The organism is Pigmentiphaga sp. NML080357 (assembly GCF_002188465.1).
In the GTDB taxonomy this organism is placed as follows: domain Bacteria; phylum Pseudomonadota; class Gammaproteobacteria; order Burkholderiales; family Burkholderiaceae_B; genus Pigmentiphaga.
On the sequence record NZ_NINW01000003.1, the window covers coordinates 54,838 to 110,285 of the forward strand.

At 67.0% G+C, this 55,448-nt stretch carries 56 protein-coding genes and 1 tRNA gene (2 of these 57 only partly in view); 22 read left to right on the forward strand and 35 right to left on the reverse strand.

Translation table 11 applies throughout. From position 1 onward, the window contains the following. From CDO44_RS00415 to CDO44_RS00490, 16 genes are all read right to left on the reverse strand, one after another. On the reverse strand, positions 1-136 hold the start of the coding sequence (locus CDO44_RS00415; RefSeq protein ID WP_087778163.1) for a TetR/AcrR family transcriptional regulator. It extends 458 nt beyond the left edge of the window; the window shows 136 of its 594 coding nt (coding positions 1-136); its start codon is at positions 134-136; its stop codon lies off the left edge, out of view. A gap of 145 nt (positions 137-281) precedes the next feature. Continuing rightward, the gene (gene ychF / locus CDO44_RS00420) at positions 282-1,373 is read right to left on the reverse strand and encodes a redox-regulated ATPase YchF (RefSeq protein WP_087778164.1); all 1,092 of its coding nucleotides are present in this window, start codon (positions 1,371-1,373) and stop codon (positions 282-284) included. Between the two features lie 92 nt (positions 1,374-1,465). Further along, the gene (locus tag CDO44_RS00425; protein ID WP_087778165.1) at positions 1,466-2,461 is read right to left on the reverse strand and encodes a tripartite tricarboxylate transporter substrate binding protein; all 996 of its coding nucleotides are present in this window, start codon (positions 2,459-2,461) and stop codon (positions 1,466-1,468) included. A 12-nt stretch (positions 2,462-2,473) separates the two neighbouring features. Continuing rightward, positions 2,474-3,352: an alpha/beta hydrolase gene (locus CDO44_RS00430; protein WP_087778166.1), complete on the reverse strand. Its 879-nt coding sequence runs from the start codon at positions 3,350-3,352 to the stop codon at positions 2,474-2,476. Between the two features lie 126 nt (positions 3,353-3,478). Further along, positions 3,479-4,276, reverse strand: coding sequence for an SDR family NAD(P)-dependent oxidoreductase (locus tag CDO44_RS00435; RefSeq protein WP_198951258.1), 798 nt, complete (start codon positions 4,274-4,276; stop codon positions 3,479-3,481). A 33-nt stretch (positions 4,277-4,309) separates the two neighbouring features. Continuing rightward, complete coding sequence (locus CDO44_RS00440) at positions 4,310-5,128, reverse strand: CPBP family glutamic-type intramembrane protease (RefSeq protein WP_087778167.1); 819 nt, start codon at positions 5,126-5,128, stop codon at positions 4,310-4,312. Then, complete coding sequence (gene pth / locus CDO44_RS00445; protein ID WP_087778407.1) at positions 5,121-5,714, reverse strand: aminoacyl-tRNA hydrolase; 594 nt, start codon at positions 5,712-5,714, stop codon at positions 5,121-5,123. The genes CDO44_RS00440 and pth overlap by 8 nt, the downstream gene beginning before the upstream one ends. A gap of 86 nt (positions 5,715-5,800) precedes the next feature. Then, positions 5,801-6,757 carry a LysR family transcriptional regulator gene (locus tag CDO44_RS00450; protein WP_087778168.1) on the reverse strand — a complete coding sequence of 319 codons (957 nt, stop codon included), beginning with the start codon at positions 6,755-6,757 and terminating at the stop codon, positions 5,801-5,803. Positions 6,758-6,786: 29 nt separating this feature from the next. Beyond that, a complete protein-coding gene (locus tag CDO44_RS00455; protein WP_087778169.1) occupies positions 6,787-7,794 on the reverse strand; it encodes a tripartite tricarboxylate transporter substrate binding protein in 1,008 nt (335 codons plus the stop codon). Between the two features lie 29 nt (positions 7,795-7,823). Beyond that, positions 7,824-8,915 (reverse strand): TauD/TfdA family dioxygenase, encoded by a 1,092-nt coding sequence (locus CDO44_RS00460; protein ID WP_087778170.1) that lies wholly within the window; start codon positions 8,913-8,915, stop codon positions 7,824-7,826. Between the two features lie 251 nt (positions 8,916-9,166). Beyond that, positions 9,167-9,763, reverse strand: a complete 597-nt coding sequence (locus tag CDO44_RS00465; RefSeq protein WP_087778171.1) for a 50S ribosomal protein L25/general stress protein Ctc — start codon at positions 9,761-9,763, stop codon at positions 9,167-9,169. Between the two features lie 141 nt (positions 9,764-9,904). Then, positions 9,905-10,855 (reverse strand): ribose-phosphate pyrophosphokinase, encoded by a 951-nt coding sequence (locus CDO44_RS00470; RefSeq protein WP_198951259.1) that lies wholly within the window; start codon positions 10,853-10,855, stop codon positions 9,905-9,907. Between the two features lie 119 nt (positions 10,856-10,974). Beyond that, a tRNA-Gln gene (locus tag CDO44_RS00475) sits at positions 10,975-11,051 on the reverse strand. 87 nt (positions 11,052-11,138) lie between these two features. Continuing rightward, positions 11,139-12,035, reverse strand: a complete 897-nt coding sequence (gene ispE / locus CDO44_RS00480; protein ID WP_087778173.1) for a 4-(cytidine 5'-diphospho)-2-C-methyl-D-erythritol kinase — start codon at positions 12,033-12,035, stop codon at positions 11,139-11,141. A 12-nt stretch (positions 12,036-12,047) separates the two neighbouring features. After that, positions 12,048-12,635 carry an outer membrane lipoprotein LolB gene (locus CDO44_RS00485; RefSeq protein WP_087778174.1) on the reverse strand — a complete coding sequence of 196 codons (588 nt, stop codon included), beginning with the start codon at positions 12,633-12,635 and terminating at the stop codon, positions 12,048-12,050. Then, complete coding sequence (locus CDO44_RS00490; RefSeq protein WP_158213174.1) at positions 12,635-14,434, reverse strand: tetratricopeptide repeat protein; 1,800 nt, start codon at positions 14,432-14,434, stop codon at positions 12,635-12,637. Before CDO44_RS00490 ends, CDO44_RS00485 begins: the two co-directional genes overlap by 1 nt. Positions 14,435-14,622: 188 nt before the next feature. Here CDO44_RS00490 and mutM point away from each other — a divergent pair, with 188 nt between their 5' ends. Both mutM and mutY read left to right on the forward strand, forming a co-directional pair. Continuing rightward, a complete protein-coding gene (mutM, locus tag CDO44_RS00495) occupies positions 14,623-15,444 on the forward strand; it encodes a bifunctional DNA-formamidopyrimidine glycosylase/DNA-(apurinic or apyrimidinic site) lyase (RefSeq protein WP_087778176.1) in 822 nt (273 codons plus the stop codon). A gap of 124 nt (positions 15,445-15,568) precedes the next feature. Then, positions 15,569-16,639: an A/G-specific adenine glycosylase gene (gene mutY / locus CDO44_RS00500; protein WP_369824468.1), complete on the forward strand. Its 1,071-nt coding sequence runs from the start codon at positions 15,569-15,571 to the stop codon at positions 16,637-16,639. A gap of 21 nt (positions 16,640-16,660) precedes the next feature. Here mutY and CDO44_RS00505 read toward each other — a convergent pair whose 3' ends face one another. Continuing rightward, a complete protein-coding gene (locus tag CDO44_RS00505) occupies positions 16,661-17,392 on the reverse strand; it encodes a GntR family transcriptional regulator (RefSeq protein ID WP_158213175.1) in 732 nt (243 codons plus the stop codon). A 145-nt stretch (positions 17,393-17,537) separates the two neighbouring features. On the opposite strand from CDO44_RS00505, the gene leuC reads away from it, so the two are divergent. Genes leuC through CDO44_RS00520 form a run of 3 tightly spaced genes read left to right on the forward strand, consistent with a single transcriptional unit; the run spans position 17,538 to position 20,625 of the window. After that, on the forward strand, positions 17,538-18,944 hold the full coding sequence (gene leuC / locus CDO44_RS00510; protein WP_087778178.1) for a 3-isopropylmalate dehydratase large subunit: 1,407 nt from the start codon (positions 17,538-17,540) through the stop codon (positions 18,942-18,944). After that, positions 18,941-19,624: a 3-isopropylmalate dehydratase small subunit gene (gene leuD, locus CDO44_RS00515; protein WP_087778179.1), complete on the forward strand. Its 684-nt coding sequence runs from the start codon at positions 18,941-18,943 to the stop codon at positions 19,622-19,624. The genes leuC and leuD overlap by 4 nt, the downstream gene beginning before the upstream one ends. Beyond that, entirely contained in the window at positions 19,621-20,625 is a 1,005-nt protein-coding gene (locus CDO44_RS00520) for a tripartite tricarboxylate transporter substrate binding protein (RefSeq protein ID WP_087778180.1), read from the forward strand. The genes leuD and CDO44_RS00520 overlap by 4 nt, the downstream gene beginning before the upstream one ends. Before the next feature lie 148 nt (positions 20,626-20,773). Here the strand turns inward: CDO44_RS00520 and CDO44_RS00525 are convergent, their stop codons facing one another. Continuing rightward, positions 20,774-21,574, reverse strand: a complete 801-nt coding sequence (locus tag CDO44_RS00525; RefSeq protein ID WP_158213176.1) for an IclR family transcriptional regulator — start codon at positions 21,572-21,574, stop codon at positions 20,774-20,776. A gap of 158 nt (positions 21,575-21,732) precedes the next feature. Between CDO44_RS00525 and CDO44_RS00530 the strand changes: the two genes are divergently transcribed. The 3 genes from CDO44_RS00530 to CDO44_RS00540 all read left to right on the forward strand — a co-directional run bounded on the left by CDO44_RS00530 (position 21,733) and on the right by CDO44_RS00540 (position 23,984). Continuing rightward, entirely contained in the window at positions 21,733-22,611 is an 879-nt protein-coding gene (locus CDO44_RS00530; protein WP_087778182.1) for an SMP-30/gluconolactonase/LRE family protein, read from the forward strand. A 73-nt stretch (positions 22,612-22,684) separates the two neighbouring features. Continuing rightward, entirely contained in the window at positions 22,685-23,632 is a 948-nt protein-coding gene (locus CDO44_RS00535; RefSeq protein ID WP_158213177.1) for a tripartite tricarboxylate transporter substrate binding protein, read from the forward strand. A 22-nt stretch (positions 23,633-23,654) separates the two neighbouring features. Continuing rightward, complete coding sequence (locus CDO44_RS00540) at positions 23,655-23,984, forward strand: NIPSNAP family protein (protein ID WP_087778184.1); 330 nt, start codon at positions 23,655-23,657, stop codon at positions 23,982-23,984. Positions 23,985-24,156: 172 nt separating this feature from the next. On the opposite strand, the gene CDO44_RS00545 is transcribed toward CDO44_RS00540, so the two are convergent. From CDO44_RS00545 to CDO44_RS00565, 5 genes are read right to left on the reverse strand one after another with little or no spacing between them, the layout of a single operon-like run. Continuing rightward, positions 24,157-25,104 (reverse strand): tripartite tricarboxylate transporter substrate binding protein, encoded by a 948-nt coding sequence (locus tag CDO44_RS00545; protein WP_087778185.1) that lies wholly within the window; start codon positions 25,102-25,104, stop codon positions 24,157-24,159. Positions 25,105-25,153: 49 nt separating this feature from the next. Beyond that, positions 25,154-26,284: an FAD-dependent monooxygenase gene (locus CDO44_RS00550; protein ID WP_087778186.1), complete on the reverse strand. Its 1,131-nt coding sequence runs from the start codon at positions 26,282-26,284 to the stop codon at positions 25,154-25,156. After that, positions 26,281-27,408 carry an amidohydrolase family protein gene (locus CDO44_RS00555; protein ID WP_198951260.1) on the reverse strand — a complete coding sequence of 376 codons (1,128 nt, stop codon included), beginning with the start codon at positions 27,406-27,408 and terminating at the stop codon, positions 26,281-26,283. Before CDO44_RS00555 ends, CDO44_RS00550 begins: the two co-directional genes overlap by 4 nt. A gap of 1 nt (position 27,409) precedes the next feature. Then, positions 27,410-28,390, reverse strand: a complete 981-nt coding sequence (locus CDO44_RS00560) for a VOC family protein (RefSeq protein WP_087778187.1) — start codon at positions 28,388-28,390, stop codon at positions 27,410-27,412. Position 28,391: 1 nt separating this feature from the next. Then, on the reverse strand, positions 28,392-29,393 hold the full coding sequence (locus CDO44_RS00565; RefSeq protein WP_198951261.1) for a fumarylacetoacetate hydrolase family protein: 1,002 nt from the start codon (positions 29,391-29,393) through the stop codon (positions 28,392-28,394). Positions 29,394-29,497: 104 nt separating this feature from the next. Here CDO44_RS00565 and CDO44_RS00570 point away from each other — a divergent pair, with 104 nt between their 5' ends. After that, positions 29,498-30,445: a LysR family transcriptional regulator gene (locus CDO44_RS00570; protein ID WP_087778188.1), complete on the forward strand. Its 948-nt coding sequence runs from the start codon at positions 29,498-29,500 to the stop codon at positions 30,443-30,445. Here the strand turns inward: CDO44_RS00570 and rodA are convergent. The 5 genes from rodA to CDO44_RS00595 all read right to left on the reverse strand — a co-directional run bounded on the left by rodA (position 30,442) and on the right by CDO44_RS00595 (position 36,361). After that, on the reverse strand, positions 30,442-31,560 hold the full coding sequence (gene rodA, locus CDO44_RS00575; RefSeq protein WP_087778411.1) for a rod shape-determining protein RodA: 1,119 nt from the start codon (positions 31,558-31,560) through the stop codon (positions 30,442-30,444). The two genes, CDO44_RS00570 and rodA, sit on opposite strands and share 4 nt — an antisense overlap. Positions 31,561-31,600: 40 nt before the next feature. Then, positions 31,601-33,502: a penicillin-binding protein 2 gene (gene mrdA, locus CDO44_RS00580; RefSeq protein ID WP_087778189.1), complete on the reverse strand. Its 1,902-nt coding sequence runs from the start codon at positions 33,500-33,502 to the stop codon at positions 31,601-31,603. Positions 33,503-33,563: 61 nt separating this feature from the next. Next, complete coding sequence (gene mreD / locus CDO44_RS00585; protein WP_233145979.1) at positions 33,564-34,106, reverse strand: rod shape-determining protein MreD; 543 nt, start codon at positions 34,104-34,106, stop codon at positions 33,564-33,566. A gap of 166 nt (positions 34,107-34,272) precedes the next feature. Continuing rightward, positions 34,273-35,205: a rod shape-determining protein MreC gene (gene mreC, locus CDO44_RS00590; protein ID WP_087778191.1), complete on the reverse strand. Its 933-nt coding sequence runs from the start codon at positions 35,203-35,205 to the stop codon at positions 34,273-34,275. A gap of 112 nt (positions 35,206-35,317) precedes the next feature. Beyond that, on the reverse strand, positions 35,318-36,361 hold the full coding sequence (locus CDO44_RS00595) for a rod shape-determining protein (RefSeq protein ID WP_087778192.1): 1,044 nt from the start codon (positions 36,359-36,361) through the stop codon (positions 35,318-35,320). Between the two features lie 209 nt (positions 36,362-36,570). Between CDO44_RS00595 and gatC the strand changes: the two genes are divergently transcribed. The 3 genes from gatC (at position 36,571) to gatB (ending at position 40,004) form a co-directional block, all read left to right on the forward strand. Then, positions 36,571-36,879 (forward strand): Asp-tRNA(Asn)/Glu-tRNA(Gln) amidotransferase subunit GatC, encoded by a 309-nt coding sequence (gatC, locus tag CDO44_RS00600; protein WP_087778193.1) that lies wholly within the window; start codon positions 36,571-36,573, stop codon positions 36,877-36,879. Between the two features lie 4 nt (positions 36,880-36,883). Continuing rightward, complete coding sequence (gatA, locus tag CDO44_RS00605) at positions 36,884-38,413, forward strand: Asp-tRNA(Asn)/Glu-tRNA(Gln) amidotransferase subunit GatA (protein WP_087778194.1); 1,530 nt, start codon at positions 36,884-36,886, stop codon at positions 38,411-38,413. 121 nt (positions 38,414-38,534) lie between these two features. After that, entirely contained in the window at positions 38,535-40,004 is a 1,470-nt protein-coding gene (gatB, locus tag CDO44_RS00610; RefSeq protein WP_255407744.1) for an Asp-tRNA(Asn)/Glu-tRNA(Gln) amidotransferase subunit GatB, read from the forward strand. 52 nt (positions 40,005-40,056) lie between these two features. Here gatB and CDO44_RS00615 read toward each other — a convergent pair whose 3' ends face one another. Further along, positions 40,057-40,455 (reverse strand): tautomerase family protein, encoded by a 399-nt coding sequence (locus CDO44_RS00615; RefSeq protein ID WP_087778196.1) that lies wholly within the window; start codon positions 40,453-40,455, stop codon positions 40,057-40,059. A 104-nt stretch (positions 40,456-40,559) separates the two neighbouring features. On the opposite strand from CDO44_RS00615, the gene CDO44_RS00620 reads away from it, so the two are divergent. The 7 genes from CDO44_RS00620 (at position 40,560) to CDO44_RS00650 (ending at position 46,425) form a co-directional block, all read left to right on the forward strand. Further along, positions 40,560-41,435, forward strand: a complete 876-nt coding sequence (locus tag CDO44_RS00620; protein ID WP_087778197.1) for a LysR family transcriptional regulator — start codon at positions 40,560-40,562, stop codon at positions 41,433-41,435. Positions 41,436-41,475: 40 nt separating this feature from the next. Next, on the forward strand, positions 41,476-42,108 hold the full coding sequence (locus CDO44_RS00625; RefSeq protein ID WP_158213178.1) for a histidine phosphatase family protein: 633 nt from the start codon (positions 41,476-41,478) through the stop codon (positions 42,106-42,108). 124 nt (positions 42,109-42,232) lie between these two features. Then, positions 42,233-43,006 carry an SDR family oxidoreductase gene (locus tag CDO44_RS00630; protein WP_087778199.1) on the forward strand — a complete coding sequence of 258 codons (774 nt, stop codon included), beginning with the start codon at positions 42,233-42,235 and terminating at the stop codon, positions 43,004-43,006. A gap of 104 nt (positions 43,007-43,110) precedes the next feature. Next, complete coding sequence (locus CDO44_RS00635) at positions 43,111-44,019, forward strand: LysR family transcriptional regulator (protein ID WP_087778200.1); 909 nt, start codon at positions 43,111-43,113, stop codon at positions 44,017-44,019. Positions 44,020-44,121: 102 nt separating this feature from the next. Next, complete coding sequence (locus CDO44_RS00640; protein ID WP_087778201.1) at positions 44,122-44,475, forward strand: RidA family protein; 354 nt, start codon at positions 44,122-44,124, stop codon at positions 44,473-44,475. Positions 44,476-44,499: 24 nt separating this feature from the next. Continuing rightward, positions 44,500-45,462: a tripartite tricarboxylate transporter substrate-binding protein gene (locus tag CDO44_RS00645; RefSeq protein WP_087778202.1), complete on the forward strand. Its 963-nt coding sequence runs from the start codon at positions 44,500-44,502 to the stop codon at positions 45,460-45,462. Positions 45,463-45,513: 51 nt separating this feature from the next. Next, positions 45,514-46,425, forward strand: coding sequence for a fumarylacetoacetate hydrolase family protein (locus tag CDO44_RS00650; RefSeq protein WP_087778203.1), 912 nt, complete (start codon positions 45,514-45,516; stop codon positions 46,423-46,425). Here CDO44_RS00650 and CDO44_RS00655 read toward each other — a convergent pair. The 5 genes from CDO44_RS00655 to CDO44_RS00675 all read right to left on the reverse strand — a co-directional run bounded on the left by CDO44_RS00655 (position 46,364) and on the right by CDO44_RS00675 (position 50,420). Beyond that, complete coding sequence (locus CDO44_RS00655; protein ID WP_087778204.1) at positions 46,364-47,395, reverse strand: LysR family transcriptional regulator; 1,032 nt, start codon at positions 47,393-47,395, stop codon at positions 46,364-46,366. The genes CDO44_RS00650 and CDO44_RS00655 overlap by 62 nt on opposite strands. A 125-nt stretch (positions 47,396-47,520) precedes the next feature. Further along, entirely contained in the window at positions 47,521-48,294 is a 774-nt protein-coding gene (locus tag CDO44_RS00660; RefSeq protein WP_087778205.1) for a carboxymuconolactone decarboxylase family protein, read from the reverse strand. A gap of 4 nt (positions 48,295-48,298) precedes the next feature. Then, positions 48,299-49,036, reverse strand: coding sequence for an N-acyl homoserine lactonase family protein (locus CDO44_RS00665; protein ID WP_087778206.1), 738 nt, complete (start codon positions 49,034-49,036; stop codon positions 48,299-48,301). Then, complete coding sequence (locus tag CDO44_RS00670; protein ID WP_087778207.1) at positions 49,036-49,398, reverse strand: hypothetical protein; 363 nt, start codon at positions 49,396-49,398, stop codon at positions 49,036-49,038. The genes CDO44_RS00665 and CDO44_RS00670 overlap by 1 nt, the downstream gene beginning before the upstream one ends. A gap of 20 nt (positions 49,399-49,418) precedes the next feature. After that, positions 49,419-50,420: a tripartite tricarboxylate transporter substrate binding protein gene (locus CDO44_RS00675; RefSeq protein WP_087778208.1), complete on the reverse strand. Its 1,002-nt coding sequence runs from the start codon at positions 50,418-50,420 to the stop codon at positions 49,419-49,421. A gap of 105 nt (positions 50,421-50,525) precedes the next feature. Here CDO44_RS00675 and CDO44_RS00680 point away from each other — a divergent pair, with 105 nt between their 5' ends. From CDO44_RS00680 to CDO44_RS00690, 3 genes are all read left to right on the forward strand, one after another. Then, positions 50,526-51,467 (forward strand): LysR family transcriptional regulator, encoded by a 942-nt coding sequence (locus CDO44_RS00680; protein ID WP_087778209.1) that lies wholly within the window; start codon positions 50,526-50,528, stop codon positions 51,465-51,467. 208 nt (positions 51,468-51,675) lie between these two features. Next, positions 51,676-53,727 (forward strand): TonB-dependent siderophore receptor, encoded by a 2,052-nt coding sequence (locus tag CDO44_RS00685; RefSeq protein WP_087778210.1) that lies wholly within the window; start codon positions 51,676-51,678, stop codon positions 53,725-53,727. Positions 53,728-53,751: 24 nt separating this feature from the next. Beyond that, on the forward strand, positions 53,752-55,074 hold the full coding sequence (locus CDO44_RS00690; RefSeq protein ID WP_087778211.1) for an HmuY family protein: 1,323 nt from the start codon (positions 53,752-53,754) through the stop codon (positions 55,072-55,074). Between the two features lie 72 nt (positions 55,075-55,146). On the opposite strand, the gene CDO44_RS00695 is transcribed toward CDO44_RS00690, so the two are convergent. Beyond that, a protein-coding gene (locus tag CDO44_RS00695; protein ID WP_087778212.1) for a hypothetical protein crosses the window boundary here: on the reverse strand, positions 55,147-55,448 show its 3' portion. Its footprint extends 130 nt past the window's final position; 302 of the gene's 432 nt are visible here — the last part of the coding sequence; its start codon lies off the right edge, out of view; it ends in the stop codon at positions 55,147-55,149.

Sequence of the window (55,448 nt, forward strand, 5' to 3'; positions counted from 1 at the left end):
CGGCCCTCGATGCCACGCCCTCCATGGTCAGTCCGAGGTATCCGTGCTCCACCAGTTCCGCCCAGGCGTCCTCGAGGATCGCACGCTCCAGGTCGGCGCCGCGGCGCCGCTGCTTGACGGGATTTGATGCAGGCATGCCGCTCGGCTCGTTAGACGCAGTGTGACGCATACACCATTAAGATACAAAAACGAATCTTAATGCTAGTCCTCCGGAAACGATCCGTCCAACGGTTTGCCGGGGCCGGGGGCCGCCGTTGCGGCGGGTTCTTCTCGGGGAAGGGTCAGACGTTGAACAAGAAGTTCATCACATCCCCATCCTTGACGATGTAGTCCTTCCCTTCCGCGCGCATCTTCCCGGCTTCCTTCGCGCCCGCCTCGCCCTTGTACTGGATGAAGTCGTCGAAGGCGATGGTCTGCGCGCGGATGAAGCCGCGCTCGAAGTCGGTGTGGATCACGCCCGCTGCCTGCGGCGCGGTGGCGCCGATGGGCACGGTCCAGGCGCGCACTTCCTTCACGCCGGCGGTGAAGTAGGTCTGCAGGCCGAGCAGCTTGAAGCCGGCGCGGATCAGCCGGTTCAGGCCGGGCTCTTCCATGCCCATGTCGGCCAGGAACACCGCGCGGTCCTCGTCGTCCATCTCGCCCAGCTCGGCCTCGATGGCGGCGCAGATGGCCACCGTGGGCGCGTTCTGCTTGTTGGCGTAATCGACCAGCTTGTCCAGCAGGGGATTGCCGGTGAAGCCGTCTTCCTTGACGTTGCCCACGTACATGGCGGGCTTGGCGGTGATGAAGCACAGCGGCTTGATCAATGCTTTCTCGTCGTCGGAAAGATCCATGGCGCGGATGGGCCTGGCCTCGTTGAGCTGGGCCACGCACTTCTCCAGCACAGCCACGAGCTTGGCGGCGTCCTTGTCGCCGGCACGGGCGGTCTTGGTGTGGCGCTGCAGGGCCTTCTCGGCGGTCTGCAGGTCGGCCAGCGCGAGTTCGGTCTCGATGACTTCGATGTCGGCGATGGGGTCGACCTTGCCGGCCACGTGGACCACGTTGGGATCCTCGAAGCAGCGCACGACGTTGACGATGGCGTCGGTTTCGCGGATGTGGGCCAGGAACTGGTTGCCCAGGCCTTCGCCCGTGCTGGCGCCCGCCACCAGGCCGGCGATGTCCACGAACTCCACCGTGGCGGGCACGATGCGCTCGGGCTTGACGATCTCGGCCAGGGCCGCGAGGCGCGGATCGGGCACTTCGACCACGCCCACGTTGGGCTCGATCGTGCAGAAGGGGTAGTTTTCCGCGGCGATGCCGGCTTTGGTCAAGGCGTTGAAAAGTGTGGACTTGCCGACGTTGGGCAGGCCCACGATGCCGCACTGGAGGGCCATGGGGGAAACCTATGTTGTCATCAAAAGGAGCTGGGGAGCATTGTACCGCCCCCCGTTCCTTTGCCGGCCCGCCCGGCTCCCGGCGCGCGCCGCTACTCCGCCTTGATGTCGGCCTTATCGATGATCCCCTTCCAGGTCGCCGCCTCCCGCGTGATCTGGGAGGCGAACTCCGACGGACTGTTGCCCACGGAAGTCAGGCCCAGCTTCTCGAACTGCTGCACGATCTCGGGCTTGGCGACGGCGGCCTTCACCGCGTCGGCCAGTTTCTGGACGATGGCGGGATCGGTTCCCACCGGGGCGGCGAGACCCCACCAGTTGCCCGCCACCAGGTCCGGCAGCCCCTGTTCCGCCGTGGTCTTCACCTCGGGCAGCGCCGGCAGCCGCTTGGGCGCCGCCACCGCCAGCGGCTTGAGCTTGCCGCTGGCGATGTGGCCCGCCACGGTGCTGATCCCGGCGGAGGCGAAGAAGATCTGGACGTCGCCCGCCAGCAGCGCCTGGACAGCGGGCGGCGAGCCGCGATAAGGCACGTGCACCAGCTCTATGCCGGCGGATTGCGCGTACAGCGCGCCGATCAGGTGCGGCGCCGTGCCGCTGCCCGGCGTGCCGTAGTTGAGCTTGCCTGGGTTCTTCTTGGCATAGGCGGTCAGTTCGGCCAGGTTGTTCGCCGGCAGGCTGGCATTGACCACGATCACCGCCGGCGCGTTATTGACGACCGTGATCGGCACGAGATCCTTGGCCGGGTCGTACCGCAGCTTGGCCAGGTACTGGTTGGTGACGAAGTTGTTGGTCGCGCCCAGCAGCAGCGTATAGCCGTCGGGCGCGGACCGCACCACGTCCTCGGCGCCGATGTTGCCCGACGCCCCGCTCTTGTTGTCGATGTAGAAATTCGCGCCCAGGCGCGCCTCGAGCTCCTGCTGCACGATGCGGAAGGTGACGTCGCCCGCGTTGCCGGGCGCGTAGGGCACGACCACGCGTATGGGACGCGACGGCCAGTTGTCGGCGGCCTGCGCGCCGATGCCGGGGGTGCACAGCAGCAGGGCCGCGGCGAGCATGCGGCACGGCGCGGTAAAAGCGGATGAGCGGGACATATCGGTATCCTCTCAGGTTGAACGCGCGCCGCTGCCTCCTGCCAGTTCCATGACGGCGCGATACAAGGGACTCGACCTGTCGCACAGGTCGAGGATGACGTCGAAATGATGCCGTCCTTCGAAGACGTGTTCGGAAGCCAGGAGACCGCGCTCGCGCCAGTACTGCGCCACTTCGCGGCTCTGCCGCCGGAATTCGTCGGTATCGCCGGCGGCCACCGCCACGACCACGGGCGTGCGGCCCGTGGGCTCGTTGGTCAGCAGCGAGAATTCCCGGACCTGCGCGGGCGTCAGGTGCAGCCGCTGGTTGCGGTACGACAGGCGCACGGGTTCGAGATGCCCCAGCCCGCTGACCAGCACCGCGCCGGCGAAATCGTTGCCCGGCAGCCCCTGCGCCTTCCAGTCGTGGATCAGGCATTGCGTGACGAGGTGGCTGCCCGAGGAGTGGCCGATGAGCACGATGCGGGCCGGATCGCCGCCATGGCGCGCGATGTTGCGCACGATCCAGGCGATGCCCTCTCGCACCGCGGCCACCATGTCGGCAAAAGGCACCTGCGAGGCGCGCGGAAAGCCGAGCGCCACGTAGACGCAGCCGTCCCGCACGAAGCTGGGCGCGGCAAAGGCGCTTTCCTCCTTGCTCTGACCCAGCCAGGCGCCGCCATGCACGTAGACCACCACCGGATGGGGGCCGGCCCCCGGCGGCCGGTAGATGTCGAGCCGGGCGTCGCGATGCTCGCCCCAGCGCACGTCGCGCTCCGTGCAAAGCGGCAGCGCCTGCAGGCTCAGGCGCGCGCCTTCGTCCAGCGTGTCGCGGAAAGTTGGGCAATAGCGCTGGTTGTCGTACTGGCGGTCCAGCTCTTCCTGGTCATAGTCTCCGAAGACTGCTGCTTTCATTCATGCATTCCGATACGGGATCTGCCCACAGTAGCAAAGGGCATTCTTTTTCGGAATTGAATTGTTTGTATAGATTGATATTCTTGTTTTATGAATGCGGGACCCTGCCCCGCCTGAACCGCCGCTTCAGATGAACGGCGCCGCGCACCCGTCCATGGGGATGACGGCCCCCGATACATAGCTGGCCAGATCGGAAGCCAGGAACAGCGCGACGCTGGCGATCTCGTCGGGCTCGGCCATCCTGCCCATCGGGATGCCGGCCACCTGTTCGGCCAGGATATCTTCCCGCGTGCGGCCGCTGGACTGGGCGGCCACGGCCACGCCTTCCTCTACCCGGCCGGTGCGGGTCAGCCCGGGGTTGATGGCGTTGAAGCGCACGCCCTGTGGCGCATAGGCGCGCGCGTAGCCGACCGTGGCCAGCATGAGCGCGGCATTGGCCGCTCCGCCGGCGATATGGAACGGGCCAGGCGATTTGCCGCCCTGGCCCACCACGTTGACGATGCTGCCGCGCCCGCGGCCGGCCATGCGCCTGGCCACCGCGTCCAGCACGTGCATGGTGCTGAAGTACTTGGCATCCATGGCCTGGCGGAAAGCCTCGCCGCCCAGTTGCTCGGGGGCGTAGCGCCGGGCGGCCCCGGCGGAATTGACCAGGGCCGCGATGGGGCCGATCTCTTCCTCGATGCGGCGGACCGTTTCCAGGGCGGCGGCCTCGTCGCTCGTATCGGCGGCCAGCACATGCATGTCCAGCCCTTCGGCCCGCAGCGCGGCGCGGGCCGACTCCAGGTTGGCCTGGCTGCGCGACACGCCGGCGACGGTCGCGCCGGCCCGCGCGAATGCGCGCGCGCAGGCAAAGCCTATGCCTTTGCTGGCGCCGGTGACCATCACTACGGCATTGTCGAACGTGAGCGTGGGAGCCAGTTTCATCTGGAGCGTCCTCCGGGTTGCGCGTGAATCCGATTATCCATCCAGCACGCCGGGCGCGTAGTTCTGCAGGAACCACAGCAACGCCATGGGGCCGGCATTGAAGCACGCATGCAGGGCGATCGAAGCGCCGATGCCGAAGCGCACGCGCATCCATCCCAGTACCAGCCCGGTTGCCCATTGCGGCAGCACCAGCAAGGGCAACAGCACCCAGCCGGCCTCGCCCAGGCGGAAGTTGAAAAGATGCAGGAAGGCGAACGCCAGCGTGGACAGATGAAAGACGATGGGAAAAGCATTGCGGTAGCGGCGCAGCCAGCGCCATGGCCAGCGCCAGCGGCGCCAGGCCAGCACGGCGGCAATGGCGCCGCATGCCAGGACGAGGCTCGCCGCCGCCATCAGGCTGGGCCGCATCAGCATGGCGGCGACCAGCACGGGCAACAGCCACGGCGCCACGGCGGGCCGCCGCAAGCCGAAGCGGAACACCATTTCCTCGACCACCGGCGCCCACAGGACGACGTGGAACCACGACAGATGCAGCGCATCCAGGCGACGTTCGGCGCCCGAGGCCGTTGCGACGGAGGCCGCCAGCGGCCCGAGCACCAGCAGGTTGATGCCCCACAGCACCAGCAGCCAGTTGAACAGGTGCGGCCCGGCAGCGCCACCCAGCCATTCCTGCGATGCGTAGCGCGGCCGGCCCTCGTGCAGGCTGCGGTAGCCATAGGCGCCGCGCGGCATGCGCGGCGCCAGCCGGGGCCGCCTGACGAAAGCCAGGAAGTCGGCGAATTCTTCGCGAAAGCGTGGCCGGCCGGCCGAGCCCGAGACGGCGGATGCGTGAGAAGCGCGGGCCTCAGGCATTGCCGCTGTGCAATTGCTGCATCGCCTGTTCGAACTCGCCCTTGAGCACGGCCGGGATGATGGCGCGGGCGCGATCCAGGGTCTCGTCGATGCGGAGCTGTTCTTCCTTGCGGGGCGGGTGCAGCACGAAGTCCACCACCTGTTGCGCCAGGCCGAGCGAACGGGGATGGCCGATACCCAGCCTCAGCCGCCAGAACGCCGGCGAGCCCAGCGCGGCCTGGATGTCCTTCAGGCCGTTGTGTCCCGCATGGCTGCCACCCTGCTTGAGCTTGGCCTGGCCGGGAAGCAGGTCCAGTTCGTCGTGCGCCACCAGGATCTGCTCGGGCGCCAGCTTGTAGAACCGCGCCAGCGCGCCGACCGCCTGGCCCGACCGGTTCATGTAGGTCATGGGCTTGACCAGCAGGATCGCCGCCCCATCGACGCGCGCCTTGGCCACGTGGCCGAAGAAAGGCTTTTCGTTCGCGAACGACACGCGCAGGTCGTCGGCAATCTGGTCCAGCAGCCAGAAGCCCGCATTGTGCCGGGTGCGTTCGTAATCGGGACCGGGATTGCCCAGCCCGGCGATGAGGCGTATGGGTTCGGACATGAAGGGATCGATGCGCAAGAAAAACGATGGACGGCCGCCGGGTGCGGCGACGCGGCGGCCGGGACTCGAATGAAAGGCCTGTTATCTTAGCCCGATCCCTGTCGGCGGGCGCCCGGATCCCCGTCCTGCCGGACGAATTCGCAGAAGCGCATCGCGGCCGCGCTGGCCCCGCCGTGGTGCATCGCCAGCACGATGGGATAGGTCACGGCTTCCCCCTGCCCCGACACCACCTCCACGTACACCACGCCGTCCATCGCGATGCGGCGGGTCGAATCGGGAATGAGAGCCACGCCCACGCCCAGGCGCACCAGCCCCAGCGTGGCGAGCAGGTGCGTTTCGGACTGATGCACGTGCACGTGGGCCCCGGTCTGCTGCAGGGCGACGCTCACGGCCGCGTGATAGCCCGGGCTGGCCGCGTGCGGATAATGCGTGACGAGCTGTTCCCCCGCCAGGTCGGGAAGACCGACGCGGCCAAGGCCGGCAAAACGATGGGCCCGGTGCACCGCGAGGCAGAACCGCTCGCGGCCGAAGGGAAACGTCCGCAGCTGGGGATGGCTCGCACCCCCCGGCACGCAGACGCCCACGTCGATGCTGCCGCCTTCGACCGCGGAGATCACGTCCTGGCTGGATCCCGTGGTCAAGGACACGCGTATGCCGGCCTCCACCGCGCAGAATCGCTCCAGCCATTCCGGCAGCAGGTTGAGCATCGCGCTGTCTATGCTCTTGATCCGGAGGATCTCGCGCGCGCCCTCGGTGGCCGCCCTGGCCGCCGCGACGGACATTTCGGCCTGCCGCAGCAGGTAGCGGGCTTCGCGCAGGAAGACCACGCCCGCCGGCGTGAGCGAGACCGACGAACGCGTGCGCTGGAAGAGCGGCGTCCCCACGGTCTCTTCCAGTCGCCGGATGGCCGTGCTCAGGGGCGGCTGGGTCATGCAGAGACGGATGGCGGCACGCCGGAAATTGAGCTCCTCGGCCACCACGATGAATTGCCTGAGCTGCCTGAGATCCGCGAGACCCGGTGGATGTCGTTCCGGCGTGTTCATCGAGGGCGGAGGTGCGGCTGCATGGCGGCTCAATTCAAGGTGATGCGGGTCTTGTCCAGGATTTCCGTCCAGTACTTGAGGTCTTCGGCCATCATGGCCTCGAACTGCGTGGGCGAGACATCGCGCGTCTGGATGGCCCGCTTGGCCAGAGCTTGGCGGAACTCGTCGTTGCGCGCAACCCGCGCCCATGCCGCGCGGAGCTTTTCCTTGACCGGAGCGCTCACGCCGGAAGGCGCGAAGACGGCAAGCCAGCCGTCGTTGGCCATGCCCTCGATGCCCAGTTCCTTGAAGGTCGGCACGGACGGAAACGCCGCCGGCCGTTCCGAGCCGGTGGACGCCAGCGCGCGGATGCGCCCGCTGTGGATGAGGTCTTCGGCGCCCGCCACGGTTTGCAGGGTGAGCTGCACGTCGCCCGCGAGCAAGGCCATGATGGCGGGGTTCTGGCCCTGGTATGGCGCATGCACCATGTTCAGGCCCTGCTGCAGGCGGAACTGCTCGGCAAGCACGTGCGAAGGCGCTCCCACGCCGCCGGATGCGTATGTGAAGGCGCCGGGCTTGGCCTTGATGCGTTCGACCAGCTCGCGCACATTGGCCACGTCCACGTGCTGCGGCGCGACCATGAGGACGAAGCCCTGGTCGCCCAGGTAGCCGATAGGCGTGAAGCTGCGCAGCGGATCGTATTCCACGTCGGGCCGCAGCCTGCTGTTGAGCAGGATGCCGAACGAGCCCAGCGCGAGGGTGTAGCCGTCGGGCTTGGACTTGGCCAGCCGCACCATGCCGATCGTGCTGCCGGCTCCCGGCACGTTCCTCACCACCACGGGCTGGCCGAGCTCCTTGGCGAGATAGGTCGCGGCCAGGCGTCCCGCCACGTCCAGCAATCCCCCCGGCGCGTACGGGACGATGAGCTCGAGATTGCGGCTGGGATACTCCTCCGCCGCTCCCGCCGGCATCGTGCCGAACAGGGCGGCCGCGAGCACCAGTGCGCGGGCGGCGAGGGCACGGGCACGCCCCATGCCGTTTCTGACGATGTTATTCATGTTGGTCGCGTCTCCTTCCACGTATTCATTCAAGCCACGCTTGCGCGCAGCGATTCGAGATAGGCCTCGGGGAATTCCAGTTCGGGCTGCCGGCGCGCCAGCCAGAGCCGGTGGTCCTCGTCCGAGTGCATCACCTGGCGCTCGGCCAGCGGCGGCCACTCCGGCGCGCTGAGCCAGACTCGGAGCAGATGGCGGCGTTTCTCGATGGCGTCTTCGTCGACATAGTCCGTGCGGCCATGCACGATCACGCGATTGTTGAGGAACTGGATGTCGCCGTCCTGGAACTGCATGTCCAGGTAGAAATCCGGCGATTCGGCCATGGTCTCCAGGGTGGCGATCGCTTCCCTGTCGAGGTCGGTCAAGTGTCCGTGCCCCTCCTGCGCCGCGCGCCGGATGTAGCTGCCTAGAAAGTAGCAGGCCACCTGCTGCGGCCAGCCGTCGAGCCGGTCGAACACCGGAACCGGCGCCAGGCTCACCTTTCTCCCGTCGCCCAGCTGGGCGTCCTTGTCGCCGCGCCGGAAGTAGTAGCCGCCGTACAGGCTGGCCAGCAGGTCCGGCCGGCTCTCGGCCAGCGCATCGTGGATTGCCAGGGCGCTGCAGATCCGGCTCGCGCCGCCGGCCTTGGCGGTGCGCAGACACATCAGGCCGATGATGTCGCAGGAATCGGTGTGCATGTTCATGTGGCCGCCGTCCTGGTAGGCGCGCGCCACTTCGCCGTAGCCTTCGAGGTTCAGCACGTGGCCCAGCAGCTCGCCCCGGTGGGACTGGGAGATCGGCACGCCCAGGTGCACGGAGAGGCCGAAATAGATCTGGGCCATTTCATCGGCGCTGTACTCGGTGCGCGGCAGGCCGCGCAGCATGGCGAATCCCTTGCCGCGATAGATCTGCCCGGCAACCGCCGCCAACTTGCGCGCCACCCGGTCCAGCGGGAAGTCCTGGCGGCGCAAGGGCAGGGTCCGCCCCCCGCCTCGTGCATTCAGGGCCGCAAGCGCGCGGCCGATTTCGTCGATATCCGCTTCGTCCAGGTGGAACAGGCAGGTTTCGGTCCAATCGATCTGCGGACCGCGCCAGGAAGCGGGCGCGCCCGTAGGGGACAGGAGGTGGCGAGTGGCAGTGGACATGGTCGTCGCTCGGGAATAGTTGGAATCGCCCCGGGCCGCACCGGCCCGGACGATCCCAGTGTGCCCGATCGCCCCTGATATCTCTAATTCTTTTCAATGGCGGAGCTGATACATCCCGTATCTCAGCCTTCATCGCCTCCCGACAGGCCTCGCGGCCATGAAAAAACCCCGACCGGGAAACGATCGGGGTTTTTCGCAAGCGCAACCGGAAATCCGCGCCGGCGGCAGCCAGCGCGCAGGCCGGGAGTCTTTTACTTCTCTTCGGCCGGAGCGGCTTCTTCCTCGGCCGCACCGCCCGGCTTGGCGATGGCGGTGGCAACGACGATGTCGCCGCCCGCGGCGAACGTGACGCCCTTGGGAGGCTTGATGTCGGCCAGGTGGATCGAGGCGCCGGCGATGATGTTGCCCAGGTCGACTTCGATGAACTGGGGCAGGTCGTTCGGCAGGCAGTTCACTTCGACTTCGTTCAACACGTGGTTGATGATCGCGCCGCTGAGCTTGACGGCGGGCGAGGTCTCGGCGTTGACGAAGTGCAGGGGCACCTTGGTGTGCAGGGCCTGGCCGGCGGCGACGCGCTGGAAGTCCACGTGCAGCACTTGGGGCTTGTAGGGATGCCATTGAACGGCGCGCAGCAGGACTTGCGTGCCCTTGCCGTCGAGTTGCATGCTCAGGATGGAGGAGTGGAACTCTTCCTTGCGCAGGGCATGGTAGATCTCGTTGTGGTCGAGTTCGATCGACAGGGGCGCTGCGTCGCCGCCATAGACGATGGCGGGAACACGGCCGGCGCGGCGCAGGCGGCGGCTCGCACTCGAACCCTGGACGCTACGCGAAGTGGCGTTGAATTGCATGGTTTTCTCCAAAATGCGGCGGGCGACATACCCGCGCGCGGTGCACGGAACGCGACCATCGCATTCCGTCCGGCAGCGCCGCGACCAGCGCTTCCGGCTCGCCTTCGAGCCCTGCGCGAGGCAAGGCTCGAAGAGCAGAACTTATTCGACGAACAGCGAGCTGACCGAGTCGGCCCGCGAAATGCGCAGCATCGTTTCGCCGATCAGGGCGGCGCACGACAGCTGGCGGATGCGGCTGCATGCCCTGACCTCGTCGCTGGCGGGAATGGTGTCGGTCACCACCAACTCGTCGAGGTCGGATTCGGCGATGCGGCCCACCGCGCCGCCCGACAGCACGGCGTGCGTGCAATAGGCGTACACGGCCAGGGCGCCGCGCTGCTTCAGGACCTGGGCGGCCTTGCACAGCGTGCCGGCGGTATCGACCATGTCGTCCATGATGATGCAGGTGCGGCCATCGACGTCGCCGATAATGTTCATCACTTCGGACACGTTGGCCCGCGGACGGCGCTTGTCGATGATGGCCAGGTCGACCTCGAGGCGCTTGGCCAGCGCGCGGGCGCGGACCACGCCGCCCACGTCGGGCGAGACCACCATCAGGTTCGACAGGTTGCGTTTCCAGATGTCGCTGAGCAGGATGGGCGCAGCGTAGATGTTGTCGACCGGGATGTCGAAGAAGCCTTGGATCTGGTCGGCGTGCAGGTCCATGGTCAGGATGCGGTCCACGCCGACGACCTGCAGCATGTTGGCCACGACCTTGGCCGAGATCGCCACGCGCGCCGAACGGGGGCGGCGATCCTGGCGGGCATAGCCGAAATACGGCATGGCCGCCGTGATGCGGCCGGCGGAAGCCCGGCGCAGCGCATCGACCATGACCATGATTTCCATCAGGTTGTCGTTGGTCGGCGCACAGGTGGGCTGGAGCACGAAGACGTCCTTGCCACGGACGTTCTCGTTGATTTCCACCATGACTTCGCCGTCGGAGAAGCGACCGACGCTCATCTTGCCCAGTGGTATGCCGAGATGGCTCGCGACGTCCGCCGCCAGCTTGGGGTTGGCAGTCCCCGTGAATATCATGAAGCTTTCTTGCGCCATGACGCATGTGCCCGTGGCTGTGGCCCGGGTGACCTGTAACCGGGGCCGATCGACAAAACAACAAAGCTGTTGACCCTGTGAAACGCGAACAGGCATCAACAGCTTTAGGTCAAAGACTTTGGCTGGGGAGGAAGGATTCGAACCCTCGAATGCCGGAATCAAAATCCGGTGCCTTAACCAACTTGGCGACTCCCCAACTCGTTGCCCCCGCAGGAACTGCGTGGGCATCGAAACTTTCTGCATGAACGTCCGGCTGCGACGAACGTTCGCGCTGATGGCCCTTTCAAGCGGCCCAGTCCAGCAGCGGATGCGCATCGAGCCCGGCACATGCCTGGTTGACTCTCAACGCCGACAGCCCGCCGGGCTGATCCTGCATTGTAGCGGCGATTTTGCACACCGCGCCATCGGCCTGCGCCTGCGTGTCGCATTCGACAAATAGGCACGCGCCCGATCCGGACATCCTGACCCGGGCGCCTTCCAGCGCCTGGGAAAGCGCCGCCGCGACACGCCCGACTTCGGAAAACCGGGCAAAAACGACAGGCTCCAGATCGTTCCTGAAGGCACCGTTAAATGCGCCCCGAGGAAAGTCCGCTATTTTGACGCGTGGCGTATCTCTTGTCAATTCGGGAGCCTGGAAAACTTCCGCGGTGGGCACGCTGGCGTCGGGCTGGACCACCACGTACCAGCGGGGCGGCAGCGACAGCGCGGTCAATTCCTCGCCCACGCCTTCGGCGAAGGCATTGCGGCCGAACACGAAAACCGGCACGTCGGCGCCCAGCGGCAGCGCGAGCTGCATCAGTTGCCGCCGCGTCAGTCCGGTGTTCCACAAGCGGTTCAGGGCCAGCAGCACGGACGCGGCGTCGCTCGAGCCCCCACCCAGGCCACCGCCCGCCGGTATGCGCTTTTCCAGGTCGATCTCGGCGCCGAGCGTGCAGCCCGTGGCCTGCTGCAAGGCCCGCGCGGCCCGCACCGTCAGGTCGGCATCCGCGGGCACGCCGGGCAAGTCGCGAACGCGCACGATACGGCCGTCGCCGCGCGCGCGCAGGTGCAGGGTGTCCTGCAGGTCGATGAAACGAAAGACGGTCTGCAGCAGGTGATAGCCGTCGGCGCGCCGGCCGACGACGTGCAGGAACAGGTTGATCTTGGCGGGCGCGGGGACGTCGCGCAGCTCGGCGGCCATGGCGGATGGGGCCTAGGGATTGATGACCAGGCGCAGGTCGACCTCCTGGCCGGCCTCGTTGCGCGCCATCTGCAGCCGCGTGGGGCCGAGCGCATCGTATTGCCGTGCGGTGACGTGCCAGCCGGCCTGGTCGAACACCAGCGGGCGCCCCTGCTCGTCGCGCTGGGCCACGGTGGCCGGCGACTGCGGCGCGACGCGGCCGCGCAACCAGTCGCGCAACCCGGACACCGGGATGTCGCTGCCCAGCACGATGCCGACCAGTTCGTCGGGATCGCCGGCGCGGGTCTCTTTGCCATTCGATTCGCGCAGCACGGCTTCGCCGGGGCCGGCCTCGACCCGGGCCAGGGTCGCGCCCAGCGGCGACACCAGGTCGAGGGCGAGGCGGCTGCCGTCGTCGCGCCAGGCAAAGCTGCCCTGGACCGCGTTCTGCTTGCCGCCCAGCTCTTCGACCCGCAGCGCGAAGCGTCCCACGCGCGACAGGGAACGGCTCTCCTCCGCGCCCTGCGGGGCGGGAATGGGAACCGGGACGGCGCAGGCGGCGAGAAGCGCGATGAACCCGCCGGCCACCGCGGCGCGGGCCAGGCGTGGAAGCGACCGCATCACAGCGTCACGTCGAGGCGCGCAAGCGTGCCCCGCAGCGCGGCGTTGGAAGGATCCTTGGCCTGGACTTCGCGCCACAGCTGGCGGGCTCGCGCCTGTTGCCCGGAGGCCCAGAGGACCTCGCCCAGGTGCACGGCGATCTCGGCGTCGGGCCGCAACTGGTAGGCGCGCTCGAGATAGGACAATGCCCGGGCGTTGTCGCCCATGCGGTAGTAGACCCAGCCCATGCTGTCGACGATGAAGGGATCGTCGGGCGCCAGGTTCAGGGCGCGCTCGATCAGCTTCTTGGCTTCGGCCAGGCGGATGTTGCGGTCGGCCAGCGAATAACCGAGCGCGTTATAGGCATGGGCGTGGTCGGGCTTGACCGCGATGATGCGGCGCAGCCGGTTCTCCATCTCGTCGATCCGGTTCTGCTGCTCGTACAGCATGGCCAGGTCGTACATGAGATCGGGCGTATCGGGGTAGCGTTCGCTGGCTGCCTCGAGGACCTTGACCGCCTCGTCGCGCTGGCCGGCCGACCGCAGGATCTGCGCCTCGGTCAAGGCCACCTGCGTCCCTTCCCGGGCGCTGCGCGGGTCGATGATGGACAGGATCTTGCGTGCCTCGTCCAGCCTGCCCTGCTTTCCGCGCAGCACCGCCTGCCGCAGGCGCGCCGCGAGCGCGGCGTCCGGGTCGTCGACCTTGGCGAGCAGGTCGAAGGCATCGTCGTAGCGCTGCTGGTCTTCGGCGATCTGCACCCGCAGGAACAGCGCGTTGTCGGCCTCGGGCAGCGGCGCCAGCCCCTTGTCGGCGCCGATGCGCTGCTCGTGGATGTCGAGATATTGCTTGAGATAGCCGTCGGCTTCCGAAGGGCGCTGCGACTGGTAGGCCAGCACGCCCTGCATGTACAGGATCTCGAAGTCCTCGGGATTGGCGCGTGCCAGCGCCTGCAGTTCGGAGCGGGCGCCGTCGTAGTCCTTCAGCGAGGCGAGCGCGCGCGCCAGCAGCACGCGCAGGTTGCGCGATTCGGCATGGGTGGCGATGAAGGCGCGGGCGCGCGCCACGGACTGCTCGGGCTCGATTTCTATGCCCATTTGCAGCGCCAGCATGGCGGCCGCCTCGGAATCGGGCTGGGCCTCGAGGGCGGCGCGCGCCTCGCGCAGCGCGCGGGCGTTATCGCCGGCGGCCGCCGCCACGCGCGCCAGCGCAAGATGCGCTTCCGGCAGGTTGCGCACGTCGGCCAGCGCCTCTTCGAGAATGGCAAGCGCCCGGCGCTTGTCTTCCAGGCGCGCGACCACGCGCCGGGCTTCGACGATCGCCACGGACTTGTCGGGCGCGGCCGAAATGCGGGCGCGCAACGCCGATCCCATGCCTTCCACCCTGCCGGCCGCCGCGGCCAGCGAGAGCGCCGTCTGGCGCGCCTCGACGTCGGCCGGGTCCAGCTCGGCCCACATCTGCGCCGCATCGAGCGCGCGCACCAGGTCGCCGCCGGCCAGGGCGAATTCGACCGCCCTGCGCGCGAGGCGCGGATCGCGCGTATGGCGGGCCAGTTCCAGCGACGTGCTGGTAGCGGGCCCGAACGCGCCCCGCTGGGCGGCGACTTCGGATGCCAGGACCTGGAACAGGATCTCGGCCGACAGGTCGACGTTGGGCAAAGCCTTGGGCCCGATGGACCGGGCGCCCAGCGGCGACAGGCTCAGGCCCGGGACCAGCAGCTCGTCCGAAGCGGGAGGGTCGGCCTGGGCCAGCGCGACCGATGCCGTCGCCGCCAGCCCCATACATGCGGCCGCCAGCTTCAAACGATGAGCGTTAAACAACATGGCACAATTCCTTGGCGTATCGCCGACGCCGTCCATATTCGGTGATGTTAGCACTGCGCTTACCTGCCCCACGTGACGGCGGCGGCTCTGCCGGCGATGGCGGACAGCGCGGATACGCTGGTTCATAGGCTTTACTCATCGGACTGCCGGTCGCGCCAACAGTTCAGTGCGCGAAGGCAGCAATCATCATGCCCGAGCTTCCCGAAGTCGAAACCACCCGCCGCGGCATCGCGCCCACGGTGGAAGGGCGCGAGCTGCGCCGGCTGGTCGTGCGCGAACACCGCCTGCGCTGGCCGATTCCCGAGGATCTCGCCTCCCTGGTGGAAGGCCGCCGTATCCTCGCCACCGGCCGGCGCGGCAAATATCTCCTGATGCAATTCGAGCATGGCTGGCTGATCGTCCATCTGGGCATGTCGGGGTCCCTGCGGCACGTGGATCCGTCCGAACCGCCGCGCAAGCACGACCACGTCGACTGGGTGTTCGACCAGGCCGTCCTGCGCCTGCACGATCCGCGGCGCTTCGGCGCGGTACTCTGGCATGCCGCCGAGACCGGGCCGGTCGAAGACCATCCCCTGCTGGCCAGCCTCGGCATCGAACCCTTCGATCCCCGCTTCGACGGCGGCTGGCTGTTCCGCCATACGCGGCGCCGCAGCGCCCCCATCAAGCAGGCGCTGCTGATGGGCGACATCGTGGTGGGGGTAGGCAACATCTACGCTTCGGAAAGCCTGTTCCGCGCCGGGATCCATCCGCGCACGCCGGCGGGACGCATTTCCGCGGCGCGCTATGAGAAACTGGCGGCCGCGGTGCGCGCCACGCTGGAAGACGCCCTGCGCGCCGGCGGCAGCTCGCTGCGCGACTACGTGGGCGCGGGTGGGGAGTCGGGTTATTTCCAGATCGATGCGCGGGTCTACGACCGGGCCGGGCAACCCTGCCGGGTGTGCGCCACGCCTATCCGGCGGCTCGTGCAGGGACAGCGGGCGACTTATTTTTGCCCTAGATGTCAAAGGTAGGCCCCCTACGCCCTTACGGGCGCCCCCCAGGGGGCGGCGCCGGCGGACCGGTAAAGCCGGGCTGCCGAAGGGAGGAGCGGGATTTGTCGAAGGGGCTGGGCGGGAAAGTGAAGGAAGGGTTTAGATGATTGCTTTTTCGCGGCGGGTGGCGCAGTGGCAGCGGGCCGAGGGGCGGCATACGCTGCCTTGGCAGAATACGCACGATCCTTACCGCATCTGGCTGTCGGAGATCATGCTGCAGCAGACCCAGGTGGCGACGGTGATTCCGTATTACGAGCGCTTCCTGGCGCAGTTCCCGACCGTGGCCGACCTGGCGGTGGCGGACGAGGAAGCGGTCATGGCGCTGTGGGCCGGGCTGGGGTATTACACGCGGGCGCGCAATCTGCACGCCTGTGCCAGGCGCATCATGTCGGACTGGGGCGGGCGTTTCCCGCCTACGGCCGCCGAGATCGAGACGCTGCCCGGCATCGGCCGCTCGACGGCGGCGGCCATCGCCGCGTTCGCCTATGGCGAGCGCAGCCCCATCCTGGACGGCAACGTCAAGCGGGTATTCGCGCGGCATTTCGGCATCGAAGGCGATCCCAGCAAGCGGGCCGTGGAGCAACGCATGTGGGCGATCGCCCAGGCCGAGGTGCCGCCCGAGGGCCCGGAGGCGGCGGACGAGATGCGCCGCTATACACAGGGGCTGATGGACCTGGGCGCGACGCTCTGCACGCGCGGAGATCCCGACTGCGGCCAGTGCCCCGTGCGCGACACCTGCGTGGCGCTGCGCGAGGCGCGGCAGCACGAGCTGCCGACGCCGCGCGTGCGCAAGGCCGTTCCCGAACGGCATACCCGCATGCTGGTGATCGAAAAGGCGGGCGAAGTGCTGTTGCAGCGCAGGCCCTCGCCCGGCATCTGGGGCGGGCTATGGAGCCTGCCGGAGTTCGACGACGGCGATGCGCTGGCGGCGTGCCGGGTGCTAGGCGTCGCGCCGGCCGAGACCGTGCGGCTGCCCACGTTCTCGCACACCTTCACCCATTTCAGGCTGCACGTCGAACCCTGGCACGTGCAGGCCGGTCCGGTGGCGCTGAAGGACGGCGCCGGCAATCCGCCGCAGATATGGATGCCCACGGCCGAAGTGGAAGGAGCGGCGCTGCCGGCGCCGGTCAAGAAACTGCTCCAGGGCTTGTTCCGGCGAGGCGGCCTGCTGTAGGCGTGGCGGGCCGGCGGACGGTCAGCTGCGCATCGTCACGCGCATCTGGTAGCGGTCCGGGGGGCCGAGAATGCTCTGGTATTCGATCGGCCTGTCGTGCTCGTCGAAGGCCACCCGCCTGACGTCGACCAGCGCGGATCCGATGGGAACCTGCAGACTGCGGGCGATGACCGGATCGGCCAGGGCAGCCCCGGCGGCCGCCTCGATCCGGAAATAGGGAAAACCGGCCCGCGCCATCAACTCGCTCAGCGCATGGCGGGAGATGTCCTCGCGCTTGAAACGCGACGCGACGTCTATCGGCAGCCAGGCCGTGCTGTGCAGGATGGGCAAGCTGCCCCGCGTGCGCAGGCGGACCAGCTTCATGACGCGTTCGCCTTCGGGCAGCAACAGCCCCGTCCGCACGTGGGGAGGCGCCGCGACCTCCTCGAAAGATTCCAGCCGCGGGGTACTGAGCGCGCGGCTCTCGGCCACCTGTTCCATGAAACCGGCCAAGGGCGTCTGCAGCGATACCACCGACGCCGATTCGGCCACGAAGGTACCGTCGCCCTGGCGCCGTTCTATCAGGCCTTGCTCCTCCAGCCCCTGCATGGCGCGTCTGACAGTAATGCGCGAAACCGAGAACAGCTTGCACAGTGCATCCTCGGTAGGCAGGCGTTCGCCGGGCTGGTAGCGGCCGGTGGCGATGCCGTCCTTGATGACGGCCGCTATCTGGTGATGGAGCGGGGTTCCTAGGGTTCGACTCAGCTTCTGCATGAAGGCGTAACGCAAACGGCCATGGTGGACGCGATGGAGCGCAATTGTGTCATGGCCTGCGACGCCAGGCCGGTTTTGCGCTAAATTTGTCATGTTGTCATAATGATTATACGAATCTACCGGCGACATTGCCTTGGGAGTACCGATGGAGCGCACGCTCTTCGACAAGATTTGGGACGATCACGTGGTGATGGACATGGGCGACGGCTTCGCGCTGTTGCACGTGGATCGCCACCTGATCACGGACGCGGGCAGCAAGGCCCTGGTCGACATGCGCGAACGCGGGCTCGCGATGCGCAATCCGGAGCTGGCCTTCGCCTCGCCGGACCATTCGGTAACGACCACGCCCGGACGCACGGACCTCAATGCCCACAGCGTCAGGCTGGTGGGCAACCTGCGCAAGGAGGCCCAGGCGCGAGGCATCCGGCTGTTCGACATGGGCAGCGGCGCCCAGGGGATTCTTCATGTCGTCGGCCCGGAGCTGGGGCTGACGCTGCCCGGGGCACTGGTGGTCTGTGCCGACAGCCATACCTGCACCCATGGCGGCCTCGGGGCGTTGGGCTTTGGCATCGGCGCGAGCGAGTTCGCGCATGTGGGGGCCACCCAGACGCTGGTCCAGCAAAAGCCGCGCAACATGCGGGTGCGATTCGCGGGCGCGGCGGCGCCCGGCGTCTCGGCCAAGGACCTGATCCTGCATGCGGTGGGGCTCGTCGGCGCGGCCGGCGGTACCGGCTACGCCATCGAGTATGCGGGCGAAGCCGTGCGCGAACTCGACATCGAGGCGAGGCTGACGCTGTGCAACCTGTCCATCGAGCTGGGCGCGAAGATCGGCATGGTGGCGCCCGACGAGAAGACCATCGCGTACCTGCAAGGCAAGCCGTTCGCTCCGCGCGGCGGCGACTGGGACCGCGCCGTCGAGTACTGGCGAACGCTGCATTCCGACGCGGGCGCCCGGTTCGACCGCGAGGTACTCATTGATGCCGGCAGCGTCGCGCCGCAAATTACCTGGGGCACCAGTCCCGAACAGGTCATGGCCGTCGATGGCCTCGTTCCCGATCCCGCGGTGATCGGCGATGCCGGACATCGCCGCGCCGCGCTTGCCGCGCTCGACTACATGGGGCTCGAACCCGGCCAGCCGATTGCCGGCACGCCGGTGGACAGGGTCTTCATCGGCTCGTGCACGAATGCGCGCCTGTCCGACCTGCGCAGCGCGGCGGCCGTCGTCCGCGGCCGCCGCGTGGCCGCGCACGTCGAGGCCTGGGTCGTTCCCGGTTCGGAACGCGTCAAGCGGGCCGCCGAAGCGGAAGGCCTGGACCGGATATTCATGCAGGCCGGTTTCCAATGGCGCGAACCCGGCTGCTCCATGTGCGTCGCCGCCAATGGGGAAACGGCAGCCCCGGGCCAGCGAATCGTCTCCACCTCCAACCGCAATTTCGTGGGCCGGCAAGGCCCCGGTGCCCGCACCCACCTCGCCAGTCCGGCCATGGCGGCCGCCGCCGCCGTGAGCGGGACGATCTGCGACATCCGCCACATCGGGACGCTGTCCGCATGACTCCCTTCATACGCCTGGAATCCGTCGCCGCGCCGCTGCTGCGCGACAACATCGACACGGACCTGATCATTCGCGTCGAGCCGCTGTTCAGCGGCGTCCCCCGCGCCGACCTCGGCCGCTACTGCTTCGAGACCTTGCGCTACCGCCAGGACGGCACCGAAGATCCCGACTTCGTCTTCAACCAACCGGCCAGCCGCCATGCGCAAATCCTGCTCGCGGGCGCCAACTTCGGCTGCGGCAGCTCGCGCGAAGGCGCGGTCTGGGCATTGCTGGCCATGGGTGTGCGCTGCGTGATCGCGCCCAGCTTCGGCGACATCTTCTTCAACAACTGCTTCCAGAACGGCCTGCTTCCCGTACGCCTGGCGCGCGCCGACGTAGAAGCCCTTGCCGAGCACGCAAGAACCGCCCCCGCTGCGCGCATGGTGGTGGACCTGCAGCATGGTTTCGTGGCGGGAGCCGATGGCAGGCAGGTCGGCTTCGAGATCTCCGCGCGTCGGCGCGAAGCCTTGCTCGAGGGCCTCGACCCCATCGCGCAGACGCTCAAGCACCAGGCGCGGATCGACGATTTCCAGCGGCAGGATGCATTGCGCCGGCCCTGGATATACCGATTCGGCGCGCTCGCCGACCCCATACCGGCAGAGACCGGACAACGTCCCTCCCCTCCAAAGGAACCGACATGAGCACTCCATCCTCCCTTCCGGACTTCCGGCGCCGGCAATGGCTCGCCGCGGCCGCCTCCGGCGCCGCCTGCGCCGCCCTGCCCGCCGCGCTACGCGCGCAAGGCGCCTACCCGGACAAGCCGGTAAAGATGATCGTTCCCATGCCGCCCGGCGGCGCCACCGACGGCATGGCGCGGTTGATCGCCCTGAAGCTCGGCGAACGCTGGGGCCAGAGCGTGGTGGTAGAGAACCGCGCCGGCGCGGGCGCCATCATCGGCACCCAGGCAGTCGCGCGGGCGGCACCGGATGGCTACACCTTCGGCCTGGTCATCAGTTCCCACACCATCAACCCCGCCGTGCGCAGCACGCTGCCCTACGACACGCTGAAAGACTTCACGCCGCTCACCCAGCTCGGCTCGGCGGTGATCGCGCTGGTGGCCCACCCGGGCTTTGCCGCCAGCGACGTGGCGGGCTTGATCAAGATTGCGCGCGCCGAGCCGGGACGTCTGGAGTACGCGTCGCTGGGCGTAGGCACCGCCACCCACGTGGCCGGAGAACTGCTCAAGGTGAAGGCCGGCATCGACCTCACCCACGTGCCCTACAACGGCAGCGCGCCGGCGTACAACGACCTGCTGCCGGGACGCGTCAAGGTCGGCTTCGTCATCCTGGAGTCGGCCCTGCCGCACATCCAGTCGGGCCGCCTGAAGCTCTTGGCCATCACCAACGGCAAGCGCAGTCCCTCGCATCCTGAATTTCCCACCATTGCCGAAACCGTGCCCGGCTATGCATACGAAAGCATCTTCGGCTTCGTCGCGCCTGCGGGCCTTCCGCCGGCCATCGCGCAAAAGCTCTCCGCCGACCTGATCGCGACGGTAAAGCGGCCGGAAGTCGTGCGGCAATTGAACGCCTGGGGCACCGACGTGGTCGGCTCCACGCCGGAACAGTTCGGCGGCTTCATACGGCGCGAGATCGAGGAAACCCGGGACGTGGTCAGGAACGCCGGGATCAAGCTGATGGAATGAACGAGGCAAGTCCGCGTCGGTCGATTCCAGGGAATCAGCCAGTCTTCCTTGAGATCGATGCCGAATCCCGGCGCGGGCGAACGCCTCATGCACCGGATCGTCGTCCACGGACCGGTATTCGAACGATAAGGCGTGACGCGCCGGCGTCCTAGGCGCCGCTTCCCGCTTCGACGAATTCCGCCGCGATCAGCGCCGCTGCCTCGGACAGCCGCCCCAGGCATGCCCGCTCCATTTCCGGCGTCAGCAGCTCGGCGGGAAACGCACGCGCCAGGCTGCCGATCACTTTCTTTTCGCCCGGCTGGAAGATGGGCACGGCCACGCCGGCGAGATTTGGGGTGATCTGGCTGTGGCTGGTGGCGTAGCCGTTGCGACGTATCGCGGCCAGCGTCCGGCGGAACTCTTCCCAGTTGCGCCCCAGCCCGGCCTGGGCGATTTCCTCGGCGCTGCGCAGATAAGTCTGCCGTATCCGGTGCGGACTGAAGAAGGCCAGCATCGCCAGCGAGGCCGCGCCGCGGAACAGCGGAAACGGCATGCCGCGCGAGCGGCGCACGGGAATGTCCTGCCCCTTGTACTCGAGCGTATCGGGCCCTTCCTTGTAGATGCACAGTACCTTGTCGCGATAGAGGTTGTGCAGCAGCAGCACGCTGCCTGGCTCGCGCACGGCCGGCAGCACCTTGCGGCCGGCCAGGTACAGCGGGTCGGTCAGCACCAGCATGCGCTCGAGTTCGATGATCCGCGGCCCCAGCGCGTACATGCCGCCCGACGACGGCGCCAGCAGGCCGGCATCGCACAGCTCCTTCACATAGCGATAGGCCGTGGAGCGGGTATAGCCCAGCCGGGACATGACGTCCTCGATGCGCAGCAGCGGGTGTTCGACGGACAACAGCTCCAGCACTTCGAAGGCGCGGGCTAGCGTGGAAGCCGGACGGGCGTTGTCGGATGCGTTCACGGGGCGCATGGGGCTGGACGGTGGCGCGGATTATACCGACCCCGTCAGCATCACTCTATTAATCCTAAATAATGGGATGTTTGACGAATCCTGAATTACGGAATAACCTGAAAAAAACGCTCCGCATCGCGGGGCCCACAAGACCGAAGGAGACAACGGTGGCCGGCAAGATCGAATGCGTCGTCCAAGGGGCCGACATCCTGGGCGAAGTCCCGCTCTGGTGCGACCGCAGCCAGCGCCTGTGGTGGGTGGACGTGCGGCGGCCCGCCCTGCAATCGTACGAACCCGCCACCGGCCGGCATCGCGCGCAACGGCTGGCGCCCGAACTGCTGGTAGGCAGCATCGCGCTGCGCGAGGCGGGCGGCTTCCTGCTGGCCACCAACCACGGCCTGTACCTGTACGACCCCGATACCGGCGAACCGCCCCAGCCCCTGCTGAACCCGGAACCCGACCTGCCCGACAACCGCCTGAACGACGGCAAGTGCGACCGCCGCGGCCGCTTCTGGGTGGGCAGCATGCCCGATACCCGCCGCACGCCGGAAGGCAGGCTCTACCGCTTCGACCCCGATCACCGCTGCCACGCCATGCTGGACGACGTCGTGCTGCCCAACTCCATCGCCTGGAGTCCCGACGACCACACGATGTACTTCGCCGATACCCACAGGCAGGTCATCTGGGCCTTCGACTATGACCTGGACGACGGCGTCATCTCCAACCGGCGGGTCTTCAAGGACTGGACCCACCAGGCAGGGCGCCCCGATGGATCGACGGTGGACGTGGACGGCTGCCTGTGGAACGCGATGGTGGCCACCGGGCAGCTGGTGCGGCTCACGCCCGAAGGCAAGGTGGACCGGGTCATCCAGATGCCGGTCACCAATCCGACCTGCCCCGCCTTCGGCGGCGACCGGCTCGACACCTTGTACGTCACGAGCCATTCGCAACGCATTCCCGAGCTGGCCAGGGAACCGCTTGCCGGCGGACTGTTCGCGCTCGACGTGGGCGTGGGCGGCCTGCCCGAACCACGCTTCCGGGGCTGAACGCGGCACCCCGGCTTCGGCATCCGCCCCGCGTCGACCACGACCATGGCGCAGCGCCATGGAGGAGACCTTCATGCAACGAGTTCGAGCCTTGCTGTTCCTGTTGTCGTGCGCCGTCGCGGCCCCATCGCCCGCCGCCGATGTCGTCAAGCTGGTAGTGCCCTTCGCGGCCGGCGGCCCGGTGGACCAGGTCGCGCGCATCATCGCGCCGGGACTCACTGCGGCGCTGGGCAAGACCGTCGTGGTGGAGAACCGCGGCGGCGCGGGCGGCGTCGTCGGCGCCAACTATGTCGCCAAGTCGCCCGCGGACGGCGGGACGCTGCTGGTGGCGACCTCGGGCTACGTGATGTCGGCGGGTACGATGACGCAGTTGCCCTACGATCCGCGCAAGGACCTGGAACCCGTGGCGCTGATCGGCCAGGTCCAGACCCTGATGATCGCCCGCCCCGACCTGGGCGTGCGCACACTGCGCGAGCTCGTGGACAAGTCCAAGTCCGGGGCGCGCATCAGCTACGGTTCGTCCGGCGTCGGCTCCACCATGCACATAGGCGGCGAGATGGTGAACGTCTACACGGGCTCGCAGATGCTGCACGTCCCGTATCGCGGCGCGGCCCCCGCCATCGCCGACCTGCTGGCCGGGCAGATCGACGCGCTGAACGCCGACGTGACCATCCTCGCGCCCTACGTGCGCGAAGGCAAGGTAAGAGGCCTGGTGCTGTTCGACACGCAGCGTTCCAAGCAATTGCCCGACGTGCCGACCTCGGTCGAGGCGGGCTATCCCGACCTGCAGATGAGCAACGCCTACGGCATCCTCGCGCCTGCCGGCACCCCGGAGGCCACGCGCCGGCAGCTGGAGCAGGCCATCCTGAAAGTCGCCCGTTCGCCCGAGGTATCGGACAAGCTGGGCGGCATGGGGTTGATCGGCCCCATGGGCACGGAGCAATTCAAGGCCAAGCTGGCCAGCGACTTCGACCGCTGGATTCCGTTCCTGAAGAAGACGGGCATCCAGGTCCAGCCCTAGAGGAAACACGAGGAACCCCCGCATGATCGTCGAGCACCGCACCTACACGCTCAAGCACGGCACCATGGAAGACTACCTGCAGCGATACCGCACGCACGGCCTGCCCGTGCAAATGCGGCACCTGGGCGGGCTGGTCGGTTTCTACGTGAGCGAGATCGGTCCGCTGAACCAGGTCGTCCACATCTGGGCCTACGCCAGCCTGGCCGACCGCGAACGGCGCCGCGAGCGGTTGGAGGCGGACCCCGAATGGGCTGCCTTCAGGCAGATGAACCGGGGGTCGTTCGTCGCCCAGGAGGTGAAGATCATGAACGTGGCGCCGTTCTCGCCGCAGCCGGCGTTGCCGAAGGACTAGCACTGACCATCCATCGCCGGCGCGAATGGCCACGCATTCGCACGATGCATTTGTTCCCCTCCGTCGATGGCCCTAGGCCGTAGCCATCGACCATACGGCGGGAGGACGACATGCAAAGGCTGGAACTGACCGGACGGACCTTTCGGCCGCGGCGCTAGCCTGCCACTTCGGGCTATTGGGTCAGGTTCAGCGTGGGAATGAGCTGGCCCTTGGCGCGATAGTCCGCGGCGATGCGGCCGGTGAACGCCCGGCGATCCAGGTACTCCGACATCTGGAACTGCTTTTTCGCCAGTTCCTGGTAGTCCGGGTCGTGCACGGCCTTGTCGCAGGCCGACTCCAGCCTGTCGATCACGTCGGCAGGCGTACCCGCACGCACGAACAGCCCGCCATAGCCGGAAGGCGCGATGGGATATCCCAATTCGGCGCTGGTCGGCACATTGGGAAACTCCGGCAGCCGCTTGGAGGCAAACACCAGCAGCGGCTGCAACTTCTGGGTGGCAACCATCGCCGTAGTCACCGACCCCAGGGCGACCTGGCCGCTCAGCAATTGCGGCGCCATTTGCGCCTCGCCCTGATAAGGCACGTCGCGCAGGTCCAGTCCGGCGGCACGCCAGAGTTCGAGCGCCGACAGATGCGGCGACGAGGCGGGCCCGGGATGGCCATAGGTGATCGCGCCCGGCTGGGCGCGCGCGGCGGCCCGCAGTGCCTCGAAGTCCTTATAGGGGGACTTGGGGCTGGCCGCAATGAAGAATGAATTCTCGAACGTCTGGCATACCGGTACGATGTCGGCCGGGGAAAATGGCATGTTCTTCATGCGATGGGGCTGTACCGTCAGCGGCGTCACGACGCTATAGGCCAGGGTATGCCCGTCGGCCGGCCCCCCGGCCAGCGAGGCCATGGCTACCACGCCGCCCGCTCCCGCACGATTGACCACGACGACCTGTTGCCGAAGCTGCTTGCCGAGAGCTACGGCGAAGCCTCGCGCCATGATGTCCACCACGCCGCCCGCCGTGAACGGCACGAGCAGCTCCGTCGCCTGGCCCGGCGACTGGGCCTGCGCGGCTCCCGCCAGCAGGCTCGCGCCCGCCGCGCAGGCCAGCATATGTCGCATCTTGTTCATGTCTCCACTCCTTCTGGTGCATCTCTGGATAGGCCGGCCTGGGCCGGCGTCAAATGGGGGCGGCCACCGTCAGCCTGGCCTGCCCGAGCAAATCGAAAAGATCGAGACCGGGTTCACGCCCCTGTTCGAACTCCCCTATGCGGAATGAAGCGTCCTGAATGAAAGTGGCACGCTCGAATCGACGCTGCATGTAGACGTCGGTCAACACGTTCCAGGGCAACCCTTGCCGCACCAGGTCTCCCAGCACGACAGCATCCTCGATGGCCATTGCTGCGCCCTGACCGAGATGGGGAGTGGATGCATGCGCGGCATCGCCGATCAGGACGACTCGTCCGCGATGCCAGGGAGGCCGCATCATCACGACTTCCAGGGGCCGGTAAACCACTTTCGCGGGATCATCGATGGCAGCCAGCAGCTCCGGCACCATGCCGCCGAAATCAGCCAGCCTCTCCTTCAGCAAGACATGCAGCCGTTGAACGGGCATCACCGTGCCGGGATCTTCCTGCGTGACCAGCAGCAGATACATCAGCTCCCGACTAATGGGAATGAAGCCGGCCTTGCTCCGCGCCCCCACCATCATCGCGCCCCAGGTCATCCCGTCCGGCCTCGGCATCATGACCCGCCACACGCTCTGGCCCGTGGGCCGGGCGCGCAAGTCCTGGCCGAACACATTGCGCCGCAGCCAGGAATAAATGCCGTCGGCTCCGACCACCATCGCATAGCGCTCCCGCCTGCCGTCGCTCAGGACGACGCTCGCCTCCTGATCGCCTTGCTCCAGGGAATGGATGGCGCATCCGGCCCGCAGTACCGCCCCGGCTTCGCGCGCGGCGGACACCAGGATTTCGTGCAGCGCGCGGCGGGCGATGCCGTTATAGGCGGGACGGTCCGGGCCCGCCACCTTGGGGCCCGCCACGTCCTGCAGCAACCGCCCTTCGGCCGTCATGTAGCGATAACTGTCATAGCCGAATCCCTTGGCCAGGCATTGCTCTGCCACGCCCAGCGCATCCAGTGCCCGCAGAGCATTGGCGGGCTGGATGATGCCGACGCCGGCTACGTCCCAGGTGGGCTTGATCTCCAGCACGTCGACCTCGCACCCCGCCCGGCGCAGCGCAATCGCGGCCGCCAGCCCGCCGATGCCGCCGCCGGCCACCAGGACGCGGGAATAGTCCTCGCGCTTCATGCTTTCACTCCCGTGGAAAGGCGCGCGCGGGCCGCGGCCAGGGCGGGATGGTCGGCGGGCAGGCCCAGCAGTTCGATCGCGTTGCGGCCAAGTACGGCCTCGATATCGGCCGACCCCAGGCACGTGCCGCGCAGCAGTTCATGCAAGGCGTACTCTCCCATGTCGAACGGATAGTCCGTCCCCGCGACGATCCGCCGAACGCCCGCCACCCGTGCCAGTTCATCAAGCGCTTCCGCCCGGAACACGACGGTGTCGTACCAGATCCTGCGCAGATAGTCGCTGGGCATCGCGCGGCAGGCGCCCGCTTCCGGCCGGACACCATGGGCGTGGTCGGAACGTCCGATGGCGAAAGGCAGGTAGCCTCCACCGTGGGCCGCGCAAAGCCTCAGGCCGGGATAGCGGTCCAGCACACCACCGAATATCAGCTGCGACAAGGCGACCGTCGTCTCCAATGGCTGTCCGATGATATTGGCCAGGTAATACCGGTTGACCCGCTCGCCCAGCGACGTTCCCAGGGGATGCAGGAACACCACGCATTGCAGGCGCTGCGCCTCGGCCCAGAACGGATCCAGTTCGGGGTCGTCCAGGCCGCGTCCCGTCGGATCGGACGAAATCTCGACGCCAAGCAATCCACGCCGCTCGACGGCATCGCGCAATTGGGACACCGCCAGCGCTGGATGCTGCAGGGCCACCGCCCCGAGGCCGAGGAAACGTTCGGGATGCGCGGCGCACGCCCGAACGATGCCCGCGTTCTGCGTTTCCACCAGTCGCGCCGCCAGCTCCTCATCCGCCCACGGGTAATACTGGGTGGGGGAAGGGCTCAGCACCTGTATGTCGATGCCCAGGCGATCCATGTCCTCCAGGCGCCGGCCGACGTCGCGCAGGCGCTCACCGATCTGCTCGCGCATGGCCTGGTTGTGGGCGTGGGAAGCCTGGCCCAGCAGCGCGGCCTGCAAGGCCGGTTCGCGTCGCTTTTCCTCGCGCTCCGCGACCAGCTCCTCGACCTGGGGGACCAGCAGATGGCAGTGCATGTCCACGGTGAGGTAGGGAAAACGGGCGACGGGCCGCGATCCGCCGACGCCGACTCCCGGGCGGTGGTGGCCGCAACAATGGCACAGCATCATCTCAGGTCTCCTTCCGGCGGCGATACGCGGCCAGATCGGGGATGTCGACGTCGTCCTCGGAAGCCAGGACGCGGACCAGCGGGGCCGCCGGCTCCTGCATGAACGCCGGCAGGTTGGAACACCAGCTGATGAAGCCGAATTTCGGGTCCCACTCACGCGGCTGCCAGTGGTCGTCCAGATAGTCGGTGTCGGCGCCGTACTCGATCTCTCCGCCCGCGGGACAGTCCAGGTAATAGAACAGCGCGGAAGCGATGCGGTGGCGGCCGACGCCCAGCTTGCTGCGGTATCCGCGGCGAGCCATGTGGTTGGCGCCGGCCATCAGTTCGTCGATGTCCTCGACACCGAAGCAGGCGTGCAGGAAACCCGCCGAGCCAGGTGCGTGATAGTGGCAGTTCTGAAGAAACAGCGTGTGATGTTCCGGCGCCCCGTCGGCGCGCAGGAACACGCCCAGGCCGCGCGAATGGTCGGACAGCCGGAAACCCAGGCGATGGCGAAAGAAGTCCCACGAGGCCTTGTAGTCGTCGACGCCATACACCACGTGGTTGATGGTCCGGGGCAGCGCCCGTTCGCGCCATTTGCGCCAGGTATCGAGCCGCCGTACCCGTCCGGGCGCGTTGACCGGATCCGGCGCGCACATGACCGGCCGCCGGTCGAAGAGCGCCAGGCCCATCGTCATGCCGCAGTCGGAATCGAACCAGCAGGTGCCGTCGCCATCGCACTCGACCGGCCGATCCCGGGCCAGCCCGGCAACCAGCGCATCCAGGCTGGCGCGCGTGTCGACTCCCCAGACCGTCCGCACCCCACCGTCGGCGGGCGGCGCCGATACCCGGCGCAGCGTCACGCCGGCGCCATCGGGCAACGCGAAACGAATGTCCGCATCGTCCGAAGCCACCGGCACCAAGCCGAACTCCTGCATGAAGGCGGCACAGGTGCCCAGATCCTCCACGTGATAGATCAAGGAATGAATACCGACGATGGCCATATCAGTCTCCTTCCGCCACGCAACGGTTGCGCTGGGTGCCCATGCCGGATATGTGGCCTTCCATGATGTCGCCGTCCCTCAGGAAGCGGCCATGGTGCATGCCGTTGCCCGCCGGCGATCCCGTCGCCAGGAGGTCGCCCGGCTGGAGGCGGACATAGGCACTGACATACTCGATCTGCCGCGCCACGTCGAACAGCATGTCCGCGGTACTTTCCGACTGCATCACGTCGCCATTGAGGCGGAACTCGATGTGCAGATCCTGGGGGTCCGGCACGTGGCGCGCCGGCAGCAGAAAGGGGCCGCAGGGCATGAAGCCCGGACCACTCTTGGCCCGCAGCCAGTCGGACCCCAGCGACTTGATATCCGGCCGGTAGACCAGCTCCCTTCGGGTGAGGTCGTTCACCACCGTATAGCCAGCCACGACCTCCAGCGCTTTGTCGCGGGGCACGCGCCACGCCTGACGGCCGATGACCACGCCCAATTCCAGTTCCCAGTCGAACTGCTCGGCATCGCGCGGAACCACAACCGGGTCGAATGGGCCGCACAGCGCACCGCTTAGCTTGGGGAAGGCGTAGGGAAGGCCGACACGCGCCCGCTCATCGGTACGGCGGGCGACATGCTCGCGCCGCTCTTCGACGGTCATTCCCTCGGTATCCGCGCCTGCCCCCTGGGCTACGACCAGATCGATGACGTGCTTGCGGTAGTTCGCGCCGGTGCAGATGATCTGGCGCGGGGCGACCGGCGCGTGGACGCGCAGCCGATCCAGGGAAAGTCCCGTGGGCAAGCCCCGCAGACGCGCGAGAATCTCGTCGACGGTTGCCAGGCCTTCGTCCCAGTTCTCCAGCATATGGGCGACCGAAACGGCGCGCCAGGGCAATCCGGCGGCGCGGGCAAGCGCCGGCACGGGGTGGACCAGGGACTCGTCCAGGACGAGCCCGACGAACGTCTCTTCGCCCGGGCCGGTGAAAGTGCCCAGGGCATAGGCGGGCAAATCGGTCGGCATTTCTTCGTTTCCATTGGTCGGTGTATTGCCGTCATCCTAGTGACGCGCGTAGCATCTAACCAATGAATTCGTTGAATCCAATTCATCCACAGAACAAATAGATCATGCGCTACCATAAGCTCGATCTGAATCTGCTGGTGGCACTGGATGCGCTACTGGAGGAAGGCAATGTGTCCCGGGCGGCCGAACGGATCTATCTCAGCCAACCGGCCATGAGCAGTGCGCTGGCCCGGCTGCGCGAACACTTCGGCGACCAGTTGCTGGTGCCGATCGGCCGCCGCATGGTCCTGACCGAGCGGGCGCAGACGCTGCGTGGAGAAGTCCGCGCGATCTTGCTGCGCATCCAGCAGGTCACGCAGCCACTGGGGGGCTTCGATCCGGCGAACGCTGAGCGCACCTTTTCGATTGCCGCGTCGGATTACTTCTCGATAGTGGTGCTTCCCCATCTGCTGGCCTATTGCAGCCAGCACGCACCGGGCGTGCACCTGGACGTCTACCCGCTCAGCCCGCGGCTGTCCGAGGGTCTGGAACGCGGCGACATCGACCTGTTGATCGTTCCGAGCATCTACGCTTTGCCAGACTATCCCCAATCCACGCTGTTCGAAGATCCATGGGTCGCGGCGGCGTGGTCGGATAATCCGCTGATCGGCGACACCCTGGACGAAGAGCGGTATTTCGCGTTGGAACACGTCATCAAGCGGGAGAATCACGCCATGTTTCCGCCGCTGGACGAGCGCATGCTGAGCGGACTCAAACGCCGGCGCAAGGTGGCCAGCAGCGTGCCCCAGTACAGTCTGCTGCCCATGTGCCTGCCGGGCACTCCCTATCTGGCCACGGTGCAGGCGGGGTTGGCCCGGCTCTACGCGCAATGGCTACCGCTGCGGCTCATGGCGCTGCCGCTGGCCATCCCGCCCTTGATCGAAATCATGCAATGGCCGCACCACAAGATTGGCGACCATGGGATCCGCTGGCTGCGGGAAAGCGTAGCCCACGTGTGCGCAAGCCGGTTCGCGCGAGGCGAGCCGCGCGAGGCCTTTTCCCCGCAATCCTAGCTCTGCACCAGCGCCCGGTGCCGCTGTATCCCCATCAGGATCCCGGCTGCGCAGCCCAGCGTGAGCAGCGCCGTGCCGCCGTAGCTCATGAAGGGCAGCGGGACGCCCACCACGGGCAGGATTCCGCTCACCATGCCCATGTTGACGAAGGCATAGACGAAGAAAACCATGGTCAGCGCACCGGCGAGCAGGCGCGAGAAGACGGTGGGCGCGTTCGCGGCGATGGCCAGCCCGCGGATCAGCAGCAGCAGGTAGAGGAACAACAGCAACAGGTTGCCGACGAAGCCGAACTCCTCCGCGAAGACGGCGAAGATGAAGTCGGTGGTGCGCTCGGGAATGAAATCCAGGTGGGTCTGCGTGCCCTGCATGTAGCCCTTGCCCAGCATGCCGCCCGAGCCGACGGCGATGGCGGACTGGATGGTGTGGAAGCCCTTGCCCAGCGGATCGGAAGCGGGGTTGAGCAAGGTGCAGACACGGTGCTTCTGGTAGTCGTGCAGCACCACCCAGTCCAGGCCGTCCTCGCACAGGGTGTCCTCCAGCGTGACCAGCGTCCCCAGGCCGATCACGCTGACCAGGGTGATCGGCACCAGCAGGCGGAACGACAGGCCGGCGAAGAACAGGACGAAGAAGCCCGCACCGAACACCAGCAGCGCGGTCCCCAGGTCGGGCTGCAGCACGATCAGCGAGAACGGCGTCAGCATGAGGACGGCGGCCACGACGAAGTCGCGCACGCGCAGGGCACCCTGGTGCTTGTGGAAGTACCAGGCCAGCATCATCGGCACGGCAATCTTCATCATTTCGGACGGCTGGATGCGCGTGAACCCCAGGTTCAGCCAGCGGGTCGCGCCCTTGCTGGTTTCGCCGGCGACCTCGACCCCGAACAGCAGGACCAGCCCCACCAGGTAGACGGGCACGGCCAGCCGCATCAGCGTATGCGGGGAGAGCTGCGCCAGCAGCCACATGGCCAGCAAGGCAATGCCGTAGTTGCGGAGCTGGTCGGCGAAGCGGCCGTCGAAGCCGCCGCCCGCCGAATACATGGACATCAGGCCGATGCCGGCCAGCGCGACCAGGATCAGGAGCATCGGTCCGTCGAACACGGAGACCGTGCGCGCCATGACCGACCGCCAGGTCAGGCGGTTGAACAGGCCCGGATTGTCAATCACCGGAAGCCTCCATGGGTTGGGGCGGCGTATCGGGCACCGGCCCGCCCGGGCGCTTGCCCAGCAGCCAGTAGTCGAACACCTGCCGTGCGATGGGAGCGGCAACGGTCGCGCCCCAGCCGGCGTTCTCGACGATCAGCGCCACGGCGATGCGGGGGTGGTCGAGCGGCGCGAAAGCCATGAACAAGGCGTGATCGCGCAGCCGCTCGTCGATCTTGCTGGCGTTGTAGCGCTCGCCGCTGCGCAGGCTGTAGACCTGCGCCGTGCCGGTCTTGCCGGCCGCGACATAAGGCGCGCCGGCGAATGCGCGCGCCGCCGTGCCACTCTTGGTGACCGAGGCCATCGCCTGCTTGATCATCCGGACGTTGTCCGGCTTGAGCGGGATGCGGTAGCTCTCGTGCGGCACGGTCAGGGTCTGCTCCCCGGTCGCGCTGTCCTGCAGCGACTTGACCAGGTGGGGCTTCATGTAGACGCCGTCGTTGGCCAGCACCGAAGTCGCCTGGGCCAGTTGCAGCAGCGTGAACGAGTTGTATCCCTGCCCCACGCCGATCGAGATGGTTTCCCCGGCGTACCAGCGCTGCTGCTCGGGCTTGGAATAGGCGCGCCGCTTCCAGGCGGTGGACGGCAGGATGCCGGTTTTCTCGCCCCCCAGGTCGATGCCGGTAATCTGGCCGAAACCGAACGGCTTCATGAAATCGTGGATCGCATCGACGCCCAGGTCGGCCGCCAGCGAATAGAAGTACGTGTCCGAGGAGACCTCCAGCGCCCGCCTCATGTCGATCATGCCGTAGGCCCGTTCGCCGGAATTGCGGTAGCGGCGGTCGCCGAACTCGAAGTAGCCCGGGTCGTACATGGTGCCGGTGAACGTCCGCTTGCCCAGTTCCAGCCCGGCCAGCGCCATGAAGGGCTTGTAGGTCGAGCCGATGGGATAGGTGCCGTACAAGGGGCGGTTGATGAGGGGCCGGTCGGGAGATTCGTTCAGAGCTTTCCAGCTGTCGACGTCGATGCCGTCGACGAAGAGGTTGGGATCGAACGACGGCCGCGACACGAAGGCCAGGATATCGCCGGTGGCGGGCTCGATCGCCACCAGCGCCCCGCGCCGATTCCCGAACGCCGCCTCGGCGATCTTCTGCAGCTCCAGGTCGATGGACAGGATCAGGTTCTTGCCCGATACCGGCGGCGTGCGCGACAGGGTGCGCACCGCGCGGCCCGACGCCGTCACCTCCACTTCCTCCACGCCGGTCTTGCCGTGCAGCACCGCCTCGTAGGACTTCTCCAGCCCTTCCTTGCCGATGTAGTCCGTGCCGCGGTAATTGGAAATGAGCCCATCGTCTTCCAATCTATTGATATCGCGCTGCGAAATCCGGCCTATGTACCCGATCACGTGCGCCGCGGCCTCGCCCTGGGGATAATTGCGCAGCAGCCGCGCGCGGATCTCCACGCCGGGAAAGCGGTAGGCCTGGGCGGCGAACCGAGCGACTTCCTCGTCGGTCAGGCGGCTGCGGATCGGCAGGCTCTCGAAGCGGCGGGACTCGCCCAGCAGTTGCCGGAAACGGCGGCGGTCGCGGGCGTCGATCTGCACGATTTCGCTGAGCTGGTCGATGGTCTCGTCCAGCTTGCCGGCCTTGGAAGGCGTGATCTCGAGGGTATAGGCCGAGTAGTTGCGCGCCAGCAGCGTGCCGTTGCGGTCGACGACAATGCCGCGGTGAGGCGTGATGGGTACGACCGAGATGCGGTTCTGCTCGGCCCGGGCGGCATAGGCATCGTGGTTGGCCACCTGCAGGTACCAGAAGCGCGAGGCCAGCAAGCCGAAGCAGACGAGCACGAACCCCACCGCCACCAGCAGGCGCAGGCGGAAGTGCTGGAGTTCGCGCTCGGTATTCTTGAGTTCGGTCATGTGCTGCGAAAACCCGGTCCGCGGAAAGCGTGGCCAGGCGGTTTACGGAACGGCCTGCCGGTCAGATGGGACGCGTATCGTCGGGATCGACCGGCCGGCGCTGGGGCGCCTGCAGGATCCATCCGGCCAGGGGCCAGAGCAAGGCGGAAATGACGCTGTTCAGCGCCCACCACCAGCCCGGCCAACTGCTGTCGAGCCAGCCGCGGATAGAGAATACCGTGAGTTCGGACACGAAAAAAACCGGCAGCACGTGCAGGGCCTGCACCCACGGCGAGAACCACGACAGCCGCCGGTGCATGAGCAGGGCCAGGTACACCATCAGCGTATAGGACAGCGCGTGCTCGCCCAGCCGGGCCGAGCCGTGGACGTCCATCAGGATGCCGAACAGGAAGGCGGTGAGCATGCCCACCCGCCGGGGCTCGTGGACGCTCCAGAATACCAGGCATATCGCCAGTACGTCGGGCACACCGCCGACCTGGCCCCAGGGCAGGAGGTTGAGCAGCCACGCCAGGAACAGCGTCAGCCATATGAAACGCGGCTCGACGGGCAGGAGCAGATGCTCGGCGGGCACCCGGGAGCGCGGCAGGGTAGACGGTGCTTTCACTGAAGGCCCCCCCCTACGCGCTGTCGCGCGCCCCCCAGGGGGCGGCACTGGCGGACCGGCGGAGCCGGATCCGCTGTGCCCTCGGTCTGGGCGGGCGTCTCGGAGTGGAGCGGCGGGTTCTTGCTGGATCCCGCCTCCGCTGTGCCTTGGATGAGGAGGTGTGCTTTCATCGGCTGGAGGGGGCGCGCGGCGTCATGGGTGACTGGGACGTTTTCTCGGACGGCTCGTTTTCGGAGGGTTCGTCCCCGGACGCGCCGGGAAGTTCCGGCCGGATGGTCTGAAGCACCAGGAAATGCCGATAGCGGTCCAGGCCGGCCACCGGTTTGCAAAGAATGCGCGCGAAGCCCGAGCTGGCGTCGCGCTCGACCGACTCGACCGTGGCGACGGGCAAGCCCTCGGGGTAGATGCCGTCCAGGCCGCTGGTCACCAGCGTATCGCCCACCTGGATATCGGCATCGGAAGCCATGAACCTGAGCCCCAGCCGGCCGGCGATCTCGCCGCCCGAGGTAATGCCTCGCAGGCCGTTGCGCAACACCTGGATGGGAATGGACTGCACCCGGTCGGTCAGCAGCGCCACCTCGGAGGTCATCGGCGCGGTCCGCACCACTTGGCCCACCACGCCGCCATCGTCGATCACCGGCATGCCGGCGACGATGCCGTGACGGCTGCCCTTGTCGATGATCAGGCGTCGCGAAAAAGCGTCGCGCGACTCGTACAGCACCTGCACCAGCACGGCGGGGGCCGGCACGCGTTCGCTGGCGCCGAGCAGGCGCCGCAGCTGCGCGTTCTCGGCGGCCAGCTGGGCGGCCTGGGTGGTGGCCTGGGCCATCTCGATGCGCTGGCGCCGCATCAACTCGATTTCCTGCTGGACGCTGCTGTTGACCTCGAAGAAATCGGCGACGTATTGCACGCCGTCGCGCGGCAGCAGCATGACCCGCTGGAACGGGTAGAGGACCACGCTGACCGCCTCGCGCAAGGCGTCGAGGGCCCGCATGCGGGTGTCGACCACCAGCATGACCACGGACAGGAATACGAAGAACATCAGCCGGATCCAGGCCGGCGGACCTTGCTTGAAAAACGACGGTGGACTGTATTGCATGGAAGTAAGTGTCCAGCGTCCAGCGATTCCGGGACGGTGTCCCCTCGAAAAAAACCGGGGCGCATCGCTTGTCAGCCGATTCGCCCCGTCGCGATGAGAACCAGGATGAAGGTTACTCGTTCGTGAAGATGGCGCCCAGCTTGTCCATGCGCTCGAGCGCCTGGCCGCAGCCACGCACCACGCAGGTCAGGGGGTCCTCGGCCACGATCACGGGCAGTCCGGTCTCTTCCTGCAGCAGCCTGTCGAGGTCGCGCAGCAGCGCGCCGCCTCCGGTCAGCATGATGCCCTTCTCGGTGATGTCGGCGCCCAGTTCGGGCGGCGTCTGTTCCAGCGCGATCTTGACGGCCGACACGATCTGGTTGAGCGGATCGGTCAGGGCCTCGAGGATCTCGTTCGACGACACCGTGAAGCTGCGGGGGATGCCTTCGGACAGGTTGCGTCCCTTGACTTCCATTTCCTTGACCTCGGACCCGGGGAAGGCCGAGCCGATGGCTTTCTTGATGAGCTCGGCGGTGGGTTCGCCGATCAGCATGCCGTAGTTGCGGCGGATGTAGTTGACGATGGCCTCGTCGAACTTGTCGCCGCCGACCCGCACGGAGCCCTTGTAGACCATGCCGCCCAGCGAGATGACGGCGACCTCGGTCGTGCCGCCGCCGATGTCCACCACCATGGAGCCGCTGGCGTCCGACACCGACAGGCCGGCGCCGATGGCCGCCGCCATGGGTTCCTCGATCAGGAAGACCTGGCTGGCGCCCGCGCCCAGCGCGGATTCCCGGATGGCCCGGCGCTCGACCTGCGTGGAGCCGCAGGGAACGCAGATGATGATGCGGGGACTGGGGGCGAACAGCCCCTTGGGATGGACCATGCGGATGAACTGCTTGAGCATCTGCTCGGTCACGGTGAAGTCGGCGATGACGCCGTCCTTCATGGGACGGATGGCTTCGATGTTGCCGGGCACGCGGCCCAGCATCTGCTTGGCCTCCTTGCCCACGGCCTGGATCGTTTTCTTGCCGCTGGGGCCGCCTTCCTGGCGGATCGCCACCACCGAGGGTTCGTTCAACACGATGCCCTTGCTGCGGACGTAGATCAGCGTATTGGCGGTGCCAAGATCGATCGCCAGATCGTTGGAGAAATAACTGCGCAGGAAACTGAACATCGGGATCTTTATGGAGAACGGGTGCGGTGGGCGGTTCCGGTAAACGCGAAATGATAACTTATAATCCTGCTTCAATACCCCGAAACTGCATCAAAGTTCTGCATTACTCCCGATTCTGCGGCCTTCGAAGCAGTGCTACGACTTACCCGGCCCGAAGCGCGCAAAACCTGCGTTTGCCGCCGTTTCGCAGCCTTTCCATCACACCTGCCATGGCGCTTACCGAAAACGACGTCACGCGCATCGCGCGGCTGGCCCGGCTGGAACTTGCGGGCGATACCCAGGCGCGCGTCCTGAAGGACCTCAACGGCATCTTCGGCCTGATCGAGCAACTGCAAGCGGTCGACACCAAGGGCGTGGAACCCCTCACCCACCCCATCTCCGCCATCGAGGACGTGGCCCTGCGCCTGCGCGAGGACGCGGTCACCGAACCCGCCACCGAGGCCACGCGGGACGCGTTGCTGGCCAACGCCCCGGCCGTCCAGGACGGCCTCTTCCTGGTGCCCAAGGTCATCGAGTAATACCATGTCATTGCCCCTGCATACCGAATTCGCCGGCATCGCCGACCTGCGCAAGGCGCTGGACGAGCGGCGCGTATCGGCCGTCGAGCTGGCGCAGAGCGCGCTCGATGCCATCGCCGCCCGCCACGAACTGAACGCCTTCCTGCACGTGGACGCCGAACTGACCCTGGCCCAGGCACGCGAGGCCGACGACGCGCTGGCCGCCGGCCGGGCGGGCCCGCTGGCCGGCATCCCCATCGCCCACAAGGACGTCTTCGTGACGCGCGGCTGGCGCACCACCGCCGCCAGCGCCATGCTCAAGGGCTATGTCAGCCCCTTCGATGCGACGGTGGTCGAACGCCTGGCCGCGGCCGGGGCCGTCACCCTGGGCAAGCTCAACTGCGACGAGTTCGCCATGGGTTCGTCCAACGAAAACTCGGCCTACGGCCCGGTGCTCAATCCCTGGGACACGGCAGCCGTGCCGGGCGGTTCGTCCGGCGGCTCGGCCGCCGCGGTGGCGGCCGGGCTGGTGGCCGGCGCCACGGCCACCGACACCGGCGGCTCGATCCGCCAGCCCTCGGCCCTGTGCGGCGTCAGCGGCATCAAGCCGACCTACGGCACCGTGTCGCGCTACGGCATGATCGCCTACGGCTCGAGCCTGGACCAGGGCGGCCCCATCGCCCGCCATGCGCGCGACCTGCTGGAATTGCTCGACCCCATCACCGGCTTCGACGAACGCGACGCCACCAGCCTGGAACGTTGCGGCAGCGAACCCAACGCACCGGGGCGCGTGCGCGCCGCCTTCGAAGCCTTCCTGGCCGGCGCCAAGGGCGACAAGCCGCTGGCCGGCCTGCGCATCGGCATTCCGCGCGAATTCTTCGGCGCCGGCCTGGCCGACGATGTCCGCATGGCGATCGAGACCGCTCTGCAGCAATTCGAGGCGCTGGGGGCCGTGCGGGTAGACATCTCGCTGCCGCGCACGGAATTGTCGATCCCCGCCTATTACGTCATCGCGCCGGCCGAGGCCTCGAGCAACCTCTCGCGCTACGACGGCGTGCGCTACGGCCATCGCGCCGCCGAATACCGCGACCTGGCCGACATGACCAGCCGTTCGCGCGCCGAGGGCTTCGGGCTGGAAGTGCAGCGCCGCATCCTGACCGGCACCTACGTGTTGTCGCACGGCTATTACGACGCCTACTACCTGCAGGCGCAGAAGGTCCGCCGGCTGGTGGCGGACGATTTCCAGAAGGCGCTGCGCGGCCAGTGCGACGTGATCGTCGGCCCGGTGTCTCCGACCGTGGCCTGGAACCTGGGCGAGAAGGCGGACGACCCGGTGGCCATGTACCTGGCCGACATCTACACGCTCAGCCTGAACCTGGCGGGCCTGCCGGGGGTATCCATTCCCTGCGGCTTCGGCCTGGGCCCGGTGCACGGCCAGCGGCCCGTCGGCCTGCAGATCATCGGCAATTATTTCGACGAAGGCAGGTTGCTGGGCATCGCCGACCTCTTCCAACAAGCCACGGATTGGCACATGAAGTCCCCCCCTACGCGCTGACGCGCGCCAGGGGCGATGCGGGCGGACCGGCAAAGCCGGATCCACCTCATCCCGGATCTGCGAGGGATCCTGGCTAGTTGCGTTGGGGCTTCGCTGGCTACCGGAAAGATTAGAGAGAATTGTGAAAATGTCTGGCACAACTTGGGAAGTCGTCATCGGTCTGGAAACGCACGTGCAGCTGTCCACGGCGTCCAAGATCTTCTCGGGCAGCAGCACCCGCTTCGGAGCCCCGGCCAACATGCAGGCCAACGCGGTCGACCTGGCGCTGCCGGGCACGCTGCCGGTGATGAACCGCGGCGCGGTGGAACGCGCGATCAAGCTGGGGCTGGCGCTCGGCTCGCACATCGCTCCGCGCTCCATCTTCGCGCGCAAGAACTACTTCTATCCCGACCTGCCCAAGAACTACCAGATCAGCCAGTACGAGATCCCGGTAGTGCAGGGCGGCTCGCTCACCTTTTTCGTGGGCGACCAGGAAAAGACCATCAACCTGACGCGGGCCCACCTCGAAGAGGACGCCGGCAAGTCGCTGCATGACGACTTCACCGGTCCGCACGGCGAAAAGTCGTCCGGCATCGACCTGAACCGCGCCGGCACGCCGCTGCTGGAAATCGTGTCCGAGCCCGAGCTGCGCTCGGCCGAGGAAGCCGTGGCCTACGCCAAGGCGCTGCATGCCCTGGTAGTGTGGCTGGGCATCTGCGACGGCAACATGCAGGAGGGCTCGTTCCGCATCGACGCCAACGTGTCGGTGCGGCCGGTGGGACAGAAGGAATTCGGTACCCGCACCGAGACCAAGAACGTCAACTCGTTCCGCTTCCTCGAGCGCGCCATCCAGTACGAAGTACGCCGCCAGATCGAGCTGATCGAGGACGGCGGCAAGGTGGTGCAGGAAACCCGGCTGTACGATCCCGACCGCGACGAGACTCGCAGCATGCGGTCCAAGGAAGACGCGCACGACTACCGCTACTTCCCCGATCCCGACCTGCCGCCGCTGGTCATCGCGCCGGACTGGGTCGAACGCGTGCGCGCCGACATGCCCGAGCTGCCCGGCGCCAAGCGCACCCGCTTCGAGTCGGATTACGGCCTGCCGGCCTACGACGCGGCCCAGCTCACCGTCAGCCGCGACACGGCCGACTTCTTCGAGGCCACGGCCAAGGCGCTGCCCGCCGGACAGGCCAAGCTGGCCGCCAACTGGATCATGGGCGAACTGGCCGCGGCGCTGAACCGCGAAGAGAAAGACATCGCGCAAAGCCCGGTCTCGAGCGCCCAGCTCGGCAAGCTGCTCGCCCGCATCGCCGACGGCACCATCTCGAACAAGATCGCGCGCGACGTCTTCGCCGCCATCTGGCAGGGCGAACAGGGCGGCGACGCCGATGCCGTCATCGAGGCTCGCGGACTGAAGCAGATCAGCGACACCGGCGCCATCGGCAAGATGATCGACGACGTGCTGGCGGCCAACCCGGCCATCGTGGCCGAGTACCGCGCCGGCAAGGAAAAGGCCTTCAACTCGCTGGTGGGCCAGGTGATGAAGGCCGCCAAGGGCAAGGCCAATCCCCAGCAGGTGAACGAGCTGCTCAAGCAGAAACTGGGGTAGGCCCACGCCCCGCGGCGGGCAAGCGGGAGGCGGTGCGGCCTCCCTCCCTGCGCTACACCCCTGCCCGCTGATGCCTGTACTCCTGTGTCGCGCCGCCGTAGCCGTATGCCGCGGCGCGCGCGTCGATCACGTGCACGTAGGAACACTCGTGCAATTCCCCGAGCATTTCCTCGAATGCGCCGTAGACCGCGCCGATGAACCGCGCCTTCTCGGCCTTGGTATTCGTTTCGTCGGTCACGCTGATGTCCAGGTGAAAGGCATTTCGGCCCAGCTCGGCCAACGAACGTCCGCCTATGAACCACAGGTCGTGCGGGACGTACTGCACCGTGATGGCGATGACCGCTTCCTCCTTGCCCAGCACGTCCTGGGTCAGGCGGGCAACCGATTGCACGGTCTTGCGGGTGAGAGCGGGGTCGGGCTTGCCGGAAAGATGAATGGCGATATGCGGCATGACTGGCTCCTGGTTGACGGGACCAGGCCAGTCTAGATACTTCTTTGACATCCGAAAAACGGGATTTTAGTATCGTATCCATCAAAAAAACCGATGGGTTTGCGATGACGGGCTTCGACTTCGACCAATTGCGGACCCTGGCCGCCGTCGCGGATGCCGGCAGCCTCACGGCCGCCGCCCCGAAACTGTTCCTGTCGCAATCGGCGGTGAGCGAGCAGATCCGCAAGCTCGAGGACAAGGCCGGCCGGCAATTGCTGGTGCGCACCAAGCGCGGCATCACGCTCACTCCCGCCGGGGAAAAACTGCTGGAGTACGCCCGCCGCCTGCTGGCGCTGAACGACGAGGCCTATCGCGACCTGCGAGGCGCGCCGCTGCGCGGGGAACTGCGGCTGGCCATCACCGACTATTTCCGCCCTGGCGACGTCGCGCGGCTGTTGCGCCGCCTGGGCCAGGAACATCCCGGCGTGCGCCTGCACGTAGCCGTCATGAAGAGCGGGCAGATCGAGCAAGCGTACGAAAGCGGGGAGTTCGACGTGGCGATCTCGATGCGGATCGAGGCCCGCGGCCGGCGCGGCGGGCGCCCCACCGCCGCCGGCTTGCGCCTGCGGCGCGAGCCGCTGTCCTGGATGGCGGCCGAGGATTGGACGCATGCCGCCAAGGGCGCGCCGCTGCCGCTGGTGGCATTGCCCGACACTTGCGCCCTGCACCAATACACCGTGGGCCTGCTCGATCGCGCCAAGGTTCCCTACACCTTGGCGCACATCGCCTCCGGCGTTGCGGGCATGCAATTGGCGCTGGCGGCGGGGCTGGGCATCGCCTGCCTGAACGAATCGGCGCTGGCGCCCGGCATCGCGCGCGTCACGCCGCCGCGCGGCCTGCCGCCGCTGCCCGATGCCACCTTCCACCTGCTGCCGCCGCGGGCAGGCGAAACCGCCTTCGTGGCCCAGGCACGCGAAGCGCTCGCTGCGCAGTTCTCGTAGCCGGTGTACAACTGATGCGGCACTCATCGCCTTTCATCCCATGACATTGCGCACACTTTGGCTGATACGCCACGGGCAAAGCACGGCCAATGCCGGCGAAGCCACCTCCGACGCCGGAGCCAGCCCCTTGACCGAGCTGGGCCGCGAGCAGGCCGAGACGGCCGCGCGGCACATCGACCGGCCGCCCGACACGCTCATCGTCTCCCCCTTTCGCCGTGCCCAGGAAACCGCGGCTCCCATCCTGCGCAGATGGCCGGACACCCGCGCGCAGATCTGGCCCATCCAGGAGTTCACCTATCTTTCGGCCGCCAAGTGCGCCGGCCTGAACGTGTTCGAGCGCCGGCCGCTGGCCGACGCCTATTGGGAGCGCGCCGATCCGGACTATCGCGACGGCGATGATGCCGAATCGTTCATGCAGTTCGCGGCGCGCCTGCGCGAATTCCATGAGCGCGTGCAGAAGCTGGGGGGATTCGTGGTGGCGGTGGGACATGGCCAGTTTTTCCATGCCTATCAGCAGGCGCTCACGATGGGATTGGAAGCCACGCCGCAATGGATGCGCAACTTCCGCGCGACCGACCTGCTCTCGCCTATCGAGAACGGCCAGATCGTCAGGATCGAATCGCCGATGCCGGCGGCGCAATGGGGCGTGCCGCCACCGGCGCGACCCAGGTAGCCATCGCCCGGGCACGACCGGATTAGTCGGGTTTTCTGGATAGTCCATCCAGCCCGGACGGGCTGATCGGATTCGCCCAGGCTCCTAAGCTGAACGCCTCGTTCCCTATGCACAGGAGTTTCCCATGGCAGACCATTCCATCCGCGGCAAGGTCGCGCTCATCGCCGGCGGCGCGAAGAACCTGGGCGGACTGATCGCCCGCGATCTCGCCGCGCAAGGCGCCAAGGCCGTCGTCATCCACTACAACAGCCCCGCTTCCAGGAAGGACGCGGACGCCACCGTGGCCGCCATACGCGCCGCGGGCGCCGAAGCCGCGGCCTTGCAAGCCGACCTGACCAGCGCCGGCGCGATGGAGAAGCTGTTCGCCGACGCGGTCGCCGTCGCCGGGCGGCCCGACATCGCCATCAACACGGTCGGAAAGGTCCTGAAGAAACCCATCGTCGAGATCAGCGAAGCCGAGTACGACGAGATGTCCGCCGTGAACGCGAAGTCGGCTTTCTTCTTCCTCAAGGAGGCAGGCAAGCACGTGAACGACAACGGCAAGATCGTGACGCTGGTGACCTCGCTGCTGGGCGCGTTCACTCCCTTCTATGCGGCCTATGAAGGCACCAAGGCGCCGGTGGAGCATTTCACGCGCGCCGCTGCCAAGGAGTTCGGCGCGCGCGGCATCTCGGTCACCGCGGTCGGCCCCGGTCCGATGGACACCCCCTTCTTCTATCCCGCGGAAGGCGCCGATGCCGTGGCCTACCACAAGACGGCGGCCGCGCTTTCGCCCTTCTCCAAGACCGGGCTGACCGACATCGAGGACGTAGTCCCCTTCATCCGCCACCTGGTCAGCGACGGCTGGTGGATCACCGGGCAAACCATCCTCATCAACGGCGGCTATACCACCAAGTAGACGCCGGCCGGGCCCGCGGCCTCGTCCTGGTCTATGCTTGCCGGATCCGCGCCGCCTCCAGAGGCGGCGCGGGGCGGCATCCTCGAAAGCGGCAGGCAAAGGACATGGATCGGTTCGACCAGTATCGCGTCTTCGTCCAGGTGGCGGAGATGGGCAGTTTCATCAAGGCGGCGCACGCGCTGGAATTGCCGCGCGCCTCGGTTTCGGCAGCCGTCCAGCAACTCGAAAACCAGGTCGGCACCCGGCTGCTGCATCGCACGACCCGGCGCGTGAGCCTGACCGCCGACGGCCTCCAGTTGATCGAACGGATACGGCCTCTGCTGGCCGACGTCGAAGACATCGACCAGCTTTTCCATACCCGGGCAAGACAGGCGGCAGGACAGCTCAACGTGGACGTTCCCAGCCGCATCGCGCGCCGCCTGATCGCCCCCGCCCTGCCCGGCCTGCTGCACCGCCATCCCAGGCTGCGCCTGCTGCTGGGCTCGAGCGACCGGGCCACCGACCTGGTGCGCGAAGGCGTGGATTGCGCGGTCCGCATCGGCAGCCTGCAGGACAGCAGCCTGGTGGTGCGCCCGCTCGGCAACATCGCCCTCATCAACTGTGCGAGCCCGGCCTATCTGCGCCAGTACGGAGAACCGCGGCACCCCGGCGAACTGGCCGAAGGCCATTGGACGGTCGGCTACGCGTCCGCCACCACCGGCCGGGAAGTGGCTTGGGAGTACGCCGGCCCCGACGGCCGGACCACGGGCCTGGATGTCCCCAGCCAGGTAGTCGTGAACAACGCCGAAAGCTACATCGCCTGCTGCCTAGCCGGCCTGGGACTGATCCAGATTCCCCGCTTCGACGTGCAGCACCTGCTCGAAGCCGGCGAGCTGGCCGAAGTAATGCCCGGATTCCGCCCGGCGCCCATGCCCGTTTCCCTGCTCTATCCCCACCGCCGACAGCGGTCGCGCCGCCTGACGGTGTTCGTGGAGTGGTTCGAGACACTGATGCGGCCGCACCTGGAAGCCTGATCCCGAGGAGATTCTTCCCGGTTGTCGGGAGATAAGATTCTTTCATTATGGCGCCGGGCGCCGCCGCGCCCACAATGTGCCGGCACACCAAAGGAGCCGCGCATGTCCATCGAACGCCTGCAGGAAAACGCCCACATGAGCAAGATCGTCATCCACGACAACCTCGTCTACATGTCGGGGCAGGTCGCGGACGACCCCTCGCAGGACTTCGCCGGACAGCTGCGGCAGATCCTCGCCAAGATCGATGCCCAGCTGGCGGGAATAGGCATAGACCGCAAGCATCTGCTGAGCGCCATGGTCTGGATCGACGACTACAGGAAGTGGCCGAAACTCAACGAGATCTGGGACGAATGGGTGATCGCGGGCCACAAGCCCGTGCGGTCCTGCGTCGAATCCAGGCTGGCCTTTCCCGAGTACGAAGTCGAGATCGCCGTGACCGCGGCGCGCAAGCTCTGACACGCTGGCTCCCGGAGACGCACCATGATCGCGATCCGATCGAGGCGGGCGGCCCTCGCCCTGCTCCTCGCCCTTGCACCCCCGCTGGCGCATGCCCAGGAGCCGCTGAAGCTGGTGGTGGGCCTGCCCGCCGGCGGCAACTTCGACATCATTGCCCGCTTGCTGGCCGAGAAGCTGCGCGTCTCGCTCAACCAGACCGCCATCGTCGAGAACCGCCCGGGTGCGCAGGCCCGGCTCGCCATCCAGCAGGTGAAGGCGGCAGTGCCTGACGGCAACACGCTGGTGGTGGCGCCGGGCGCGACCATCTACCTCTACCCGCACGTGTTCAAGCAACTGGGCTACGACCCCTTCACCGAACTCGCCCCGGTTGCCAAGCTGCCCACCTGGGAGCTCGGCCTCGCAGTCCCGGCCTCGTCCTCGGCGCGCAGCCTGCAGGACTTCCTGGCATGGGCCAAGTCCCATCCCAACGCCGCGTTCTACGGTACGCCCTCGGCAGGCAGCATCCAGCACTTCCTGGGCGTGACGCTGTCGCAGGCAACCGGCACGCGGCTCGAGCACATCGGCTACAAGGGGGCGGCCGAAGTCATCACGGCCCTGGTCGGCGCCCAGATACCGGCCGCGATCCTGAACATCGGCGAAATGCTGAACCTGCAGCAGGCCGGCAAGGTGCGCATCCTGGCCACCTTCGGCAGCCGCCGGGCGGCTGAACTGCCGGAGGTGCCGACGGCGGCCGAGTTGGGAATACGCATGGCGCCCGCCCAGGGATGGGGCGGCATCTATGCGCCGGCCCGCACGCCCGAAGCGCGGATCGCCCAGCTCAACGCCGCCATCGTCCAGGCTCTGCAAGAGCCCGACGTGCGCGCGCGCCTGGCCCAGATGGGGATGACGCCGGTAAGCAGCACGCCGCGGCAGCTGGACGAACAGGGGCGGCGGGAGCTCGAACAATGGCGCAGCGCCGTACAGGCTTCCGGCTTCAGCGCGGATTGAGGCCCCGTTTTGACGCGCGGGGCCGTGGATAACTGAAACGAGGAAGCAACGATGTTCTCTTTGACCACGCGTTCGGTATGTGGCACACCGGCCGGCTGCCTGCAGACCGCCCAGGGCTGCTACCCGATCGCCGCATCGGCCCGGGTCCTGGGCCTGGACGCCATGCCGGACGCCGTCATCGACCTCTTCCGCGACTGGCCCGCCAATCTGCGACGGCTGGCTCGCATCGCCACCGCGGAAAACGAACTGCGCGCGCTGGACGTACCGGGCGACGCCCCCGAACTGGCGCCGCTGCAATACCCCGGCAAGGTGCTGTGCGCAGGCGCCAACTACTACGACCACCTGGCCGAGATGAAGGTGCCCGACGCGCACGACAAGTCGGCGCAGCGGCTGTTCTTTTTCTTCAAGCCGGCGCGCCAGGCGATCGTGGGTCCCGGCAAGACCGTCCATATTCCGCAAGACTGTCAATCCTTCGATTGGGAGGTCGAGCTCGCGCTGGTGATAGGGCGCGAGGCACGCGCCATTGCCGCCGCGAATTGGCGCGCGCATGTGGCGGCCTATTGCGTGGCGATCGATTTCTCCGCGCGCGACCTGAATCGCGCACCCGAGGCCTTCTACAAATTCGATTGGGTGGCGGGCAAGGCGCACGACACGAGCTGCCCGTTGGGTCGGCTGGTGCCCGCCTGCTTCGTCGAAGACCCGCACGATCTCGCCATGCGCCTGGAGGTCAACGGCGAGACGAGGCAGGATGCGAATACCTCCGGCATGATCTTCGACATCGGCGAGCAGTTGGCCACGCTTTCCCGCATCATGACGCTGGAGCCCGGCGACGTGGTGCTGACGGGCACGCCGGCGGGAGTAGGCGCGGCGCGGCGCAGCTTCCTCTCGGCGGGCGACGTGGTCACCGCCCGGATCGGCGCGCTCGGCTCTTTGCGGGTGGAGATCCAGCCGCCGCGCCCCTGACCGCCCGGACGCGCGCATCGGCATCCCGTTCCCGCGCTTCCAGGCCCGCGATCTCGTGCACCACATCCAGGAAATGCCGTACCGGCGGCGACACGGGCCGATGGGCATGCGTGATGACGCCTACCGGCGGGATGGTGAGCGGCAGCGCGAAGGGCAGGATCGCGAACAGGCCCTGGTCGCGATAGAGGCTGGCCACGCGTCCCGGCATCACCGCAAGCATGTCCGACTTCTGGATCAGCGCCTGGCTGAGCAGCAGCGAGGCGGTCTCGACCCGCGGCCTGGGCACCGCCACGCCGGCCTTAACGAACATCTGCTCGAATTGCGGGCGCATGGGAGCGAACTCCGTCGGCAGGATCCACTGCGACGCCGCGAGCTCGGCGATGTCCAGCCGCCGGCGCCGCGCCCAGGGATGCCCGCCGCGCACCACTACGCAGACGGGCTCGTCATACAGCAATTCGCTGGCGAACGCCGGATCCTGCGTACTGGCCGTCAGCCGCCCCAGCACCACGTCCAGCTCCTGGCGGGCCAGCGCCGGCAGCAGCACTTCGTTGCTGCCTTCGGTCGCAAGCACGACCACGTCCGGCCAGCGCGCATGCAGCCGGTCCAGCGCCGTGCCGAGCAGCACGGACACGGCCGCCGGGAATACCCCCACCCGCACACGGCCCTGCGCGCCTTCGCGGACGAGCTGCACCTCGGTCAGCGAATCGCCCACGTTGCGCAGGATGCTGCGGGCCCAGCGGATGGCGGCATCGCCGCCCGGGGTGGGACGCAATCCGCTCGACGAACGCGTGAACAGCTGCCCGCCGTAGATCTCCTCCGCATCGCGCAGCAGCTTGCTGGCGGCCGGCTGTGTCATGCTCAGCCGCGCCGCCGCCTTGTGGATGCTGCCGGTGTTGTCCAGCACGTCGAGCAGCTCCAGGTGCCGAAGCCGAAGTCGGCCCCGCACGCGGTTGTCGAGCCGAATGTCCATGCCGTCGCTCCTCCTGTCCGGCGTTGCCGCGCCGCATCGGAATGATGTCTGGACAAGCCGTCCAGCGGCGCGATCGACAGGAATGTTACGCGCAATGCCGGCCCTGTCTCCCCAAGCGGATAGCCCTATCCGACTCGAGCCGTCTCGCCCGCGGCCGAACGGGAAACCGCGGCCTCGCCGGCCATGAACGCCTTGCTCCCTTCGATCCAGCCGGGCACCCCGCCCGACAATATGGCGGTCGTCATCGCATCGATCACGTCCTCGGGCGTCGCGCCGTTCTCGAGCGCATTGACGACGTGGATCCGCGCTCCTTCGGTATAGCGCTCCGAAGTATTGAGCGCGACCAGCAGCAATTCCTTGTACTTGTGCGCCAGCACGCCCTCCCGCAGGTTTTCGCTGCGCAGGATGTAGTACCCCTGCAGGAGCTCGGCCTTGTGCTCGGCGAGAAGCGTGATGAAGGCGGGCAGGCCATGCAGCACCCCCTCGAAATAGGCCAGCATGTCGGCCACGTCCACCGGCTCGTGGCCGCCCTCCCGGTCATCCACCGGCGCGATCGACCGGACATCGACTCCAATGAGCCGCAACCCCTCGCTGTACATATGGACGCCGCGCGACGGCAGAAAGACTTCGAGTGTCTCCAACAGCTCCTCGGCGGAGGCGCCGGCTTTCCTGGCAAGCTGGGCATGCAGCCTGGCCAGCTCGGGACGTCCCTGGGAAAGATAGATGACGAACAGGATGAAATGCTTGACGCGCTCCGGCAGCGATGAACGATTGAAGATGCCCTCGGCAACATACGCCAGTCCGATGGCTTTCCTGGGACTGAGCCTGCACAAGGCGTCGACCCAGTCGGCCTCGCCGTAGATGCTGTCGATGAGTGCCCTTGCCTTGACGATATCCATAAGATCAACTCACTTCGTTTTCGAGTATGTACTTCGCGTCGTGGTTCGCCACGACGAAGTCCGCGGCATTCCAAACCTTGAGCATGCTGTCGTAGGCGTCCATGGCATTCTGGTGGATGCCGGGAATGGTCAGCTCCGGGACGGCCGGTCCGCAATCGCAGCCGCCGAAGTTCTCGTGAATGCAGCAGAAACCGGTAATCACGCCCACGCCTCTTTGGGTCCGGACCCATACCGACTGCCCCCCGGGCGTATGGCCGGGCGTAAACAGGACTCCCACGTTTTCGGTAATCTGCCGGTCTCCATCGATCATCGTGAACTCGAGCCCGTCGATGAACGACGGGTCGTAGTACCGGTCGATGGGCTGCGGCTGGGAAGCGAAGGTCCACTCCCGCCGCTGCACGATCTTCTCGGCCGCGCCAAAGCGGTGGATGTGCGCAATGTGGTCCATGTGCAGATGCGTCAGGATCACGCGCCCGATGTCTTCTATCCGCAGGCCATGGGCCGCCAATCCCTCTTCCAGGGTCTGCACGTGTTCCACGGTATCCGGCGGCCGGCCCCAGACGTGGATCGCCTGCTCCGCCGTCGCTCCCGCATCCACCAGGATATTGTGTGTTCCGTCCCGCACCAGCCAGCTGTAGTAGCCGAACTCGACGTTCTGGCCGAAGCCCTTGAGATAGGTGAACTTGGTTTTTTCCGCTCTCCCCAGGATTCTGGCCAGGGGTATGGCATGGATCGTCGCCATCAAGGATCTCCGAACAGGATCAAGGCGCGGGTGCGCAGGTCGATTTCCGCTATCTCGCAAGTCACGCAGGTACGCAGCCGAACGCCGCGCAGGGCGAGCACCCGTTCGATCTCGCCCGCTATCCGGGCGCTCAGGCCGGCGACGAACCCGTCGTCGCGTCCAGGCCGAATGCGCAACGTCGCCGCCACGAACGCCGAGGCGCCTTGCTGCAGCACCCGGAAGCGGTCATGCACCACGGCCCTGCCCATGATGACCGCCGCGTCGAACCCGCCGGAACCCTGGCAGGCGCCAATGACCGAATCGAGCAGCCCGTCGGCCAGGTCGCCAAGATTGGCGGATATGTCTAATGTGACGTGGGGCATGTCAGTCGGACTGTCCCATCTCAGTCCATCCTGGCGCCCGAGGCGCTGACTACGGCGGCCCATTTGCGCACCTCGCTTTCGTAGAAGCGCTGGGCTTGCGGCGCCGACGATACGGCGATTTCCGCGCCCATCGCCGCGAAGCGGGCCTGCAGATCGGGACTCTTCAACGACCGGTTGATCGCCTGGTGCAGCTTCTCCATGACGGCAGGCTCGGTGGCCGCGGGCGCGAAGACGATGAACCAGCTCGTCGAGTCCATGCCCTTGACGCCCAGTTCATCGAGCGTGGCGATTTCCGGCGCGATCGCCGATTTCTTCTTCGAGCTCAGGCCCAGCGCCTTCAACGTGCCCGCCTTGATATGAGGCAAGGTCGTCATGATGCTGTCGAACACCACGGGCACCTGGTTGCCGAGCACGTCGTTGAGCGCAGGCGCGGCGCCGCGATAGGGCACATGCGACATCCTGATGCCGGCTATGTCGGCGAACTGCTGCATGAACAGATGCGAACCCGACCCGTTGCCGGCGCTGGCGTAGTCGATGCTCTCGCCTGCCTTGGCGCGATCGATCAGCTTCTGGACAGTGTCGATGCCAGATCCCGCGCCCGCAAGCAGCACATAGGGAGAGGTGGACACCATTGCCACCGCCCGCAATTGGGTGAGCGGATCGAAGCCGAGCGACTTGTATAGGGAAGGATTGATCGCCAATGCAATGCTGCCGAACAGGAGGGTATAGCCGTCAGGAGGCGATTTCACGACACGGTCGGTAGCGATGTTCCCCCCGGCGCCGGCGACGTTCTCCACGATCACGGCCTGGCCGAGCTCGCCGGCCAATACCCCGCCCAAGGCACGGGCCGCGACGTCTACGCCGCCTCCCGGCGGAAACCCCACGACCAGGCGAACGGGCTTGGCGGGGAACGTGGACGAGGCGAATGCGGCCCAGGGCAGCAGGCCGGTGGCCAGCGCACACGCGAGCAACGCGCGCCTGGCCAAGGCGGCGGGCAAGAGTGAAGATATGACCGGGCGCACACGAGTCTCCTGAAATAGTCGTTATGGGACGCATGGTAGAGTGCGGCGCCGCGGTCGCGGTTTTATTCGGTTGATAGCGCGATTTATCTTTTAAATGAGGCGCTCATGAAATTGCCCCTCCTTTCCACACGGGAGCTGAGAAATTTCGTGCTGCTGGCGGGAAGTTCGTCCGTCAAGGAAGCGGCCGAGAAATGCGCGCTCTCCCAGCCGGCCCTGAGCATCCAGCTCAAGCATCTGGAAACCAAGCTGGGAACTCAGCTGGTGCGACGCGCCAATACCCACAAAGGGATAGAACTCACGCACTCCGGCACGGAGTTCTTGCAGGCAGCCCGCCACGCTCTCCAGATCCTGCAGGACGCGGTGGCGCGCATTGCGCCGGCCGCCCACGCCGATGCCGGGATCCTGCGCGTCGCGTGCCTGCCGTCGCTCGTCCCGGACATCGTCTCGCCGGTCCTGGCCGACCTGGCCAAGCACTGGCGGGGCGCGCACATCTCCGTCCTGGATAGCGATTCCGGCGCCTGTTCCACCTTGCTCAGCTCGAGCAAGTGCGAGGTCGCGATCTGCTCCCGTCCCGTCAACGGCCCCGAACTGAGGTCCGAATTGCTCTTCTCGGAACGATTCTGCGTCGTGCTGCGGCGGGACGACGCCCTGGCTCATCGCTCGTATCTCACGCTCGACGATTTCGTGGGTTCGACGCTGGTGAACCTGGTGGACAATCAACGCGTCAACGCCAGCCTGCTCGCACGCTCCATCCCCTCCATACAAGTGAATACGATTACCGCCCTCGAGAGCCTGTTGGCGCGGGGAGCGGGCGCCGCGATCATCGCCCAGTCGGCAGCCGAATCGATACATCATTCGGCATTGCTGAAAATCCCCCTGGCCGATGCCGAAATCACGCGGCAGATATTCCTGTCCTGGATCGATAGTCCCAACCCCTTGGTGGACGCTTTCCTGAAGCAATTGCGCACTTACGCAACGAGCGCGCCGGGGGGACTGGCCCTATCCCGCTCGTCTCCCCATCCCGAGGGGCCGCCCGCGGGCCGGTAGCCACGCCCGGCCAACGGCGAGGCGGCGACACCGGCACGCAGCGGAAATACCGCCTTGCAGGCCACGGCGATCCGATGCGATCTGCAACGACAATAACGAAAATATCATCGATAACAAGAATGATATTGAGAATTAATCTTGATTAAAATCTGGATTTGCTCAAGAATCACGGCTTCGTTCGTCTCCGCGTCGCAGCCTGGTTGGTCTCATGCCTCGTCCGTTCGTCCCGTCTCCCTCGGCGCCCCGTCTGCGCCTGGCCGTCTGCGCCGCCCTGGGCGCCCCCCTGCTAGGCGCCGCCGCGGCCACCGCCCAGGAAACGCATTCCCTGGCGCCCGTCGTCGTTACCGGTACCCGGACCGAGAAGCCCCTGGACGACACCCCCATCCGGACCGAAATCGTCACTCGCGAAGAAATCGAACGCACCCACGCGCGCACGCTGACGCAGGCGCTGGAGAACATTCCCGGCCTGCAATTGCGCGAAATCCACGGCAAGTCCGGCTATGAACTTTCCCTGCAGGGCCTGAGCAGCGACCAGGTACTGGTACTGATCGACGGCCTGCCCATTTCGGCCAGCACCGGCTCCACGGTGGACCTGAGCCAGTACCTGCTGACCGATGTCGACCGCATCGAGGTGGTCAAGGGCGCCACCTCGGCGCAATACGGCAGCTCCGCCATGGGCGGCGTGATCAACGTCATTACCCGCCCGGCGCGGCCCGGCCTGTCGGGCGCCGCCACCCTCGATGCCGGCAGCTATGGCGACCAGAACGGCAAGGGCGGCTCCTGGCGGCCCGCCAACCGGCACGGGCAGTTCTCCATCCAGGGCGGCAACGAGCGGCTGCGCGGCCGGATCGCGGCGGACGTGCTCGATGACGACGGTTTCGGCATCAACCCGGACGCCTGGAGCCGCCAGGGCGACGAAATCCGCCGCCAGCAGTACTCGGCGCGTGTCGACTGGCTGCCCAGCGCAAGCCAGCGGTACTTCGTAGACGGCAGCGTCTATCGCGAAGACGACACGCAGCGCTACACGACCTTCGTGCCCCCCAACCTGCTGCCGCAACGCAAGACCGAGACCATCGAACGCGACCGCATCACCGGCGGCGGCCAATGGAGTCTCGCAAACGGCACGCGGCTGCAGCTCAAGGGCGTGGGCGAACGCTACGACAGCACGTCCCGGGCCTACTCCAACGAATTTCCCACCACGCGCCGCAACGCCAAGCAGGAGATGGGACACGTGACCGCGCAGGTGGACCTGCCGGCCTGGCGCAACCAGCTCTGGCAATTCGGCGCGGACTACCACTACGAAGACCTCAGGCAGGACAACAACGGCGTCTCGGAATTCGTGCGCAGCGGCTCGGTCGACCGGTCCAGCAAGGAAGTGTTCGCGCAGAACGACATCATCTTCAACGACACCTGGGAACTGCTGCTGGGGGCACGCTACCAGGACGACTCCGACTTCGGCGGCCATTTCGCGCCCAAGGCCAGCGTCCGTGGAAAGCTGCTCGATACCGGCGACTGGACCGGCGTGCTGCGTGCCAGCTTCGGCAAGGGCTACCGCGTGCCCAACCTGAAGGAACGCTACTACCTGTTCGACCACAGCGCGCTGGGCTACATGGTGCTGGGCAACCCCGACCTCAAGCCCGAGTCGTCCAACAGCTTCCAGCTCGGCGGCACGCTGACCTTCCGCCAGGACCTGACCTTCGAGGTCAACGCCTTCCATAACCGCGTGAAGGACCTGATCCAGACCGACATGAACAATGTCACCGTCATCGACGGGATCACGGCCTACACCTACCGCAACATCGCCCGCGCCCGCACCCGGGGCATCGAAACGGGCCTACGCTGGCAAGCCACGCCCGCGTTGGCGCTGAACGTCGGCTACACCTTCACCGATGCCAAGAACCTCGATACCGGCGGCGAACTGACCCGGCGCCCGCGCCACATCGGTCGCCTCGGCGCCGACTGGCGCGCCCTGCCCGACACCACGGTGTCGGTGCGCACGCGCATCCAGAGCAGCGAACGGGTGTCGTCCGACGACGTCGCGCAGTCCAACGGCGGCGCGCCGGCCGGCGGCCGGTCTCCCGGCTGGACCACGCTGGACCTGATCGTCAACCAGAAGATCGGGCGCCAGCTCACCGTTTTCGCAGGCATCAACAACCTGTTCGATCGCCAGCGCGACTTCTCCAACCCGACGGATTTCGGCCCGCTGCGGGGCCGCTTCGTCTACGTCGGAGCGCGCTATGCCTTCGGCTCGACTCAATAACGTTCTTCAAGGGGGGAACCCATCATGAAATCCAGATCCTCGTTCATGCTCGGCACGCTATGTGCCGCCCTGGCGCTCGCCGGCTGCGGCGGCGGGGGTGGCGATGACGGCGGCGGCAATGGAGGGGGCGGCGACGGCGGCGGCACGACGCCGACTCCGACCAGCAAGTTCACGCAGAGCGGCGAGTGGAAATTCACGTTGCCGGCCGCGGGCGGGTCGATTTGCTACGACTTCGACACCAAGACGGAAGTCGCCGCGTGCTCGGGCACGGCCTGGGACCTGAAAGTAAGCAGCGGTGGCCGCTCCGCCACCCTGTGGACCAATAGCGGCGTCAGCGGCAGCGGCAAGGGCGGCGCCTTCGGAGGCCCCTTCGACCATACCTGGACCGAACTACGGACCTACCTGGACGCCACGGTGGACCCCGCGAGCGGGTCATCCCTTCCCGCGGCCGTTTACGCAGCGGACACGGCGGCGAGCGTCTTCACCGGCACCAACGACATCCAATCGGCAGCGTTCGAGTACGACGTGGCCGGCGACCACCGCCTGTATCCCAACTTCCGGGTGTTCCTGATCACGACGAACAGCAGCGCAACCACCGGAGGCGCCGGCACGCCGCCGGTCACCACCGGGCCGAACGTCTTCGCCTTGCAAGTCACCGGTTACTACGGCGGCGCCGCGGGCACGACCTCGGGCTACCCGTCCATCCGCTGGATCGCCCGGGAAAGCGGCGCGCTCATCAAGACCGCGACCATCAATGCCACCAGCGGATGGGTCTACTATGACCTGGCCAATGCACGCGTAGTCGGGGAATCCGACGCCTGGCACATCGCGTTCAACCGCTACACCTTCAAGCTGAACGGCGGCACGTCGGGATCGGGAACGGTGGCCGGCTTCGTGGGCAAGACGCCTGCGGGCTTCTACGATGCCGACGGCAATCCCATCAAGAGCAAGTTCACGGTAACGACCAACCTGACCGATACGCAGCCGGACCTGACGGCGACGGACATCGCGGTTCCTTCGTCCGTCAGCGCATGGGTCAAGGACAGCACCGCGTCGGTGCTGAACCCGGCATACCGCGGAACCTACATTCCCCGCGTCAAGGAAGAGCCCCTGCAGTTCGGCTGGTACACGTACTACCCGACCGCGGCATTGGCCTCGGCAGCCGGATTGCCGAGCACGGCCCACATCATCGCCGCGAACCCGGAAAACGGCTCGCTGATCAAGAACGGCGAAGGCGGCAGCTATACCCGCCTGCGCCTGTCGAGCGTCACGTATGCCAATCCGGCCGACTATAACAGCGCGCAAACGTGGACCATCAGCTACGACCTCCAGCCAGCCGCCGACTAAATCCGTTTGGAGCGGTTGTACTTTCACCGCTGCCCGCCGGGCAGCGGTTTTTTTTTGCCCTGGAGGCGTCCGTCAGACGATCCCGTGCTGCTCCAGAAGCGCTGGCTCGTCGCCCGCCACCCATCCGAATATGCGGGGCTCTCCACCGAGTACCTGCATGAAATAGTGGACGTCGAAATCGATCGCCACGGCGGACTGGTTCTGGCGCACGTAGGTCGCCGTCCACGCGACATGGCCCACGCAATGCAGCTCATCCATCGGAGAAAGATCGACATGGCGCACCCGCATGTCCTTCAATCCCATCATCCGGTAGCGCGCATAGCCCTGCGCCATGACCTGCTTGAGCCGATCGTCGTTCTTTCCGGCCGCAACGC

Excerpts from the sequence above, each read along its gene's own strand:
- ychF (WP_087778164.1), bottom strand. The coding sequence starts at position 1,373 with ATGGCCCTCCAGTGCGGCATCGTGGGCCTGCCCAACGTCGGCAAGTCC.
- CDO44_RS00425 (WP_087778165.1), bottom strand. The coding sequence starts at position 2,461 with ATGTCCCGCTCATCCGCTTTTACCGCGCCGTGCCGCATGCTCGCCGCG.
- CDO44_RS00430 (WP_087778166.1), bottom strand. The coding sequence starts at position 3,352 with ATGAAAGCAGCAGTCTTCGGAGACTATGACCAGGAAGAGCTGGACCGC.
- CDO44_RS00435 (WP_198951258.1), bottom strand. The coding sequence starts at position 4,276 with ATGAAACTGGCTCCCACGCTCACGTTCGACAATGCCGTAGTGATGGTC.
- CDO44_RS00440 (WP_087778167.1), bottom strand. The coding sequence starts at position 5,128 with ATGCCTGAGGCCCGCGCTTCTCACGCATCCGCCGTCTCGGGCTCGGCC.
- pth (WP_087778407.1), bottom strand. The coding sequence starts at position 5,714 with ATGTCCGAACCCATACGCCTCATCGCCGGGCTGGGCAATCCCGGTCCC.
- CDO44_RS00450 (WP_087778168.1), bottom strand. The coding sequence starts at position 6,757 with ATGAACACGCCGGAACGACATCCACCGGGTCTCGCGGATCTCAGGCAG.
- CDO44_RS00455 (WP_087778169.1), bottom strand. The coding sequence starts at position 7,794 with ATGAATAACATCGTCAGAAACGGCATGGGGCGTGCCCGTGCCCTCGCC.
- CDO44_RS00460 (WP_087778170.1), bottom strand. The coding sequence starts at position 8,915 with ATGTCCACTGCCACTCGCCACCTCCTGTCCCCTACGGGCGCGCCCGCT.
- CDO44_RS00465 (WP_087778171.1), bottom strand. The coding sequence starts at position 9,763 with ATGCAATTCAACGCCACTTCGCGTAGCGTCCAGGGTTCGAGTGCGAGC.
- CDO44_RS00470 (WP_198951259.1), bottom strand. The coding sequence starts at position 10,855 with ATGGCGCAAGAAAGCTTCATGATATTCACGGGGACTGCCAACCCCAAG.
- ispE (WP_087778173.1), bottom strand. The coding sequence starts at position 12,035 with ATGGCCGCCGAGCTGCGCGACGTCCCCGCGCCCGCCAAGATCAACCTG.
- CDO44_RS00485 (WP_087778174.1), bottom strand. The coding sequence starts at position 12,635 with ATGCGGTCGCTTCCACGCCTGGCCCGCGCCGCGGTGGCCGGCGGGTTC.
- CDO44_RS00490 (WP_158213174.1), bottom strand. The coding sequence starts at position 14,434 with ATGTTGTTTAACGCTCATCGTTTGAAGCTGGCGGCCGCATGTATGGGG.
- mutM (WP_087778176.1), top strand. The coding sequence starts at position 14,623 with ATGCCCGAGCTTCCCGAAGTCGAAACCACCCGCCGCGGCATCGCGCCC.
- mutY (WP_369824468.1), top strand. The coding sequence starts at position 15,569 with ATGATTGCTTTTTCGCGGCGGGTGGCGCAGTGGCAGCGGGCCGAGGGG.
- CDO44_RS00505 (WP_158213175.1), bottom strand. The coding sequence starts at position 17,392 with ATGCAGAAGCTGAGTCGAACCCTAGGAACCCCGCTCCATCACCAGATA.
- leuC (WP_087778178.1), top strand. The coding sequence starts at position 17,538 with ATGGAGCGCACGCTCTTCGACAAGATTTGGGACGATCACGTGGTGATG.
- leuD (WP_087778179.1), top strand. The coding sequence starts at position 18,941 with ATGACTCCCTTCATACGCCTGGAATCCGTCGCCGCGCCGCTGCTGCGC.
- CDO44_RS00520 (WP_087778180.1), top strand. The coding sequence starts at position 19,621 with ATGAGCACTCCATCCTCCCTTCCGGACTTCCGGCGCCGGCAATGGCTC.
- CDO44_RS00535 (WP_158213177.1), top strand. The coding sequence starts at position 22,685 with ATGCAACGAGTTCGAGCCTTGCTGTTCCTGTTGTCGTGCGCCGTCGCG.
- CDO44_RS00540 (WP_087778184.1), top strand. The coding sequence starts at position 23,655 with ATGATCGTCGAGCACCGCACCTACACGCTCAAGCACGGCACCATGGAA.
- CDO44_RS00545 (WP_087778185.1), bottom strand. The coding sequence starts at position 25,104 with ATGAACAAGATGCGACATATGCTGGCCTGCGCGGCGGGCGCGAGCCTG.
- CDO44_RS00550 (WP_087778186.1), bottom strand. The coding sequence starts at position 26,284 with ATGAAGCGCGAGGACTATTCCCGCGTCCTGGTGGCCGGCGGCGGCATC.
- CDO44_RS00555 (WP_198951260.1), bottom strand. The coding sequence starts at position 27,408 with ATGATGCTGTGCCATTGTTGCGGCCACCACCGCCCGGGAGTCGGCGTC.
- CDO44_RS00560 (WP_087778187.1), bottom strand. The coding sequence starts at position 28,390 with ATGGCCATCGTCGGTATTCATTCCTTGATCTATCACGTGGAGGATCTG.
- CDO44_RS00565 (WP_198951261.1), bottom strand. The coding sequence starts at position 29,393 with ATGCCGACCGATTTGCCCGCCTATGCCCTGGGCACTTTCACCGGCCCG.
- CDO44_RS00570 (WP_087778188.1), top strand. The coding sequence starts at position 29,498 with ATGCGCTACCATAAGCTCGATCTGAATCTGCTGGTGGCACTGGATGCG.
- rodA (WP_087778411.1), bottom strand. The coding sequence starts at position 31,560 with ATGGCGCGCACGGTCTCCGTGTTCGACGGACCGATGCTCCTGATCCTG.
- mrdA (WP_087778189.1), bottom strand. The coding sequence starts at position 33,502 with ATGACCGAACTCAAGAATACCGAGCGCGAACTCCAGCACTTCCGCCTG.
- mreC (WP_087778191.1), bottom strand. The coding sequence starts at position 35,205 with ATGCAATACAGTCCACCGTCGTTTTTCAAGCAAGGTCCGCCGGCCTGG.
- CDO44_RS00595 (WP_087778192.1), bottom strand. The coding sequence starts at position 36,361 with ATGTTCAGTTTCCTGCGCAGTTATTTCTCCAACGATCTGGCGATCGAT.
- gatC (WP_087778193.1), top strand. The coding sequence starts at position 36,571 with ATGGCGCTTACCGAAAACGACGTCACGCGCATCGCGCGGCTGGCCCGG.
- gatA (WP_087778194.1), top strand. The coding sequence starts at position 36,884 with ATGTCATTGCCCCTGCATACCGAATTCGCCGGCATCGCCGACCTGCGC.
- CDO44_RS00615 (WP_087778196.1), bottom strand. The coding sequence starts at position 40,455 with ATGCCGCATATCGCCATTCATCTTTCCGGCAAGCCCGACCCCGCTCTC.
- CDO44_RS00620 (WP_087778197.1), top strand. The coding sequence starts at position 40,560 with ATGACGGGCTTCGACTTCGACCAATTGCGGACCCTGGCCGCCGTCGCG.
- CDO44_RS00625 (WP_158213178.1), top strand. The coding sequence starts at position 41,476 with ATGACATTGCGCACACTTTGGCTGATACGCCACGGGCAAAGCACGGCC.
- CDO44_RS00630 (WP_087778199.1), top strand. The coding sequence starts at position 42,233 with ATGGCAGACCATTCCATCCGCGGCAAGGTCGCGCTCATCGCCGGCGGC.
- CDO44_RS00635 (WP_087778200.1), top strand. The coding sequence starts at position 43,111 with ATGGATCGGTTCGACCAGTATCGCGTCTTCGTCCAGGTGGCGGAGATG.
- CDO44_RS00640 (WP_087778201.1), top strand. The coding sequence starts at position 44,122 with ATGTCCATCGAACGCCTGCAGGAAAACGCCCACATGAGCAAGATCGTC.
- CDO44_RS00645 (WP_087778202.1), top strand. The coding sequence starts at position 44,500 with ATGATCGCGATCCGATCGAGGCGGGCGGCCCTCGCCCTGCTCCTCGCC.
- CDO44_RS00650 (WP_087778203.1), top strand. The coding sequence starts at position 45,514 with ATGTTCTCTTTGACCACGCGTTCGGTATGTGGCACACCGGCCGGCTGC.
- CDO44_RS00655 (WP_087778204.1), bottom strand. The coding sequence starts at position 47,395 with ATGGACATTCGGCTCGACAACCGCGTGCGGGGCCGACTTCGGCTTCGG.
- CDO44_RS00660 (WP_087778205.1), bottom strand. The coding sequence starts at position 48,294 with ATGGATATCGTCAAGGCAAGGGCACTCATCGACAGCATCTACGGCGAG.
- CDO44_RS00665 (WP_087778206.1), bottom strand. The coding sequence starts at position 49,036 with ATGGCGACGATCCATGCCATACCCCTGGCCAGAATCCTGGGGAGAGCG.
- CDO44_RS00670 (WP_087778207.1), bottom strand. The coding sequence starts at position 49,398 with ATGCCCCACGTCACATTAGACATATCCGCCAATCTTGGCGACCTGGCC.
- CDO44_RS00680 (WP_087778209.1), top strand. The coding sequence starts at position 50,526 with ATGAAATTGCCCCTCCTTTCCACACGGGAGCTGAGAAATTTCGTGCTG.
- CDO44_RS00685 (WP_087778210.1), top strand. The coding sequence starts at position 51,676 with ATGCCTCGTCCGTTCGTCCCGTCTCCCTCGGCGCCCCGTCTGCGCCTG.
- CDO44_RS00690 (WP_087778211.1), top strand. The coding sequence starts at position 53,752 with ATGAAATCCAGATCCTCGTTCATGCTCGGCACGCTATGTGCCGCCCTG.